This window comes from Lactobacillus sp. Sy-1 (assembly GCF_019303535.1).
Lineage (GTDB): Bacteria > Bacillota > Bacilli > Lactobacillales > Lactobacillaceae > Nicoliella.
This window is the reverse complement of record NZ_JACCIU010000002.1, coordinates 402,871-447,235: the sequence shown is the minus strand read 5'-3', so window position 1 is coordinate 447,235 and position 44,365 is coordinate 402,871. Positions and strand designations below refer to the sequence as shown.

General features: G+C 43.2%; 13 protein-coding genes, 1 pseudogene and 2 other annotated features (1 of these 16 cut by a window edge). All 14 genes and pseudogenes read left to right on the top strand.

All coding sequences use genetic code 11. From position 1 onward, the window contains the following. The coding region (locus tag HZL42_RS08810) for an ERAP1-like C-terminal domain-containing protein (RefSeq protein WP_219283301.1) at positions 1–1,051 on the top strand (1,051 nt) is incomplete at its 5' end. 89 nt (positions 1,052–1,140) lie between these two features. Next, entirely contained in the window at positions 1,141–1,458 is a 318-nt protein-coding gene (locus HZL42_RS08805) for a hypothetical protein (protein ID WP_219283300.1), read from the top strand. A gap of 81 nt (positions 1,459–1,539) precedes the next feature. Further along, entirely contained in the window at positions 1,540–2,109 is a 570-nt protein-coding gene (locus tag HZL42_RS08800; protein WP_219283299.1) for an NAD(P)H-dependent oxidoreductase, read from the top strand. A gap of 71 nt (positions 2,110–2,180) precedes the next feature. Then, a complete protein-coding gene (locus HZL42_RS08795; RefSeq protein ID WP_219283298.1) occupies positions 2,181–2,957 on the top strand; it encodes a (S)-acetoin forming diacetyl reductase in 777 nt (258 codons plus the stop codon). A gap of 275 nt (positions 2,958–3,232) precedes the next feature. After that, positions 3,233–33,223: a DUF5776 domain-containing protein gene (locus tag HZL42_RS08790; protein WP_219283297.1), complete on the top strand. Its 29,991-nt coding sequence runs from the start codon at positions 3,233–3,235 to the stop codon at positions 33,221–33,223. 162 nt (positions 33,224–33,385) lie between these two features. Then, positions 33,386–34,408: a hypothetical protein gene (locus HZL42_RS08785; RefSeq protein WP_219283296.1), complete on the top strand. Its 1,023-nt coding sequence runs from the start codon at positions 33,386–33,388 to the stop codon at positions 34,406–34,408. Between the two features lie 118 nt (positions 34,409–34,526). After that, positions 34,527–35,441: pseudogene (locus HZL42_RS08780) on the top strand (DNA/RNA non-specific endonuclease); the annotation flags it as partial. Between the two features lie 309 nt (positions 35,442–35,750). Continuing rightward, positions 35,751–36,006 (top strand) — a binding site (T-box leader). An 87-nt stretch (positions 36,007–36,093) separates the two neighbouring features. Further along, positions 36,094–38,370 (top strand): 5-methyltetrahydropteroyltriglutamate--homocysteine S-methyltransferase, encoded by a 2,277-nt coding sequence (gene metE, locus HZL42_RS08775; protein ID WP_219283294.1) that lies wholly within the window; start codon positions 36,094–36,096, stop codon positions 38,368–38,370. After that, complete coding sequence (gene metF, locus HZL42_RS08770; RefSeq protein WP_219283293.1) at positions 38,357–39,259, top strand: methylenetetrahydrofolate reductase [NAD(P)H]; 903 nt, start codon at positions 38,357–38,359, stop codon at positions 39,257–39,259. The genes metE and metF overlap by 14 nt, the downstream gene beginning before the upstream one ends. A gap of 149 nt (positions 39,260–39,408) precedes the next feature. After that, the gene (locus tag HZL42_RS08765) at positions 39,409–40,254 is read left to right on the top strand and encodes an oxidoreductase (protein WP_219283292.1); all 846 of its coding nucleotides are present in this window, start codon (positions 39,409–39,411) and stop codon (positions 40,252–40,254) included. A 350-nt stretch (positions 40,255–40,604) separates the two neighbouring features. Next, the gene (locus tag HZL42_RS08760) at positions 40,605–41,570 is read left to right on the top strand and encodes a ketopantoate reductase family protein (RefSeq protein WP_219283291.1); all 966 of its coding nucleotides are present in this window, start codon (positions 40,605–40,607) and stop codon (positions 41,568–41,570) included. 185 nt (positions 41,571–41,755) lie between these two features. Then, positions 41,756–42,009, top strand: a binding site (T-box leader). A gap of 61 nt (positions 42,010–42,070) precedes the next feature. Continuing rightward, positions 42,071–42,946 carry a homoserine O-succinyltransferase gene (locus HZL42_RS08755; RefSeq protein ID WP_219283290.1) on the top strand — a complete coding sequence of 292 codons (876 nt, stop codon included), beginning with the start codon at positions 42,071–42,073 and terminating at the stop codon, positions 42,944–42,946. Continuing rightward, entirely contained in the window at positions 42,921–44,201 is a 1,281-nt protein-coding gene (locus HZL42_RS08750) for an O-acetylhomoserine aminocarboxypropyltransferase/cysteine synthase family protein (RefSeq protein ID WP_219283289.1), read from the top strand. The genes HZL42_RS08755 and HZL42_RS08750 overlap by 26 nt, the downstream gene beginning before the upstream one ends. 37 nt (positions 44,202–44,238) lie before the next feature. Beyond that, a protein-coding gene (locus tag HZL42_RS08745; protein WP_219283288.1) for an aminotransferase class I/II-fold pyridoxal phosphate-dependent enzyme crosses the window boundary here: on the top strand, positions 44,239–44,365 show its 5' portion. Its footprint extends 1,022 nt past the window's final position; the window shows 127 of its 1,149 coding nt (coding positions 1–127); the start codon lies at positions 44,239–44,241; the stop codon falls past the right edge of the window.

The window sequence follows — 44,365 nt, the reverse complement described above, 5'->3', positions numbered from 1 at the left end:
GGTTCTTGGTAACTATGCCGAACTACGTAAACAAGCTGGTAAGCCATTCCGGGTAAACGTTGGTAATAATTCCCACTTTATTGTTAAGTATGATGAGACGTTATTAAACGACATCTTGGATTCAGCTGCTGATTTGGATGCAATTGATCAAATGCAGATTTTACAAGACCTCCGCTTATTAGCTGAAGCTAGCCAAGTGAAGTATGCATCGGTATTTCCAGTTTTGAAGCGGTTTGCAAGTAGTGAATCATCAGTTGTAATTGATGGACTATACAGATTAGCCGTTAAATTTAAGGAATTTGTTACACCTGGTTCTGAAGCTGAAACAGACCTTCGTAATTTCTTTAACACCCTTAGTTCAGCACAGGTGGCTCGTTTGGGATGGCAACCAAAGACTGGTGAATCCAATGACGACCAACTTAGTCGGCCAACCGTATTGAGTGCATCGTTATATGGAAAGAACGCGGATTCAATTAAGGCTGCCCATGCAATTTTTGTTGAAAACCAAGATAATCTAATTGCGGTTTCCGCAGACACGCGTGCATTAGTGTTAGCCAACGAAGTTGAAAACTATGGCAGCCAAGAACTATTTGATAAGCTTTTAGTTCAATACCAAAAGACATCCGATGCTAGTTACAAGCGCGACCTTGCTTATGCTGCTACTAAGGTTAAGGAACCAGCGTTAATCAAGGAATTAGTTGATAAATTTGAAGATAGTGAAACCGTTAAGCCCCAAGATTTACGGGCTTGGTTTGCTGGAACGTTAGCTAATAACGCTGGTCAACAAGCGGCATGGGATTGGATCAGAAATGACTGGCAATGGCTAGAAGACACTGTCGGTGGGGATATGGAATTTGCTACCTTTATTACGGTAATTGCTAGAACGTTCCATACGGCTCCACGATTAGCCGAATTCAAGGCCTTCTTTGAACCAAAACTGAACACGCCTGGTTTAACTCGGGAAATTCAGATGGATACCAAGACAATTGCTACTAAGGTGGCATTAATTGAGTCAGAAAGAGAATCCATTGCGAATGCTTTAAAAAAATAACTAAATAACTTAAATTAAAGCGATTTCTTCATTCTTTGAATGGAGGAACCGCTTTTTTGCGTACATATCTACAATAGGGAGGATTTGGGATGAAGAATAAGCGGGTTTACATGTTACAGTTTATTTCTAATGTTTATGGGCCGCGTGACTTTGTGGCAATCAACGAAATTGATGGGTATATCATTATTGGGGATGCAGCTAGCACCTGGCAGATGCCCGCAATTGATTCGCAGGTGGCAGAAACGCATGATTTAATCAAGGCCATTTTAGATGGAATTAAGCGCGGTTATCAGCTAGTTGTTACTTCGCACCACACTAATTTTTTAATTAGCACCAGAGATGAGATTCAATTTGCAACTAAGTTATTAGAGCGTCGATACTATATGACGCATGACTTGATAATTTAATAACGATATTTAATGCATTTAACGACTGAATAAGCTAGAATGAATTGATACAATTAAATTTAAAATTGGGATGGATTAAAAATGAAAATATTAGTTATTCAAGGCAGTCCAGATGAGGGCTCCCTTACGCATGCAAATGCAATTAATTACTTTGAAACAGCCCAAAAACAGGGGTTGGATGTGGAACTGATCGACTTAGCGGTTGATCAGTTTGATCCCGTATTGCGATATGGGTATCGCAAACACATGGGGGATGAATCGTATCCCAAGAAGATGCAGCAGCTAATCAATGATAGCGACCATTTAGCGTTCTTCTTTCCAGTTTGGTGGTCAGCGGAGCCGTCCGTCTTAAAGGGGTGGATTGATCGGGTTTTCACCCCCGGATTTGGTTACCACTATGATGAAAAGGGGAAGACGGTTAAATTACTAACTGGCAAAACGGCCGCATTGTTCATTACTTCACATGCACCAACCTTTTTCTATGGACTTTATGGAGGAGTCATTAGTCGGTGGAAACACTTTATCTTAGGCTTTTGCGGCATCAAGCTAACGCATAAATTAATCCTTGGTGGGCTTGATAAACCAGGGGACACACTAGATAAAAGAACAAAATTTATTAAAAAATGTGCAGCGACCCTGCAAAATTTTTAGTAAAACTCTATAATTAAGGACATACTGCTTGTAATTTGAGTAGTTTATATTATTTTAGGAGGATTTTAATTATGGCTGATAAGAAAGTAGCACTGGTTACCGGTGCCGGTCAGGGAATTGGAAAATCAATTGCCGAACGTTTAACTAAGGATGGTTTCTCAGTGGCATTAGTTGGGCGCCATTTGGACAAGGTACAAGCGGTTGCAGATGAATTAAATAATGCTGGTGGTGATGCTTATGCTGTGCAAGCTGACGTTGCTAATCGGGATGAAGTATTTGAAGCAGTTAAGCAAACGAAGGAACACTTTGGTGACTTTAACGTAATTGTTAATAATGCTGGGGTGGCACCATCAAGTCCAATTGAAGATGTTACTCCTGAAGACCTTGATTTTACCTTTAAGATTAATGTTGGTGGTGTGATTTGGGGAACCCAAGCTGCTGTTCAAGCATTTAAGGAATTAGGGCATGGTGGAAAGATTATTAACGGATCTTCTCAAGCAGGGCAAGAAGGAAATCCAAACTTAACCGTTTATGGGTCTACTAAGTTTGCCATTCGTGGAATTACCCAAACCACTTCTAAGGAATTAGCTGAACGGGGAGTCACGGTTAATGCTTACTGTCCTGGAATTGTAAAAACGCCAATGATGGAAGACATTGCCAAGAGTGTTGCTAAGGAAGCTGGCAAACCAGAACAATGGGGAATGGATCAATTTGCCAAAAACATTTCATTAAAGCGTCTTTCTGAACCTAGCGATGTTGCAAACCTAGTTTCATTTTTAGCTAGTCCAGATTCAAACTACATTACAGGTCAATCCATTTTGGTTGATGGTGGAATGGTATACAGATAAAATAGAGTCATTTTAAATAACACTGACGTAAATTTACGTTGGTGTTATTTTTGTATTGATTAAATTACATTACATAATTTTTAACTAATAGTTAAGGAGTCTTTTCATTATGATATCATTGTTTAACGTTTGTTTTGATTGTATGTATTAAATGTTTCAATGTGCTAAAATTAATAATGTAGAAGTGTAGCTAATTTTAAGTTACTACACTGCCAGGCGTTAATAAAATGGGGTAACAATCCTAAAATTCCAATTCAAAATTGGAGGGTATTTAATTGACATATAACAAGTATAAGTTTAAAAAAAATAACGATAAAAAAATTTTAAGAAAAGTTAAAAAGAATTGGGTCGTAGTCTCACTTTCATTGCTATCTGTAATTGGAGGTGCGGGTGTTTTTGGTCGTGGAACAACTGCCCATGCTGATGATAGTGCAAACACTTCTATCCGAATTGCTAGTTCTAATTCTGTCGATTCCACTGATGATTCACAGGAAAGGACGGTGGATGACTCTGCCAACGTTAGCGTCAGTGCCGCTAGCAATAACAGTGCTACTAGTAGTGTAGCGACCATTAATCAGTCTTCGAGTAGTGTAAATAATGCTACCAGTACTCAATCAAATCGTAGCATTGCTAGCAGCGCTGATTCCGCTAGCGACGTTAATCAGGATTCGACTACCAGTTCTAATAGTAGTGAAAGCGCACAAACAAGTGCCGCTGATTCAGATTCTGCTGGTACCACTAGTACGAATGAAGTTAGTTCAGCCGCAACTAAAAACAGCAGTGCAAGCGAAACAACCACTAGTTCTCAAGTGGTTACTAGTTCAATTAGTGGCGATGTTTCCACCAGTGTTTCTAACTCTGAATCTACTTCAGATGACCAGTCGTCAGTTGCTGCTAGTACCACTAGCGATTCTGCTACTAGTGTCTCCTCCACCAGCGATAATTCAATTCAAGGATTAGCCGTTAGTTACCGTGATGGGAGTTCATCTGAAGGCGTAAATGTCGATAAACTACTTGCATCAACTGTCTTATCTAGTGTTAGCTCCGACTTTACAAGTGGATTTGCTGCTGCTTCCTCAGCTGCACTAGTTGGTGGTACCGCTGGGAGTGGGGATAGTGATTTTAATAGTGGGGTTTCAGCATTTGCCCTTACCAATGCTGGAGCGGTAGCTGCCTGGAACTCTTTTCATCCCGACGAAATTAAATCAGCTACAATAACGAGTAATGTTGATGTTGGTAACGTTTACTATAAAAACGGTTATAATGGGGTAATCAATGCCTGGAATACATATAATTCGCTCAATTCTGGGGTTGGTGCTGATCCGAACGTCTACGGTTCAAATACGAATGGGACGCTTACTTCTGGGGCAGCCGATCGTTCCCAAAGTGCCAATATCGTTAATTCGCCGAGTGATAGTCAAGAAGCAATTGCCGGGAATAGCGTTCAATCTAGTTCTAACGTTGATACTACAACTTCTGATAAGACCTTAGCTTACAATTATGCAATTGATTATTTTTTAGCTAATCAAGGAATTTATGATGCAGAGACCGGCCGCTGGAACGGAACCGACCAAAATGGCTCCTATTCAGTATTCACCAATATGGATACGACCGCTAGTAATCCCTACACAATTGGATATAGCGGGGCCCAAGATGCACTATCCGGTGAACAGACTAATTATAAGGTGGTTCCTGCACTGACGGACTCCAGTGATAACGATCCCCTTTATAATTTAGGATATCAAGATGTCTACAATAAGGTAATGAATAAAAATATTTACTTTATTACTAATATTTCTCAATTTAATAACTACTTTGCAACGATTAAATCTGGTAGCACTAGTGAGATTAGGCTGTTAACTGATATTGATGCGGGAAGTAGTACTGCTAGTTCCGCTCCAGGTGGTAGTACCACTAATATCACTATTAATGGTCAGAACCACGTTGCCGATTTAAATGGTGAACATCAAAATCCATACAACATTAATTCATTAGTGATTAAGAACTTTCGAAAACTATACGGGGTTAATTTTTATGGACCAATCAATGAATACGCATCGACTTCTGGAAGCTTAACCTTTAAAAACATTAATTATGAAGGATCTCAGATGTATAATTCTAACCCCAATGGTTCCTTTAAGCTATATATCGATGGAGTGGTTAACACCATCAGTGAAGGCAAATACACTAGTCCGTTTAGAACGGTTACTACGTTTGACTATCGGCAACAAAATATTCAAACCCAAAGTATGGAATTACTTCCTAACAGTCAGTATTACGGAACTACCCAACAGGGGAATAACATTGAACTTTCTGGGAATTTAACCCTTGATGAGGGCTCAGTAATGGTGTTAACACCCAGCGGGGGGAACGGTGAAGACTCTGGATCGTTTGGAACGAATGCCTCCGCTAATAATGGAATCATTCTTACAAACGCTTCTAGTTCCTTAACCATTAATAGAAATGCACGGCTAACAATTACCCCAACTAATGGCGCCTCATCAATTTATACTTTCAACAATAGTAATGTTTATATTGACGGTGGAACGCTAGAAACTGTCTTTTCAAATAAATTAAATGACCTTAACCCAATTAATTTGAATGGAAATGTCACCGTTAAAAATGGTGGTGTGTTTAGTGCGCATGCTACTAAATCACTCACTGGATTTAGTGGGAATTTAGTAACAATCAAGGGAAACTTGGACGTTGAAAACCTTAGTAATTTATACATTTACACGGATGGGGGGACGAACAGTCTGACCCTTCTAAACAACTTAGGAACCGTTGTCTTGAATAATCCCGGAAGTCAAATCATTTTCAGTAAAAATGGTTTGAATAATGATCAGGGAGTGACTGATGGAACTAATTATGGGAAGTTCTTTAATAGTCCGCCAATTACCGCATATTCAGTGATTGGTCAGGTTAATGAGAGCCGTGATTCTAGCCCACAATATATGGTTATGATTGGGCAACAGAATAGCGGATTCAATCCAATTACCGTTTACAATATTAACGGTGAACAACAAATTGATAATGTTCTAAATGGGTTTAGCAACACGCAATCTCACTACTTATCGTTCTTAGCCTCACCAACCGTTTATATTGGTGGTCAAACTAATATTGTTAAGGATACAACTGGTCAATCCACTTCAGGATACGATTTATCAGCTAAAATCGTTGTTGCTAACGTTTTGGATACGACTAAGGATATTTACGTTCGGGTAAGCACTAACGGAAATACTCCTGACAACGATGAATTGCCAATCGGTTCTACAACGATGATTCAAAATCCAGACCAAGTGGCAGCGCAGGTCGATGATCCTTATTATCGGAACGGTTATACAATTGCAATCCCATTTTCAGCGTTTACAAAGGATCGGGATGGCAGTTATTCTTACCAGTACGTCCGGCCACTAAACGCAGCTGGGACCGACCCGATTACTAGTGTTATTATTGATGCTCAATACGTTGTTACGAATCAAAGTGTGTTGTTAACCAACAATGCTGATGGAACTAATACAACAACTAATACGAATCATAACCCAGTCCTGGGGCCAACTAATAATTCTAATCAAACGACTTCCGGAACAATTATTGATAACGCAATTATCGTTAATAATGCTGCTCAAGATGTTCAGGCTGCAACTAATGCAAGTACCGCGGTTTACAATAATGATAGTCTGGTTGCTTCATTAGTACCGAATCCTTACTATTCATCGGCTAATTCCGCTAATTCAGAAACTAATAGTGTGGTTTCTTATATTGCCAGTTTAGGTTCAGCATTGAATAGTTCTGTTTACACTAATATTCCAGGGTACGCAAGTTCAGCTAGCGTTATTTCTTCAGCGTTATCAACTGCCACTAATTACGCTAACGATGCTAGTTTACGAACATCAATTGCTAGTTCTGCATCCAGTACTGCCAACTCTTTAAGTAGTAGTTTGGCTTCATATAACGTTGCCGCAAGTTTAGCGCTTTCGACCGCTCAAAGTGCCAGTGCGGCGCTAGATAATGCGCGGGGGATGACGATTAGTGCCCAAACGGCCCTTTCTATTGCTGCATCTAGTGCCGCGGTAGCCACAACTAGTATTGCGACGCAGGCGAATGCGCAAATTAGTGCAATTAATAGCTATAATGTTATTGCCAGTAATGCGGCATTAAGTGCGATTGCTGATGAACAAAGCGCATCTGCAGTGCAGTTAATTGCTAGCAGTGCCTATGCCGCTGCCACTGATTTTTCATCAGTAATGAACTCATTAAGTAGCGCTGTGGCGCAAGCTTACATTAACGTATCAGCTAATTCGGTTTCTGTAAGTAGCGCCTCAGTTGCAACTAATGGCACTTTCAATAGTGGGGCGGTATTTTATAATTCCGCAGTTTCATATACCAATAGCATCGCGAGTTATGCTGCAACAACTAGTTTAATTAATAGCTTAATTCCTAATAACGATGCTGCAACTGGGTTCAATAATCTGGCCCAGAGTGCGCTTAACGCTTTTAGTAGCGGGGCGAGTGTCGTAAATTCCAAGAATACAGACATCAGTAACGCCAATTCAGCAGCATCGAGTGCTAACGTGGATGTAAGCAGTGCATATAACGCTGCTAATCAGGATGCAACCAATTTCTCGAATACTTTAGGTTCACTTAGTTACAATCAAATTACCGGCAGCATTTTCAGTAAGTTAACTAGTTTAGCGAGTGACATCAGCTTGCAATCTCAAGTGGCCACAAATTCCAGTTCAGTGGCTAATTCCGCGATTAACGCTGCTAGTTCAGCTTATGCTAAGGCCACTTTCCAATCAACAACCTTTGTTACACAACAAAGTGTTGCTTCAAATGCTGCTAATTCCGCTAGTATATATGCCAATAGTTATGCATCCAGTGTGTTTAGTTCAGCTTACAGCGCTGCAATTTTAGATTCTCAATTTGCTTCTGCAGCGGTTAGTTCAGCTAATAGCTACTCTTCTGCTGGGGCTTCTTCAGTGACCTCTAATAACGCAATTCAAAGTAGTTACCAATCAATTGCAAGTGATGCGGTTTCAAACGCTAGTGTTGCCGTTAGCATTGCTGCTACTAAACCAAGCAATTCTACAATTCAGTCCTATGCGTTAGCAGCTTCATCGGCTGCTAGTTTAGCACAACTTTATTCTAGTGATAATAATCAAAAAATCAGTAATGCTAATGGATTAGAAGGTTCTATCAGTACCGCTGCAATTACAACCCAATATAATAGTAGTGCGATTAATACGACCCTGAACTTAGTTGCCAGTGACTCTAGCAATGCTAACTACAATGACTTAACTGAATTATTGGGTTCCGTAAACGATGTTCAAAAATCAATGTCAGCAATTGCGGGATACACTAGTTCTGCTAGCAGTGCTAATGTCGCAGCTTCTAGCTACTATGCATCAATGAGTACTGCACTATCAATAGTTGCAAACAATGTTTCCGGGATTAACAGTCAAAACGTCAGTGCTTCAAATGCTCTTACTAGTATTAATGCATTGATTACTAAGATGAATACGGATGCCTCAAATGCTAACAATGCGGCTATAAGTGCTAGTGTTTCAGTAAGTAATGCGATGTCGGCAAGCAACGAAATTAGTAGTAGTCAAATTAATATTAATTTAAATCAGCAGACGACTAGTTTCGCTAATTCAGAAGTTTCATCAGCTAAAACTGCATTTTCTGGAACCAGCAGCATAATGGCTGAACTGGAATCTAGTTATGCTGATCGGCCTGAAGTTCAAAATGCCAACTCAGCGGTTAGTGCGGCCGCGATTATTATTAGTTCAGCCAATCGGTTAGCTAGCCAACAAGCATCAATTGCTAGTTCGGCTAATTCAGTCGCTACTGCTGCAAATTCAATCGCTAGCGGAGCAGCCGCTAGTGCAAGTAGTGCTAACGCAGCTGCATCGAGTTATGCAGCTCAGGCAAACCAGTCAGCAGCAATTGGGAATTCGTTAGCTACCGCTACCGCTAGTGCTAATGCAGTTGCTGCTCAGTCGGCAGCCGCTTCCTATGCTTCAATTGTTGCTACCCAAAGTAGTATTGCTAATAGTTTATCAGTTGTTGCTTCTAATAATGCAATCAGCGCAAATGTAAACGGGAATTCAGCAGTTAGTGCTGCTAATAGTGCTCAATCAGCGGTCGACAAGGCGCTTGGTAGGCTATTAAATGATATTACAAGCGCTTCCTCCAATGCTTCATCTGCCAATGCATCGGTTGCTAACTTGGCTAGTTCCGTTGTTACTCGCTATAGTGCCGGAACGCTTGCAATCAGTGCGGTGAACGGTAGTTTTACAGCTGCCAATAGTGTTTATAGTTCTGTTGTTAGCGCTAATAGCAGTGCCGCTGCTGCCCAAGCTACTGCCAACAATATTTTTAGTAATAACGCTAACAATTCACAGGTTATTACAGCTAATTCCATGGCTAATTCGGTTGCTGCATTGGCAAGTGGGGCATTAAGTGATGCCAATCAACAAAGCATTGCACTTGTTAACGCAAGCAGTGCCGCTGCGAACGCATTAATGAGTTTATCGAATGCCAATAGCTTGGCAGCTTCTTACTCTGCAATTGCTGCTTCGGCTAATTCCGTTGCCAATTCTGCCTATAACGATCGGTTCAATTCGGCAACCGTTGACCAAACATCAATTGTAATTAGTGCTGCTGAAGTGGCTACTGCTGCAATTAATGGTGAACGGGCCCAACTAGTTACTGCAAATGCTGCGAATTCAGTTGCTCAATCTGCTCAAGCTGCGGCTTCGTTAGCTTCCGTTGCCATCAATAGTGATTACGTGGTTGCCGTTAATAATGCAGCTGCGGCTATTTCATATGCAAATATGGCTTCAACGGCTGTGATTACCGCATCGTATTATGCAACGACAAGCAGCGTTGCAACTAATTTAAGCGGTCAAAACACCTCAGCTGGATCAATAGCAATCGCTGCTTCATTACAACAATCATCAGCAGGAAACAACCTAAGTAACGCCACCAATATGAGTGCATCAATTTCAGTTGCTACCACTAGCTTTAGCGTAACTAGCTCCGCAATGGCGTCACTAAGTGTTTTAAATAGTGTTAATCCTGACGTAAGTAGTGCAAACAGCGTTTTTAATTCTGCGAGTGTTGCAACTAAGACTGCGCTTAGTGATGCAAACAGTAATTTTGCGTTAACTAGCGCCAATCTAGCGTCAGTTACAAGTCTAAATACCATTGCTTCTAGTATTGCAATTGCGATTGCCGCTGCTAATTCAGTTGCAATTACGCAAAATGCGGCGGCAAGTACTGCGGTTATTAATTACAATGTTTCGGGTGCATCGATTGCTGCTTCCAATGCCAATAGTGCACTTAGTGCAATCACTGCTTACACTGGCCAACTAGCTTCAATTGCCAGTGCCGTAAGTTCATATAAGACCACTGGGGAAAGTGCTGCTGCTAGTTTATACGCTGACAATAATTCCATATCCAATGCTTCAACAACCGCAAGCATTGCGTTTAATCGTGCTTCCATTGCAATCAGCAATGGGATTCAATCTGACGTTAATCAGGTTAGCAGTGCTAATAATTCCGCTAGTGCTGATTTCACCTCTGCTAGTTCTAACAACTCTAATTTAGCTAGTCAAGCATCGGTTAGTTCTTTGACCGTAAGTTTTAGTAATTCGAACTTTGATGCTGCTAACTACGATTACAGCGAGTTTAACTCCTACTATCAACAAATTAATTCGGTTGCCGCTGCCAATTCCTCCAATAGCGCCATTGTATCAATTGCAAGCCAAGCTAGCCAATTAGTTAGTGCTAATAACGCTTTATTTGCTGATTTAAATTCGCAAAATGCAATTTTTAGTTCGGCTAGTGTAACCGCATCTAATGCGGTGGCATTTGCAAATAGTACTTCAGTTGCAATTATTAGTTATTCCAATGCAATTAGTGCTGCTAGTTCTGCCGCTAGTGCTGCCCAGTTAGCTAATGATAGCCTATTAGCTAGTTCTGCTGCGAGTGTTGCAATTTCTGAAGCCACACTGCTTAGTGCGGCTTCAAACGCAGTGGTTGCCACTAGTGCAAGTGCCTCAATTGCAATTGTTGCGGTCAATTCTGCATATAATGCGATTACCATTGATCGACTAAAGATGTTTAATAATGCAGGGCTGCAGTCTAATAACTACCGATCTGCATCTGCTTATGCTGAGACACAGAGCTTAGCAGCACTTACTTCCAGCAGTGTTTCTATTGTTAATTCTGATAATCAAAATACCAATTCATATTACACTCAAACGGTTAACGCAAGTACTGCTACTAATGGTTACGAATCTGAAGCTAACTCCTTTTCTGGAACGGCATGGAGTCTCGCTAACTCGTTTGCGGTTACTTCCAGCGCTTTAAGTTCATTAGCATCCAATAACATTAATAATCAAGACATTAATAACGCAAGCGTATTTGTTAGCCAAGCTAATTCTGCAATTAATTCCGTAACAGGACTGGTAGCTAACCAGTCTAGTATTGCTAATCAGATGGCTGCTTCAGCAAGTACCGCATTTAGTAATGCAGTGACGGCATCTTCAATTGCAACGTTAGTAAGTAGCCAGGCTTCTTCAGTATTGTCGGATGCCTTGGTTGCTGCTAGCGGTGGTTTTAATTACATCGCTCTTGCTTCAAGTGCCCAGAGTGCGGCTGCTAGCATCGCAACGGACGCCGGAACCGTCTCTGCGTATGCTTCTCAACAGTATTCAATTGCTGCTTCAGCGGAGATAGCTGCCTCACTTGCTGCCGGTTCCGCATCCAGTGCGCTTGATGCAATCAGTAGTACCGTCTCTGCTGCTAATTCGGCAATGACCTCCGCTACTAATAAGATTAGTAGTGAGGTAAGTAGCTCAACTCAAATCACTAATTCTGCTGCTAGCGGGGCTAATGCTAATGGTTTAATTGTAGCTTCTGCAGTTTCTTCGGCAAATAGTGATGCTCCAAATATTGATTCGGATGTTTCAATTGCTAACCAAAACTATTCACAAGTAGCTAGTCAACTATCAATTGCTAATTCTGCTGCTTCAAGTGCTAATGCAATTGATAGCTCGTTAACCAGTAACAACTACGCCAATAGTAATAATTCACTTGCGAGTTCTGCCGCTAGCCTTGCTCAATCAGCTTATGCAAACGCTAGTGCCCAAAGTATAAATGCTTCAAATGCAATGAGTGCATACCTAGTAGCCATTAGTAGTGCTAATGCAGCTGCAAGTGCTGCTTCGAATGCAATCGTTAGGTTAAGTGCGGATACAGCTAACGCTAGTTCAGCTTTTTCAGCAATGAATAGTACCGCTGCTAGTGAAGCAGCGCAAAACGTAGTTACTACATCTAATATTGTTAGTAGCGCTGTTGCAGCGGCCCAGTTGGCTAGTTCAGCCGTCATTACAAACTCCATTAATGCTTCTAACGCTGCTAAATTAGCCCAAAGCGATTTTGCGGTAGCTAGTATGGCAGCCCAAAGTGCATTTTCATACGCTAATAACGTTATGAACGCATCGATTGCACAGTCCTATGCTAATCAAACAAGTGCGGATTCCAGTAACTTTGCTAGTTATTATAATTCCGTATCTAACGCCCAGATTACAATTGAGATTATGGGTAATTTTGTCTTTGCTCAAAGTGGAATTAACTCTGCTAACAGTAGTGTTCAATCACATTCTAGTGGCATTAGCTCTGCTCAGTCAGTAGTTGCTTCATTATCAGTTAGCAACGCCTCGGACTCTACAATTAGCTACGCAGATAGTGTGATGGCATCAATTATTCCAGCCTACACTAGCGCAAGCTCAGTCACTAGTTTCCAAGCATCCCAATATAATTCGGTTTCTTCTCTGTTGAACACAGCTTCAATCGCAACGACGAGCTACTTTAATCAGATTAGTGCTAATAGTGCTGTTCTGATGTCTGCAATTATAGCTGCAAGTAGTGCTGCTAACGTGGGAAATGCTAGTTTGGCTCAGTCTGCATACCAAGTTGCCTCCTCAGTGATCACTATGGCATCTTCATATGCAAATGCTACCAATCCTTACTTTAATGCTGCAGGCAGCGCGTATAGTAATACTTTTTCTATTATTAAAGTTTCCTACTCTAATGCGAGCCAAGCAAGTAGTTACTCATCAATTGCTGCTTCAGTTGCTAGCAGTGCCGTTAGCACCATTAGTAGCGAGTTGAGCTCTGCTTCAATTCAGACTGCAGCGACTGGCCAATCAGTAAGTATAAATATTAGTTCAATTGCTAACACTGTTTCTAGTTTGGCTGATGGGTCTTCAACAGCCGCAATTACCATTACTAGTACCAGTAGCGACTCCGTCGTGGTAAGTGAAATTAGCTCACAAACGAGTTCAATTGCTGCGGTGGCAAGTTCTGCTACTGCCAATATTGTTGGCAATTCATTATTAAGTAGTGCTTTTTCAGCAGTTAACTTTTTCAATACAATTGCCCAATTAGATAATTCCGATGCTAATTCCCAAAGTAATGTTGCTGCATCAGCAGCGGTTGTAATCTCATCAGCTAGCCAAAGTGTGGCCAGCGCATCTGCTGCGGCTAGTCTAGCTAATTCCGTTGTTCAATCTGCAAATGCCAGTGTGCAGTCAGCAGTTGCTAATAGTGATGCCATAACGGCATCAATTGCTGCGTCGGTAGCTACTTCTGCGGCCCAAATCATTAGCAGTGCCTCAAGTACTGTTCAATCTGTGGGGGCATTGGCATCGACTGCCTCATCAGCAATTAACTCAGCATCAATTGCCACAGCCAATGATAAGCGCTTTATATCCACCTACTTAAGTTCAGCTAGTTCCGCATTAACCGTTATCCAAAACACGGTTGCTGCGGTTAATAATGCCAGTGCTGCTGCTGGGTTTGCGTCTCAAGCTAGTCAAGATAGTTCGGCAGTTAGTCTCTCAGCTAGCGGAAATGATTCTGCAGTAAGCTCAATTAGCCAGGTTGCTAGTGGAGCCGTCCCTCAATCAACGGCAATTAGTGGCGCAACTACTTCGATTGATTCTAATTCAGCTACAATGGCCAGCCTAAGCCAAAAGAATGCCACAAATCCGGTTGTTAGTAGCGCTAATTCAGTTGTTAATGCTGCCTTATCAGCAGCAAGTTCCGCTACTGCGGTAGTTACGAGTGATATGGCAGCATTAAGCTCTGCTAATCAAGCGGTAATCATTTCAAGTAATCAGGCCGTGCTTGCTGGATCATCAGCATCGTCAGCTTACGCTACTGCTGTCAGTGCAGCCGTTGTTGCATCGAACGCTGCCACTAACGGGAATTCGGCGGTCGCTAGTTCCGCTAATCAGGTTGCAAGTAGTGCCGCTGCAGTTGCTGCTCAGGCTGCTAGTAATGCAGCCGTTCAATCCGCTGCCATGCAAAGCGCACTCAGCACTGCTGCACTCGCTTCCGCTCAAATCTCGAATAATAACAGTGCGATTTCACAAGCAGCATTTGATGCATCTAGTGCCACTAGTGCTGCTAAGAGCGCTATCGATAGTGGGCTAAGCTCGGCTAGTGTCACTGCAAGTAGCGCCGCTAGTGATGCTTCAATTGCCGCTAATGCTACGGGTTCTGCCACTAATGGAATCACTAGTAACGTCAATAGCATTACTAGTAATACATCGTTAGTTCAAAGTAATAGCACGCAAGCCAGTCAACAGGCTAGTTTAGCGAACTCCATCAACAGCAGTGCAAGTGCAGTCGCACTGCAAAGTTCACAAAATAGTGCGATTAGCATTGCTTATAGTCACGTTAGTTCAGTGACAGTGATTGCTAACAGCGCCAGTGTAAATGCCGATGTCCAACAATCAATTGCTAACTCGGCTAGTGCTGTTGCTAGTTCCGCAAATTCGATTGCGATTGTTAATTCCCAAGCAGCCCAAGCAGCCGCTAACTCGGCTGCCGCCCAAAGCGTTGCTGCTAGTTCAGCATCTGCTGCTGGTGATAGTATTGCCGCTAGTTCAGCCGCCTCAGCTGCATTATCATACGCATCAATTGCGCAAAGTGCCGCTACGGTTGCCCAATCAAATAGTGCAGTGGCGCAAAGTGCCGCTGATCAAGTTAGTGCTGCCATTACGACCGCAAATGGTGATTACATCATTGCAAGCCAAGCGGTGGTAATTGCTCAATCCTATGCTAATCAAGAATCACAAACGGCAATTGCTTCTTCGACGGCAAGTAATGCGGTTTCAATTGCTAGCATGACAAGTGGATACAACCTATCCGTTAACCAAACGTCAGTAAGCGTATCCAGTGCTAATAATAGTGCGAATATTTACTCCGCACAGGCCAGTAGTGCTAGTGCTACCGTTCAAAATAATAGTGCAGTATTTTCAAACGCAGGGGTTACGATTGGAGCGTTAGCTAGCTATAACGCTGATAACGTATTTGTTGCTAGTGCTAATAACGTGGTTCAATCAGCATCGAGTGTGGCGATCACCGCGGTCCAAAGTGCCACTGAGCAGTCATCAATTGCTAATGCTGCCTCCATTGCAGCTTCTTTAGCTAATGCTCAGGTGAGTGCCGATACCTCAACGGTGAGTTACCAAAACTCAATTGCTAATAGCGCTGCTAGTTTTGCAGTCTCAGCTGCTAACGCTGGGGATTCAGCACTGGCAGCTAGTGCGCTCTCAACTGCTAACACGGCATTAGCTGCTGCTCAGGCTGCAGTTGCAGACGCTAGTGCGCAAGCTACAGCAGTTAATTCAGCAAATGCGAATGGTTCTGCCGCTGCGTTGGTAGCGACTTCCAATACCAATGAATTTAGTACTACAGCTACTAATGCGCAAAAAGCTGCCATTGTTGCTTCAGTTGCAATCAGTAGTGGAATTAATCGTTCCACCATTATTGCAGATAATGCGGCCACCACTGCCCAAAACAACAATTCGTTGGTTACTAATACCGTTAATCTTATGAGTTCGGCTGCTCAATCTGCCAATGGTGCTGTAACCTCCATTGGAAGTGTTGAAAGTCAAATTAACGCAGAATTAGGGAGTGCCAACACCGCACAATCAGTAGTTAATTCGGTTCGATCAGCTTACAGTAATAACGCTGTGGCTAACAGCCTAGTAACGGTTACGTCTGCTGCGGTAAGCTCGCTTGCAGCGGGGAGTTTAGATGCTGCTAATCAATCCCAGGTAGCGAGTCAACAGCTGGCGATTGTTACAGCGGCCAGTGCAAGCGCTTCGATTGCGCAATCAACTGCTGCTAGTGCCGCTACCCAGGTGGCCAATGAATTAAATGCACTTAGTGCCGCTGCTAATAACCTTGATAGTGGGGGAGCCAGTGCTGCTGCTAGTGCTGCTAACTCAGACGCTGAAGTGGTTAGTGCTGCTAATAGTACTGCAGCTTCAGCTAGTGCTGCCATTCAAGCTGCCTCAACTGCAATTAACATTGCTTTAAATGCCACTAATTCAGATGCGATCGTTGTCAGTGCTTCTAATTCGACTGCTCAATCAGCAGCTTCCGTGGCGTTAACGATTGTAAGTGCTGAATCAATCGCTAGTGCCGCTAATTCTTTAGCGGTTGCAACTAGTGATGCGAATAGTTCAGTTATTAATAATAGTACGGCGGTAACTTCATCACAGAATGCGGTTAACGGTTATTCAAGTGCGGTTAATTCTGTAACGGGTACGGTGAGCGTCAATGCTGCTTCAGTCACTAGTGCTATGAATTCGATTGCGGTCTTAAACGTTAATAACGCTACTAATCCAGTTGTTGCTAGTGCCAATGCAGTAATTAGTGCTGCTGTTTCAATTGCTAATTCTGCATCGAATGCGGCTATCCAACAAGCATCGATTGCAGCAATTGCTAGTTCAACGATGGTGCTTGCTAGCTTAAGTGCTAGTCAGTACGAGTCAATTGCATCCACCGCCAACTCAGTAGCCAGTTCTGCTGCATCAGCAGCCCAAGTGGATGCTAATAATGGCGACTTAGATGCGGTTCAAAGTGATGCTGCAATTGCATCGGCAGCGAGTCAAAGTGCAGCGAATGCCCTTACTAGTGCAATGACACAATCATCAATTGCAACTGAACAATCAAGGGAAGCTAGTGCTGCGGTTGATTCTATTAATGCTGCCCAAAGTGCAGTTACCAGTGCTGCAATTAATGCTAGCGGGGCCGCTTCAGATGCAACCTCCGCAATTCACAGCGGATTATCAATTGCCAATAGCGTTGCTAGTTCTGCTGTAGTTGCTACGTCCACTGCTAATGGACTCGTTAATTCAATTAATAATGAGGTTGTTTCCGCTGGCATCAACACCAATTCGTTTGTTAGCGACACTACTGAGCGTTCTTCACAGGGTGCTTCAATTGTTACCCAAATCCAGGCTGATTTATCAGCTACAAACAGTATTGCTAGTCAATACTCGGCCAATGCCCAAATTAGTAGTGTTAATTCAGTTGTTAACTCGGCGAATAGCGCTGCTGTTCAGGTTAGTACAGATGCTACTAATCAAGTTAAGATTGCCACAAATGCCAGTGCATCCGCATCTGTGGCAAGTCAAAGTGCAGCTAACGCATTATCGTTAGCCAGTTCAGCGATGAGCGTTGCGGATGCGCAAATGATTATTGCCCAGTCAGCAAGTGTGGCAATTAATAGTGCAGCCGCCAGTACCGCTGCTTCACTGGCGAGTTCAGCTGTTAAAGTTGCTAACTCAGCAATTGTCGATGCGCAAACTGCTAGTGCGACTGCCCAATCAGCAACTAGCGTGGCTTCAAATGCTGCTAGCACCGCTCAACTGGATCTAGTTACCGTTAGTTCGATTGCTGTGGTTGCCGGTTCTGCTAACCAAGTTGCCATTCAAACCGCTGATGCAATTTCCAATGCGGTGGTTGCTAGTTCCGCAAGCCAAAAAGCGGGGCAATATAATCAATCCGTTGGCAGTGGTTCTAACACCGTTTCTAGTGCTGGGAATACAGTGAACGCTAATTCAGCAACCGTTACTAGCGTGAATATTGCAACCATAAGCAATGCTAATTCCATCAGCATTGCCACTAGTATTATTAGTAGTCTAAATAATCGTAATGCTGATAATTCAGCCGTTAGTTCTGCCACCAGCGTGGTTAGTTCAGCTAGTGCTGCAATTCAATCTAAGCTCGCCGACCAGCAGGCGCAGGCATCAGCTGTAGTAGTTGCTCAATCATCTTTAGCTAAGGCAAGTAGCACTGCCACAGTTGCTTCTGTCGCTGCTAGTGTTGCTAATTCGACTGCGGCGAGTGCTGCATTAGCTGCTTCCTCTGCTGCGAACAATGGCGATTCAGCAACTGCATCCACCGCAGCCGCTATTGCAATGAGTGCAATGTCAACAGCTGAATCCAATTCAGAATTGGTTGCCCAACAAACATCAATTGCAAATGCAGCACTAACGGCTGGTTCCGTCGCTGCTTCAATGGTCGCTGCTGATCAGGCCACAATTTCAAGTGCAGTCAGTGTTGCTCAATCTGCAGCGAATACCGCAAATTCAGCAATCAGAAGTGCAATTGATAGTTCGGTAAGCTTAGCTAGTTCAGCGAGTGCGACCGCTACCTCTGATACCAGTGGGGTTAATGCAAACAGTGCGGGCATTATTAACAATAGTAATGCCACTGATAGTAATTCTGGAGTCGTTAAATCTAATGCAGTTGCCACTAGTGTGGTTGCTAGCCAAGTGTCACAGACCAATAGTGTCATTTCGTCCCTTGCAGACAGTCACTCACAAAATGCGGTAATTAGTTCCGCTACTAGTACGGCAGCGACTCAAGCTATAGCTGCTAGTCAGGCTAATTCAGATGCGATTGCCCAAATTAGCGTGGCGGATTCAGCAGTTAAAGCTGTCCAGTCAGCCATTAGCTCGGCTAACACTGCAAGTACAGCAGCTTCAGTTGCTAATCAGGTAGAAAGTCGAGCCAATAGTTTAGTTCAATCTGCATCGGTTGCAGGTGATAGTGATGCGGCCAGCACTGCTGCTAGCACTGCTGTTTCTGCCGCCAATGAAGCAAATGCCGCCATTAAAGACGCTTCGATTGCTAGTTCAACCGCGCAAAGTGCAGCTAGTCAAGCTGCTCAAGCGGCTAGTAATGCGGCTAGTGCCCTTAGTGTTGCTAACTCAGCCGCCAGTCAGATTTCCATTGCGGGCTCAATTGTTTCATCAGCCACGATTCTTGAATCTGCAGAAATTGCTAGTGCTAGTTCAACCAATTCATTTGCAGAAGGAGCAAATCGGGCTGCTTCAATCGCAGCAGCCAGCGCTGGTAGTTATTCGACTGATGCGGATAAGTTTACTAGCCAGACCAGTGAATCCACTAGTTTAGCCGGTAGCTATAACAACAATGCTTATAATCAATGGCAATCGGCAATGGCGGTACTGGGCTCTAATGAAGCTAATAAGGTAATCCAAACCACGGTGGCCCTAGCCCAATCAGCGGAAGTATTAGCTAGCTCCGCTAAATCTGATGCATCCATTGCAAATAGTCAAGCTAGTGATGCCAATGTGGCTGCAAAATCTGCTTCAAGCGTTGCTATTGCCCTTAGCCAAGCGGTTAGTCAAGCTGTTACTAGTGCTTCTGATAAGGCCTCCTTAGCAAGTAGTTATGCGTATGCTGGAAATTATAGTGCGGCTTCTGCAGCTAACGTTCTGGCAAGTAGTTATGCAACGGTTGCTAACGATTCAGCAAGCAGCACTTCATCGGCTGCTCAACAAGCGTCCATATTTGCTTCAACCGCTGCTTCCGCTTCCGTGCGGGCTTCGATTGCTGAATCCAACGCCTCCATTGCGGCTTCGCTAGCTTCTAGTTATAACTATGGTGCTCAGATTGCTTCATACGAGGGGAGTTTAGGATCCTACTCTGCAGTGGTTACTTCAAACAGTGCTAATAGTGCGGTCTCAAATGCAACGAACACAATTACCGCTGCTGAAGCATTCAATGATATTGCATCCCAGTATGCTTCCGCTGCTAACTCATCAACGGTGCTCACTTCAAACGGAAATTCAAGCATTGCTGATTTTAATGGCTCAACTAGTGTAGCGCTCAGTAATAACCCAAGTAACGCGATTATTCAAAGTGCTGCAGTCATTGTTACATCGGCTTCCGTTGTTGCGAGCGGATTAAATTCGTCAGCATCGGTTGCTAACCAACAGGCACAGACGGCTAACAGCTTAGCATCATCAGTGTATTCAGTCGCAATTGCTGCTAGTTCAGTTGCACAAAGCTATGCCGCCTTAGCAATCAGTAATGCAATACTTGCTAGTTCTTATGCTGAGGAGGGGAGTGCTAAGGTAGCTTCTTCAGTGAACTCCACTGCTTCAGAAGAGGCATCAACTGCATCTAGTGCGGCTAGTGCGGTTAACAGTGCCAACCTTGCCATCTCTAGTTATGCTGAAACTGCTTCAATGGCTGCTGACGGTGCGGCGCAAAACGAAATCTTAATTGAGAGCGTGATTTTAGCTGCTTCAAGTGCAAACAGTGCGGCGCAATCAGCCTCAAGTGCTGAAAGCCTTGCAATTGCCAGCGCTAATGCGGCTACTAATAGCGCCGTGACTGCTTCTAATGAGGCAGCGGCAGTAGTACAGAGTAATTCAACTAGTCTTAATTCCGTTACTTCTGCTGTATCCCAAGCAACAGTGGTGATTAGGAATGCAGCTAATGAAACTAATCGTGCTAGTGCAGCCGTTAATGCTGCCAATGCGGCCCTATCCAGTCACGCAAGTAACGGGGTTATTCAAGTAGCCGTCGCTAGTGCTAGTCAAGCACTAGTTGCAGCTCAGTCTGCAAGTGTGGTTGCTGATAGTGCAACTACCCAGGCTCAAATTAATAGTCAAAATGCAGCTAGCGCAGCTTCACTAGCAGTCATTAATGCGGCTGGTGCTAGTTCTGCGGCCACGGTAGCAAGTAGCTATGCTAATATTGCTAAATCGTATGCCAGTCTTGGCAGTGAAGCCGCCGCAGCTAATGCCAATGCTCAGGCCTCAGTAGCGGCTTCAGTAGCTAGTTCATATGCTGCGGCTGCTAAGGATAATTCAATCGCTGTTGCAGCGGATAGCGATGCTGCCAATGCGGCCCTTAGTTCCGCAAACGATGCGTTGACTCAAGTTAGCTCAGCCATGAGTACCGCTAGTCAACAAAATAGCGTTGCCCAGTCTGCTGCTAGTGTGCAAGACCAGGCAATCAGTAGTGCTGATTCAATCAATAGTGCCACGCAAACGATTGCTAGTTCTGGTAATACCGTTCAACAGTCAGCAGGGATGGTTAATAATAGTGTTGTCGAACTTGCTTCTTCAGCAACCACAGCGCTTACCCAAGTTGAATCAGTTAACGATTCAGTTACTAGTGCAGCTACCGTTATTAAACAATCGTTATCGACTCACCCAAGTAATACGGCTATTCAATCAGCGTTAGCGACTGCTAATGCTGCTATTACCAGTGCCAATTCAGCAATTAGCGTTGCCAGTCAACAAAATGCAGCTGCTCAATTAGCGAATAGTTCCGCAAGCGTTGCTAATGATTCGGTAGTTGCCAATAATTCGTTAGCCCAAAGTGATACGATTGTTGCTAATGATTTAATTGCAAAGGCTAAATCAGCTGCTGTAGTCGGCAGTACAAGCGATGCCGAAACATTCAACAGCCAGGCTGCAGTGACAATGGCAAACGCTAAGTCAGCTGCCGATAATGCTAAGTTAGCTGCGCTTGATGTTGATAAATATAATGCACAGGTTTCAGTTGCTAACTCCCAAATTGCTAGTGCAGCGGTAATCATTAACGCTGCTAATGCAGCTGCCAATAGTGCTCAAGTGGCTGCAACAACTGCTGCTAACGTTCAGGATGCTGAAGTTAAGTCTGCTAGTTACAGTGTTGATCAAGCGAGTGCCAATTCAGCGAGTGCTAACGGTGCCATGAATTCGGCGAGCGCTTCAAATAGCCAAGCTGTTAGTGCTGCTAATAACGTTTCTGTGGTCACTAGTCAATTAACTAGTGCGCAAGGCACCGCGCTTAACGATTCAATTGCAGTGGATGCTGAACTTTTTAACCATTCTAGTAACGCAGTAATCATTGCTGCTAAACAAAGTGCAAGTTCGGCGGTAAATACGGCTAGTTTAGCCCTATCAACTGCTGCATCTGCATCCACTGTAGCCCAAACGATTAAAAATAGTGCTCAAGCTGCCATGCTGCAAAATAGCTCTGCTAATTCGGTTGCTCAGAATAACGCGACGTTAGCAGCTAGCAATGCGGCTCAGGCAACGATTGAAGCTCAATTAGGGAATTCATCAGTTGCTGATAGTTTGAATAATGTGGCACAAAGTCAAGCTCAAAATGCCGGGGCTGCTGCTAATCTTGCCAGCCAATATGCAAGTAGCGTTAGTGCATACGCTAGTCAAATCATTTCAATTAATAGCTCGATTTCAAGTGCTTTTAATACTGCATCCCAGGCCGCGATTACTGCATCGAACGCTAAGACCACTGCTCAATCTGCAGCCAGTGTTCAGGATCAAGCAATTGCCAGTGCTAGTTCAATGACCAGTGTAGCTGTGCTTGCTTCATCCGATGCACTCGCCCAGTCACTAGTGGCTAGCAGTTTAGGTGCACAAGCAACGGTAGCTAATGATAATACTAGCTCAGTAATCAACGTGGTTGCTTCAGCGAGTGCCCAAGCAGCTAGTGATCAAGCTAGCATTGCGGTAATCCTAGCTAGCCATTCTGATAATACTATGATTCAAGCTGAATTAAGCGCTGCGAATGCGGAACAATCATTCATTAGTTCTGTTGCGGATGATGCTAGTGGTGCCAACCAATCAGCCAATGCTGCGCAGTCCAGTGCCGATTCGGCATCGACGGCGGCCGCGATTGCAAATTCAAATGCGATTGCGAATGCAGCAAGTGCAATTTCCATTGCTACTGAAGCCATTAGTGCAGCTACCGCGGGGAATGCTAGTGCTGCCGTTACGCTTAATAGCCAGGCGGCGGCCGCTGCTTCAGCTGCTAGTGTATTTGCAGGACAGGTTTCCGCAAATGCGCAGTCAGTTGCAGAATTTAATGCGATTGTTCAATCTGCATATAATCGGGTTAAATCTGACGCTGCATTAGTGAATACTGCCACTGCTAGTGTTACATCCGCACGTAATGCTGCTCAATCAGCTGCAAGTGTTCAAGATAGTGCGGTATCATTAGCGGATGCAACTTCCGTTAGCGCATCCAAAACGAGTGTCAATGCTAGCCAAACCAACCAAAGTGCAACTACCCAAAGCAATCAAATGGCTTCCGCAGCTGCTGCTGCAAATAGTTTGAATCAAGCTACTAGTGGCACTTATAATCAATTGCGCCAATCTAATAGTGCGATTGCGGGGCTTCAATCTAGTGCCCCAAGTAATGCTGTCATTAACAGTGCAGCTCACTCCGCTTCAATTTTAGCTAGTGGTGCTAAGGTGGCTTCGGCAAACGAAAGCAGTGCAAATTCAATCGTTCAATCTATGCAATCGACTACCGCTAGTTTGACTGATGCTGCTAGTGCTGCCAATCAACTAGCTAGTCAACAAGCGCGCTTAGCATCAGAAAATGCATCAAGTGCGGTTAGTGCTGCAAATGCTGGGGACGTTTCGGACGCCAATCAATTTAACAGCGATGCATTAGTAGCAAGCACTGCCGCTTCCTCCGCTGCGAATGCGGTTGCCAGTGCTTCCACTGCGTTATCAAGCACTGCTTTAATTCAAAGGAATGCAATCAGTCAAGCGAATAGCTACAATGCAGTTGTCACCGCTGCTGCTAGTGGAATTTCACTAGCAAGCTCCGTTGCTCAATCAGCATCCAGCGCCCAATTAAATGCAATTAACACTGCAAGTGCCACTTCGAATAACGCTGTAAACGCCATTAGTGCGGGGAACCTTGCCAGCAGTACGGTTAGTGCTCAAAATAGTCAAGCTACCGATTCTAACCAAAGTGCCGGAAAATGGACGACCCAGACTAGTTTAAATAAGGTGCAAATTAATAGTGACAGCAACTTAATTAGCTCCCTGGCCTCTAACTACCCAAGTAACGAAACGATTGCTAGCGCTGCTGCAACCGCAGCTTCACAAACCACAATCGTTAATTCAGCGTTAGCGGATGCCCAAATTGCTAGTTCCCAAGCTAAGTCAGCGGCCAGTCAGGCTCAAAGTTTAGCTGATGAAGCTGCTCAGGCTAATAACTTAGGAATTTCCAATGCTAATCAAGCATCGCTAGTTGCAAGTCAAGCGGTTGTCGCTGCCCAATTGGGGCAGTCGGCAAATGCATATTCATTGAACAGTCAGGCTCAAACGCTGGCTAGTTTAGCAAATTCTTCCGCTATCTTGGTAAGCAGTTATGCTAGCCAAGCAACTTCATATGCTGGAAGCGCTTCGTCCGCTAACTTACGGGCATCAAGCGATGCCGATTTAGGGAGTACCGCATCGTTAGCGGCATCTAATGCTGCGTCACAAGCGATATCCGCTGCCGTAGTTGAAAACAATGCCAATAGTAGCTCCAATGTGACTTCCGCAACCGCATCAATTGCAAATAGTGTGGCTAGCTCAGCAGCTAGTTCCGCAGGTAACACTAATAAGCAGGCAATTAACAATGTCCAAAGCATTAGTGGAGGGATTGGTTCGGTAATTGCTGATCAAAGTGCTGTTAATAGTAATGCAATAATTGTTGCTAGCATTAATAGTAACCCCTCGTATTCCGTTAACCAGGATGTGACCGCTGCCGAAAGAACTGCGGTTACTGCTTCCAGTCAGGCGAGTGCTGCATATTCAATTGCATCTGCAGCCAGTGCTGCTGCCCAACTTGCATTAAGGAGTGCTCAATCAGCGTATAATGCGGCTAGTTTAGATAGTGTGGCAACTAACTCTAACGCCCAATTAGCTACCTCCAATGCATCGAATGCTATTAGTGCCGCCAAAGCCGGAAATGCATCCGCCGCTAATGATTTCAATACAACTGCCTTTAACTATGCTGCTAGCGCTGCTGTTTCAGCTAGTCTAGCTAATTCGTATGCTAGCGATATTGATAAGGATAATGCAATCATTAATTCGGCGAACGTTCAAATGACAAGTGCAATTAGCAGTGCGGATGCCGCTAATGCAGCGGCTTCAAGTGCACTGGCAACAGCTAATGCAGCGGTTAGTGCTCAAAATAGTCTAATTGCGAGTGCGAGTGCGATTAAGAGTGCGGCTAGCCAAGCAGCTAGTTCAATTAGTGTGCTTGCTACTGCTGCTAATTTGGATGCATCGCAAACTGCTATCGTTACCAGTAGTAACGCTGCCTTAGCCAGTCAAATTGGGTCCCAATCGAATGCGATTGCCACTGATTCTAGGGCTACTAAGGATATCTTAATCCAGAATCCAAGCAATGCTGTTATTTCAGCTGCCAATTCAGCGGCTACCAATGCGTTTATCACTGCTTCTTCGGCTGCAAAGACAGCTGTTCCGTTAGACGCTAGTGCCCAGTTGATCAATAGTGCGGTAATTGTAAATAATGCTAACCTTAATATGAATGCTTCGGCCGTTAAGCAAAACGAATCTTTAGTTGCTGGGCTCATTAGTGCTGCAACGAGTGCCGCAGTGATTGGTGATCAGTCGAATGCAGCCAGCTTAAACAGTCGGGCTCAATCGATTGCTAATAATAATGCTAGCTTAGTTGATGCTGCTAACTCAGATAGTGGTAAAATTAGGACCCTTAGCTCAGCGGCAACTGGATTGAATGATCAGATGCAAACCCTGACTGATTCAGTGAGTGCTGCTAGTCAACTTGCTTCCAGTGCCCTTTCGACTGCTCAATCTGCGACCATTGTTGAATCCCAAGCAATTACTAGTGCTAAATCAACTGAATCAATGGCTTCTAATGCTGTTGTCACTGGAAACGAAATTACAAGCGGGGCTGCAACCATCAATGCATTAAATGGTCCGCTAGTAACTAGCCTTAGCGATGTAGCCAGCCAAGTTGTGAATGATAATCAACAAGTGATTAACTTGCAATCAACTGCCACTAGCGTTTTAGCTAGTCATTCTGATAATTCAATTATCATTAGTGCTAACAGTACTGCGCTTGCTGCCGTTGGGAGCGCTAGCACGGCTAATTCACTAGTTTCCGCTGCTAACTCGACAGCACAACAGGCATTTACCAGTATCCAATCGGCTTCGAATGGTTTAGCAACCGTTAATTCAGCCATTCAGTCTGAAAACGCAATTGCAACTAGCAACGCGGAAGCCGCAATTAGTGCAGCCAAAGTTGGTGATTCAGCAGCTGCCCAATTTAACAGTGTTGCTAGTAGTGCTGCATCAGCAGCTGATAGCTATAAAAATAGCGCCAGTTCGATTGCAAATGGGATTCAGTCCCTCTCTGACGTCATTAATTCCGCTAACCAAACAGCTAATGCTGCTCAATCAACAATGCATTCGCAACTGAGTTTAGCTGCGAGTGCGCAATCAACTGCAATTTCAGCTGCTAGTCTGGAAGATCAAATTATCAGTGATGCGAACAACTTAGTTACGGCAGCTAATTCTGCTGCAGCTAGCACCACGACTGCCAGCGAAGTTGCAGAAAATGCTGCTTCTGGGGCAGCCATTAATTTCCAATCCGCAAAGGATATTGATAGTCAAGTTCAGGCTGCTGCTGGTCAAATTATTTCTAACGCTAATGCTGGGGCTACTATTTTAAATAGCCATGCTTCCAATACCGTTATTAGTTCAGCAAATGTAATTCTAAGTAACACTGCTAAATCGACAAATGCTGATTTAGCGTTAGTTAGTGGGAACAATGAGATTATTAAATCTGCTGGTAGTGACGCTGCTAAAGCGGCTGCTTTAACAAGCGTTGCCAGTAACAGTGCCCAATCAATTACCACGAGTGCTATTGCTGATGCTAACAGTGCTGCAGCTGCAGCTAAATCTGGAAACCTATCATTAGCGGAATCACTTTACAGCGATGCTAGTATTAAAACCGCAAACGTTGAAACCTATGCTAGCTTAGCTAGTTCGTATGCAGCCAATGCAGTTGCTGCTAATTCTGCAATTGCGAACGCTAGTCAACAAATGAGTGGAATGGGGAGTAGCATTAACACGCTTGCATCCACTGCTTCATCAGCGTATGCCACTGCATCTGTTGCTGCTAGTGTGGAAAATTCAGAGGTTAGCAAGGCTAGTTTTGAAACTAACATTGCTAGTTCAGCGAATAGTCAAGCGGACACTTACAGTTCCTCTGCCAGCGCTGTTGGAACTAACGCCCAAGCCATTGCTGATAGCGCTAGTGGATTCAACAGTCAGGCAATTACCAATCAACAGGCAATTGAAACTGACGTAAAGATAATTAACTCCCTTCTAAACAGTCATACCAGTAATGCAGCTATTTTATCCGCATCCAGTGCTGCAAGTCAGATTGCAATCAGCATTAGTTCAGCAGCCACTGATGCGGTAATGGCAAATTCGCAAGCTCAGTCTGCAAATGGTTTAGTGCAGTCTTATAATGCTCGAACCAGTAGTGCCAATGCTGCTGCTCAATCTGCATTTACCAATGCATCAACAGCTGCATCTAATGCAGCGAGTGCTGCTAGATTAGGAAATTCATCCACTGCTGATTCGTTCAATGTCAAAGCATCAATAAATGCTAGCTTAGCTAGTTCTAATGCAATTGTTGCTGGCATTAATGCAACCAGTGCTGCCGAAGTGAGCCAGCTAGTTAGCTCTGCGAATAGTCGCGTTGCCGATGATGCAAATGTTGTTTCACAGGCAATGCTTAGCATAAGCAGTCTGTTAAGTACGGCTAGTGTGGCAGCAATGGTTGAAGATGATCAAGTAAGTGCGGCTAACAGTTATAGTAGCAATGCTGCAACTGCATCTATGGACGCGTCGAATGCTAGTTTCAGTGCTAGTTCCGCTAGTGTTGCCATTGCTTCTAATGTTAATGATATCAATGGTAATAATTCTCAGGCAATTATGAATAGTCAACAGATTGAAGCCAGAAGTAACGCTTTGCAATCGATTATCGCTAAGCACCCAAGTAACGCTACCATTATTTCGGCGGCTAGCGTAATTACCGGAGCTGAAAGTAGTGCCCAATCAGCGCTTAGTAATGCAACCTTAAATAGTATTTATGCTCAGTCGTTAGCTACAAGTGCCAAACGAGTTGCTCCTTTGATAAATGCTGCCGAATCAACAGCTAGTGTTAACGCCGGCAACGCTTCAATTGCAGCTTCGAATGCTATTATTGCTGCCCAGATGGGGAACTCTGCAATCGCAGATTCGTTTAACCAAAAGGCTTCCTCCAGTGCTAGTTTAGCTAGCAAGCAGGCTAGTCTGGCGGGTAGCTACATGGCAATCGTTAATGGTTTGAATGCTTCGTTATCTGCTGCAAATGCAAATCTTGATTCAGATTTAACAACCGTTAGCGCTGCCAGTTTAGCTGCATCGAATGCTCTCGAAATTGCTACTAGTGCTGCTTTAAGACAGGATGCTGAAGTTAATAGTGCCCAGTCAGCTTCTAATACCGCTTCATTAGCTAGTTCCGTTAGTTCATTAGCAAGTCAGGGGGCTAGCACCAATAACTCGTCAGCTAGTTCGGTAGTCGTTGTCAACGAGCAGTTAACTAGCCAAGCTGCCAGCATGAGTAGCGTAATCGCAATTCAATCTCAAGAAGTAGCTTCATTATTAGCAAAGAACCCAAGTAATGCCGTCATTGCCGGAAATAATAATGTTACTAACGATACGTTCTCAATCGCAAGCTCCGCTTTTTCTGACATTTCAAATGTTAATAGCGCGGCCCAATTAGCCAGCGTGGCTGCTTCTAATGCGGCCAGTCAGGCTAGTGGTGCTACCCAAGCGGCGAGTGCTGCTGCAGGATTAGCGGTTAGCAACGCAATTAATGCTGCCAGCGCGGCACAGTTAGGCCAAGTTTCGCTGGCTGATTCATTGAATCAGGTTGCGACTAGCCAAGCCCAAGCAGCAAGCTTAAATGCTCAATCAGCTAGTTCGTACGCATCAATCGTAATTGCAATGAATTCAACTGTTGAATCCGCAAATAACTACATTGCTGCAACGTTGAAGGCAATCGATGAAGCTAGCTTTGTTGCTTCCAATGCTGATGGCGCTGCTAAGCAGGCTGCATTAATTCAAACTTCTGAGGTCAATAGTGCTAATTCAATTATTGCTTCGAATGCCACTGTTCAATCAGCAGTTGTTACTAACAGTTCGGCTTTGAACTCATTGGTTGCTGATGCTAATACTCAATCTTCAATTGCAGTTGTTAATATTGAAACCATTAATAGTGATTTAAGCTCTGTTGCAATGGATAATAGTGTAATTGCTTCACTAGCGCTTTCATATTCCAGTAATGGTGCAATTATTAACGCATCCTCGGCTGCTAGCTCCGCGTTTTCAACTGCAAATGCAATTAGTTCGGTGGTTTCAAGTGCTAATCAACAGGCACAATCCGCAAATACGGTTGCGCAAAGTGCCTCTGTTCAAGCTGCTACGTTCAACCAAGCTGCTTCGCAAAGTGCATCGCTGGCTGCTAAGGCAGCAAGTAGTGCCATTAGTGCTGCTCAAATTGGGAATAGCAGTGCTGCTGATTCGTTGAATTCATTAGCAGTTAAAAATGCTAACCAGGCTGAAGTTGATTATAGCGCCGCTGGTTCCTATACCAACATCATCGCTGCCATGAATACAACGATTACCAGTGCTAACGTTCAAATTTCCCAAGCGGTTCAATCCGCAAATGCAGCCCGCATAGTTGCTTCGAATGCGTTGGTTGCTGCTCAGTCAGCCGAAGTTGTGCAAAGTCAAGAGGTTGCAAGTGCGACATCGATTACTAGTGCAATCCGGTCGATTGCAAGTAGTGCTGCCAACAATGCAAACCAAGTTAATCAAGAACATGCTCAAACAGTAGTAATTGCCAGTCAAACTAGTGGATCCAACAGTTTAGCTAATTCTAATAGTAGTTCGGCAGCTGGTCAGTTAGCAGTGATTAAGTCGGTTTGGGATAAGAACGAAAGCAATGCCACAATCAGTTCTGCTTACATGACAGCCTCGAAGGCAGTTGCAACGATTAGTTCAGCCGCTTCGGATGCAGTAATGGCCAATCAGGCTGCGCAGTCAGCAAGCGCATTAGCGCAGTCCAATGCTGCAACCGCAAGTTCAGCCAATTCAACGGCACAATCACTTAAGAGGATGGCTGAAAGCTACGCTAGTTCCGCTAATTATAATGCGGTGCTTGGTAACTCAGCTGTTGCTGATAGTCTTAATGCAGCTGCGAACTCAGTTGCTCAGGTAGTAGCATCCCTCGAAAATGTTACTAGTGCGGCGCTAAAGGTGGCTTCAAGTGCCAATGTCGCTGTTTCATCAGCTTCCGTTCGGGCTGCAAATGACGTGAAAAAGGCTGAAATTGCTAGTTCAATCGTTGCTTCCGCTACTACTGCTGCGGTTTCCGAAGCGGATGCTGAAAGTGGAACTGCGTCCGCTGCAAAGAGTAACTCTGACGATGCCAATCGCAAGGCTTCGGATGCTGCAAGTACGGCAAGTAGTGCTAGTTCAGTCAACAATGATACTAGTAAGGTGGCTGCCAGCGTTGATAGTAACGCTTCTAGTGCAAGTAGCATTGCTAGTCAAGCCAGTGCCGGGACGAGTGTAATTAACAGTATTGCAAGCGAAAATAGTAGTAATGCGGTTATTAGTAGTGCCGCATCAACAGCTAATGCTGCTCAATCAATCTTTAATTCTGCTAGTTCACAGGTTGCTAGTTCTAACTCCGCCGCTCAAAGCGCCAAAAACGATGCTAGCTCCGCTAACAGGACTGCCAGTGCTGCTAATAGTGCTGCTGCCAGTGAGGCCTCACAAGCTGCTAGTTATGCCTCAATTGCATCTAGCGCCGCTGCCAAGGGTGATTCCAGTGCCGCCAGCAGTGCCACTGCTAAGGCATCGAGTGCTGCCAATGCTGCTAGTTCGGCTGCTAGTGCCGGAAATTCTGCTGCTGCAGTGGTATCGTCTGCTAATCGTGTAGTGAACTCAATTGCGAGTGCTGTGAACAGTGCTACATCTGCAGCAAATAGTGCAACTAGCATTATTAACAGCATGACTAGCGTTGCATCTTCTGCAGCATTAGCTGCTCAGTCGGTATCTGCCAAGGCTTCTGACTACAGAAGTTCTGCTAATTCAGCTTCGATGAATGCAAGTCAAGCAGCTGCGAGTGCCTATTCAACCGCCAGTGTGGTTTCCAGTGCCGCTAGTCAAGCCAGTTCAATTAGTAGTAATGCTCAGAATGATAATTCAATAGCGGCTAGTGCTAAGAGTCAGGCTGATTCATATGCATCGCTGGCTTCAAGTAACGCTACCGGCGCTTCGTATGCATCAACCGTAAGCTCGGCTACTAGTGTGGTGAGTTCTGCTAACGTTGTCATAAGCAGTGCTAATAGTCAGGTTCAAAGTGCGGAATCAGTTGCCAGTAGCGCCAACCAAGCTGCCGAATCAAATCATTCTGCAGCTGCAAACGCTACCGCAACTGTAAGTAGTGCAACTAGTGAAGCTGCTAGTGCCGCCAGCGCTGGAGACTCGAATGCGGCTAGTCGTTACAATTCACTTGCCAGTTCCGCCGCTAGTGATGCTAATTCATTTGCTAGTGCTGCTGAAGCTGCTAACTCGGTGGTTAATAGTGCCGCTAGCGTAGCTAGTTCGGCATTAGTGGTAATTAATTCAGCAGCGAAAATCGCTAGCTCTGCAGTAATCGTTGCAAATAGTGCTACTGCTGGCGCAAGCAGTGCATACGCTAGTGGAGCGAATAGTAGCGCAAGTAGCAGTTCGACCACTAGTGGGACTAGTGGATCAACGATTAACAGTATCGCTAGTTCCTACGCGTTGATTGCAAGTAGTGCTGCTCGTAGTGTAGCGTCAATTAGCAATGCAATAACGTCTGTTGCTAATCTGGCCCCTAGTTATGCAAGTAGCACGAGCCTGACTTCATTGAGTGCTAGTGCAATTATTCAACAAAATTCATTGAATAACTCCAAAGCGGAGAGCATAGCCTCAATTGTCTCAACAAATAGCGCAATTAGTAGCTACCTAGCAGCTGCCAGTTCAGCAGTTGCCAATGGTAATTCAGCTGCCTTGGATATGGCAAACGCTTATCGGCAAGCCAGTTCTGCTGCTATCGTAGCAAGCAGTGCCGTTCAAATGGTGAGTGCCGCTAATAGTACTGTAATTTCTGCTAATTCAGTGGCCAATAGTGCTAACGTTGCTGCATCTGCCGCCCTTATCAATGGCGACGAATCAAAGGCTAATCAACTGGTTGCAGTTGCTAGCGCTGCTGCTTCAGTTGCCCAATCTGCTGGGAGTCAAGCAGTGGTTGCTAATTCATTGATCATTTCTGCCAATTCAGTTGCTAGCGGAGCTGCTAGCCAAGCAGCAGCTGATTATGAAACCATCGTATTATCTGCCAAGTTAGGATTAGCTGCTAACGACGCATTAGTATCAGCTGCAAATAAGAGCTTGTATAATGACGGAATTGCTGATGCTAAGATTGGCTTTAAGAAGGAACCCGGCGATGCTAGTGAATCCGCCTATCAAGCTGCATACGATGGTTATATTCGTGGTGTCAAGGGCAAGCAGGCACAGACTTCGTTTACCGACTCAAGTAGTCTATATCGAACTGACTACGAAAAGGCATACCAAGTGGGCAGGAAGCAATATCTCGCTGAATATGCCAGTGGGCAAGCAGCTGCTAAACGTGATTTAGTTGCTAAGAAGTCATTAGCTGGCCAATCCCTTGGTTATAAGAATGGTTATGTTAAGGCCTTCAACACTAAACTGCGTAAACAACCAATTTATGTATATAATCAAAAACCAATTTATGTTTATTCAACCGCAACGTTTAGTGATTCTAAGCGGATCAAACGGTATAACAAGCAACCACGGAATCGAATTCACGAATTTAGGGTCAATCGGATTGCACTTTCCAGTAGTGGGTTAGTTCGTTATTACGTTCAAAACCACTTAACAAGCCTCATCCATAAGGATAATGGATACATTACTGCTAATCATAATTACATTAAGTTAGCCTACTACCAAGGCAGTGATTATAAAATTGCTAGTCCAAAAGTGGTGAAAGTAATTAATCCAAAGGGCGCACGGCTACATCCTAATAAGACGTTTACCGTGAAGGGGACCTACTACCGACCAGGTGCAAAGATTAACGTTAAACGGGTTGTAAAGTATAAGGGATTAACTAGGTTCTATGTCGGGCACGGCAAGTACCTAACCAGTAATAAAAAGTTCGTTCGTTTCATATAGTTCATAATTAAAAGCCAATTTCTAAATTCTAGAAATTGGCTTTTTTTAAATTTAAATTTATTTTAATTATTTTTAACATTATGATATAATATTCTTAATCCATTCATTAAATATTAATTATTAATTTAATGAATTAAAAATTAAATATTGGAGTTGTTGAATATGAAGTTTTCAAAGTGGGCAACTGCGCTAGCAACAGTTGCTTTATTTTCAAGCGTGGGCGCTACTTCTGTAAACGCGATGTCTACATATAATCAAAAACAGGCTGCTGTTACCAGCATTCCTCAAGTAAGGGTAGTTCAAAACCCTAACATCACTAGAAGTTTACCAACTTATAGTTTTGGAAAATACCAACTAAATAATGCCGGTAATCTTAACCACATTAAGGTTAGTGGTGGTGCTACTAATGTTAGTTTTACTACCCATGCCTTTTTAATGACCAGTCAAGGTTCTCCACAGAGTGGGGTGTTGGTAGGTAAGTACTTGTACGCAATGTACAACCAAAACCGGAGTGAAAGTGATAATGATGCTAATGACTACATCGTTCGTTACGATATGAGTAAACTCCAAAACCACGTTTTCCCTACTGATGCAATTAAGGTTGGACCTACTTTTAGAGGGGGGCATGGACAATCATTATCCTATAACCCAAAGACTAAGCAATTATGGTACTTAAATATTGCTCGTGGATCTGCTACTAGTGCTTCAGCTGAATTAGTTAGTCAAAAGACTTTGAAGCCAACTAACCGGGTTCAATTTAAGTTCTCTACTAATGGTAGCTCCATTGATAATAACTTAACTTTTGATAAGTACGGTCGGGCTTACACTTACGTTAAGAGTGGTGGTGGAAGTGTTCCTCAAGGAGCTTACAAGATTTACCGTGGGACCATCTCAACTAAGGGGGTTCACTTTACCCTAATGAGAAGCGCCATCAGACATGCTGCCGGTGCGATTCCACAAGGTTTCTCATACAATCCAAAGAATAACCGCCTTTACTTTATTTCTGATGGAAGTATTGTTTCAGCACCAGCTGGCAAGTTGAACAACCTTTCCAAGTCAGATGTTAAGTACATTCATGCTGATACTAACCGTGAATTTGAAGGGATGATCTTCAATAAGAGTGGGAAGGGTTACCTAATCACACTTCGTCCTGATGAAATCATGACCATGAAGGGTTCATTCTAATTAATTTAATATTAATAACTCAAAAAGCATTCGAAACTATTTCGGGTGCTTTTTTGTGTTGAATAATCTTAAAAAATATTTAATAATTAATTAGGAACTAAATCAAGGGGGCTTGAAAATGAGTAAAAGAAGAAAGACTAAGACGAGTAAAAAGGGAACCACAATTGGAATTATTTTTGCATTTTTGTTTATAATTTACGCATTTGGGAGTCAGTCAAATGGTGACAATAACTCAAGTAGCAAGCAGAGTAGTCGGGTGGAGCGAAGGAGCTCATCCGCAGGCGATGGGAGCTCTAAAGAAACAAGCAGGCATGCTAGTGAGCACGCCAAGGCGAGTTCCAATCAGGAGCATTCCACTAGCAAGGTTCAACATTCAACTAAGCATCAAAAAACCGCAGACTTAGTTGCCGAATTAGCAGCTAAAAATTACCATAGCGGACAAGCAGCATACATAAACGTTAATGGCGGGAATAGTACTTTAAAAGCCAGCGACTGGACCAGTAATCATATTAAATATGCTGATTTAGATGGGTTAAACCGCACTGCTGCTGCTAATACAGCTTATCTAGAGAGTCGCAACGTTGCTAATGACTCCCTGCGGACAACCCAAACCGTTTATCCAACTGGATGGCATCAGAAGTTTATTAATCATACGGCCATCATTAATCGGGGTCACATGATTGCGTATAGTTTATCAAAGGGTATTTCCGTTGATGGAACCTATAATCCTAGTGATCAGTCTGGAGATCAAAATAACCCGAAGAATCTGTTTACCCAGACGGCGTTCAGTAATCAACGGGTTCAAACAATTTATGAAACGAAGGTTCGCGACGCCCTGCGGGATGGTGAGCGGGTTATCTATCAGGTTCAACCAATTTTTAGGGGTTCAGAATTAATGGCGCGGGGGGTTCATCTACAGGCGCTTTCGACTAACGGGGAATTAAATTTCAACGTATATTTATTTAACGTTCAACCCGGTGTGGTTTTTGACTATTCTTCTGGGCGCTCGAAGATTGACCATTCAATGACCGTGCCAACGCCTGCGGGGGCCCCAACTTTTTATGACAACAATTCATTTGGCAGCGATCACCGGTACCGGAGTCACCATTCAACCTGGGGCACTGCTGCGGGGGCGTACGCTACTTACCGTATTTATAAGCACTATCGTTACCACCATGACTATTACAAAAATTATTCTCACCCCAAATACCACTACTATCACCGGTATTAAGCGGATAAATCAATCTCACTAAATTAGTTAGTGGGATTTTTTTATTTATTTTCAAATTTTGTTTGACAAATAAAAATAAAAGGAATATTATAAGTTCAACATAAATTATTAAAAGTTACTGAGAAAAGATGAGTAATTAGTTGTAAGCATCACAGAAAGCCACGGTTGTTGAGAAGTGGTATGTAAGCGATTAGTGAAGATGGTCTTGGAGTAACCACATAGTGGGTGAGTTAGTAATAATAAACCTACTACGATTAACAACCGTTAAATTGTTTGAGTATAGCTGTTATTAGTGTACTTATTGAGGGCTAGTCCGATCTTGACTAGCTAAATTAGGGTGGTACCGCGTACATAATGCGCCCCTAGATGAGCAGAGTTAGAGCTGTTTATCTAGGGGCGTTTTTTTATGCATTTTTTCTAATTTATGTAAATACAATCTAAGGGGTTTTAGAATATGACAAAAACAATTATCGGATTTCCAAGAATTGGTGAACATCGTGAATTAAAATTTGCTACTGAACATTATTGGAAGCACCAAATTGATCAATCTGAATTATTAGCAAAGGCGCATGAAATTAAAGTTGCGCACTGGCAAGCCCAAAAGGATGCCGGGATTGATTTAATTCCAGTTGGTGATTTTTCATTCTTCGATAACCTGCTAGACACAGCAGTGTCACTCAACATTGTATCAAAGCGGTACCGCGATTTGAACGTTTCTGAATTAGATGAATACTTTGCACAAGCACGGGGATACCAAACAGATACTGAAACGGTTCGGGCCCTCCCAATGAAAAAGTGGTTTAACACAAATTACCACTACATCGTTCCAGAATTTACCAAGCGGACTGACGTTAAATTAATTGGGAACAAGCTATTTGATGAAATTAGCGAAGCTAAGGAAGCGGGAATTAATCCTAAGGCTGTGATTGTTGGTCCATACACCCTCTTGAAGCTTTCCCGATTCTTGGATGGCACCAAGCCAGCTCAATTTGTTCAACCATTGATTGCAGCATATCAAGAACTACTTGCTAAGTTAAATCAAGAGGACGTTAAGTTCTTACAAATTGATGAACCCGCATTATCATTTGATGTTGATGCCGCTGAAAAAGAAGTTTTTAATCAACTATACGACTCAATTTTAGCTGATGATTCCGGTGTCAACATCATTTTACAAAGTTACTTCGGGGACATTCGGGATGTTTATGATGACGTAGTTAACAAGCCATTTTACGGGATTGGATTAGATTTGCTAGAAGGGCACCAAAACGTTGATCTAATTAATCAACACGGCTTTCCAGCTGATAAGCACCTCTTTGCTGGGGTGGTGAACGGGAAGAACATTTGGCGGAATCAATACGACCATACCCTAGCATTGCTTAGTGAAATTAAGACAGATGCACCAGTTGTATTAAGCACCTCATGTTCGTTGCTTCACGTTCCTTACTCAGCTGCCAATGAAGATAAGTTAGGTTCAGATGTTAAGCAACACTTAGCATTTGCGATTGAAAAATTAGCCGAATTAGTTGATTTAGATCACATTGTCAACCACGATGCAGAAGGCGCAGATTTATTAGCTAAGAACCAAGCATTGTTTAAAAACGTTAAGCATCCACTCAACACGGCAGTTCACGATCGAATTAACGCATTAAGTGCTAATGACTACACCCGCCTTCCCGAACGGAGCGAACGTGAAAAGGTACAAAAGGCAGAATTTAAACTACCAGTGTTACCAACCACTACGATTGGTTCCTTCCCCCAAACAGCAGATGTGCGCGCAAACCGGCGGAAGTTTAGACACCAAGAAATTACCCGCGAACAATACGATCAATTTAACCGGGATAAGATTGCTAGAATCATCAAGATTCAAGAAGACTTAGGATTAGACGTGTTAGTTCATGGTGAATACGAACGAAACGACATGGTTGAATACTTTGGTGAAAAATTAGATGGATTCGTATTTACCCAAAACGGGTGGGTTCAATCTTATGGGACCCGGGGCGTTAAGCCACCAATTATCTGGGGTGACATTAGCAGAAACGCACCAATTACGGTTGCTGATTCCGTTTATGCTAATCAATTAACGGACAAGTGGGTGAAGGGAATGCTTACCGGACCAGTAACCATCTTTAACTGGTCATTCCCACGAGAAGATATCGCTAGAAAGGAAACCGTTACTCAAATTTCATTAGCATTACGGGACGAAGTATTGGACCTTGAAAAGAACGATATTAAGATCATTCAAATTGATGAACCAGCCTTACGGGAAAACCTACCATTACGGAAGTCCGACTGGTACAAGGAATACCTTGATTGGGCAGTTCCAGCATTCAGATTAGTCCACAGTGGCGTTCAAGAATCAACCCAAATCCATACTCATATGTGCTACAGCGAATTTGGTGACATCCTAAAGGCAATCGATAACCTAGATGCCGATGTGATCTCATTCGAAGCCTCCCGGGCTGATTTCACATTAATTGATGAATTAGTGGCCGATGATTTCCAAACTGAAGTAGGACCAGGGGTTTATGATATCCATTCACCACGGATTCCATCTGAAGCAGAAATTCAAGACTTGATTCAACAGATCATTAGTAAATTACCAGTTGATAAAATCTGGATCAATCCAGATTGTGGGCTTAAGACCCGTTCTGAAAAGGAATCATTTGATAGCCTAAAGAACATGGTGGAAGCCACTAAAGTAGTAAGGGGGAGCATTTATGAACATAGCTGATCTTTTTAAACACAAAACAGTGTTTTCACTTGAAGTCTTTCCACCGAAGAAGTATTCTTCCGTGGAAACGGTATTACCGACCTTGACGGCCTTAAAGAACGTTAATCCGGATTTCATTTCGGTCACTTTAGGGGCTGGTGGTTCTGCGCAAAGCGATGGAACGGTAGCGGTAGTAAACTTAATTCAAAATCATCTTAACATTCCAGCAGTTGCGCACGTCCCAGGGCTATATCAAGATCAAATTCAAGTTGATCAGCTAATTCAGCGCCTTCAATCAATTAACGTTGATAATATTTTAGCCCTACGTGGGGATGCAATTCCTGGACTGTCCCCCCGGGGCGTCTTTAACCACGCGAGCGATCTAATTGCCTACGTGCATGAAAAGTATCCAAACATTAACATTGCTAGTGCTTGTTATCCAGAATGTCATCAAGAGGCCACTTCATTTTTGGATGATATCAACCATTTAAAACTAAAGATTGATTCTGGAAGCGACCACTTAATCTCCCAACTATTCTTTGATAATAACCATTTCTATGACTTTCAAGAAAAGTTAGCGTTAGCTGGCATTAATGTTCCGGTGGAGGCTGGAATTATGCCTTGTACCAGTAAAAACCAAATTGAACGGATTGCGCAAATTTCAGGAGTCCCTGTTCCTGAAAAATTCAAAAAGATTTTGAATCGCTATGCCGACAATAAGGTTGCATTAAAGGATGCTGGAATTGCATACGCAATCGACCAAATTGTGGATTTAGTTTCACAGGGGGTCGATGGAATTCACCTTTATACGATGAATAAACCAGATGTGGCCCAACGAATCTGGGATGCTACCAAGAACATCTTTGGGGCGACTAAGGTTAAGGACGATGGCGAGCTAAAGGTTAAATAATTTCAAACTAGAGTAATCAGTGCTAATTCACTGGTTACTCTTTTTGATTCAAAATAATTGCATTAAGCGGATTATTTAATACAATGGTCTTGTAGATGGGTTCAAAATAAATTAGTTATAATAAATTATTAATAATAAGGAGCGGTAAAATGACAAAAACATGGTTAATTACAGGAACTTCAACTGGTTTTGGAAGGGAATTAGCAGAACAATTAGCATCACAAGGTAAGGTTAATATCGTGGCAAGCGCCCGGAAACCAGAAGAATTATCCTATTTAGATCAATATGACCACGGGCAAATTTTAAAAACCAAACTAGACGTTACTGACGCCACGCAAATTCAATCAACGGTGTCAGAAGCGTTGGCTAAATTTGATTCGATTGACGTTTTAGTCAATAATGCTGGATTGGGTTATTTTGCAACCTTTGAAGAAAGTGATGAAAAACAAACCCGCTACATGTTCGATGTTAACTTCTGGGGATTAGTGGACATGATCAGGGCGGTGCTACCAACAATGAGAAAGCAACGTGCTGGAATAGTTGTGAACCTCTCTTCCATTGCTGGAATTAAGGGGACGACTGCCCTTTCATTCTATAATGCAACTAAGCATGCTGTTGAAGGGGTTAGCAAGGGGCTACAAGCTGAGGTAGAACCATTGGGCATTAAGGTCATGTTAGTGGAACCCAGTGCCTTTAGAACCGATTGGTCTGGGCGTTCATCGCTAAAGGCAATTAGTAAGATTGATGACTACAAGGCGCTTTCCAACCAACGAATCGCTGGTCGGAGTGACGACGATCATGGCCAAGCCGGAGATCCAAAGATTGCCGCTGAAATCATTATTGATCAAGTGGAAAACCATTCGGCTGATTTACCACTTCACTTACCACTGGGGAATTCAGCAATTGATTCTGGATTAAAGGAATTCAAACAAAATGCTGCAGAATATAAAAAGTATGAAGACCTTGCTAGATCAGCTGATCGGCCTAATGAATAAAATTAAAATTAGAAAATGATTAAAAAATCATTGACATTTTAATTAAGTTCAATGTATACTAACATCAATTAATAAATGAACCGATTAATTTAATGGATTCGGGAGTTAGGTTTACCAAGCGAGTGCCGGTTGATGGAAGGGCATTAAACGCTAGTTCTTTAAAGATTAAATTAAAACAGCGACCGCTTTTCGAGGCGGTCTGGTAGTCACCCATTATCGTGATTAGGATTTTTATAATCCGCAAGAGGAGCCAATTGGCTTAAAGATAGGTGGTACCACGTTGATAACGTCCTTCAGAATTTTTCTGGAGGACGTTTTTTGGTTCATACATAAAAAAGGGGATTGATGATATGAAATACGGTTTTATTGGTGCAGGAGCAATGGGATATCGTTACGGAGTAATGATGCAAGAAAACGCTGGAATTGAAGTTGATTTTGTAGATTCATGGAAACCAAACGTTGAAAAGGTCCGTGAACAAGGTGGGGTTAAAGTCGCTCGGGACCACGAAAATCAACACATTGTCCCAATTAACATTTACTATCCAGAAGAATATACCGGTCATCCAGATGTATGGATTATCTTTATGAAACAGATGCAATTAGCCGACGAACTGGAACGGGATGCGGCTGCTGGCATTTTCCACCGTGATCAATACGCCTTTTCAGCAATGAATGGGATGGGCCACTTTGAAAAGATTGAAAAATACTTTGACCGCGACAAAATCATTTGTGGAACCGCAATGATTGCAACCAGGATGGATGGCCCTGCAGACGTGGATTTCATGGGTCCAGAAAATGGTGAAGTCATGCATATGGCTCCATACGACAATGAACCAGCTGATGAAACCACTAAGCAAGTGTTCAATGACTTTAAAGCTGCTAAATTAGGTCCCGTAATGGCAACCGAATGGAAAGGAATGTGTATGTCTAAGGTGGTTTACAACGCCGTAGTGAACACCCTTTGTACCATGTTCGAATTACAAATGGGCCAATTTATTGAATATCCTAAGGTGCCTGAAATGGCGACTCAATTATTCAATGAATCGTTCGATGCGTGTGAACGAGCTGGAATTCAAATGATCGAAACGCGCCAGGAACAAATCGATTCGGTAACGACCACTAGTCATCAATTTAAGTACCACTATCCTTCAATGTATCAAGACTTCTCTAAGGGTCGCCCAACGGAAGTGGACTACATTAATGGGTACATCGCAGAAATTGGCCGTGAACATGACTACGTTTGTCGAACCCATGAATTTATCGTGAACGAAGTCCACATGGTGGAATTAATGCGGAAGTACAAGCATAACAATTAATCATAATATCAAATCACATAGTAACACCACATAATGCACGACTTAATTAATTATTTAATTAACCCATAGTTTCATCCCTCACATACTAATTACGTGAAGTTTAGAATTAATTTTCTAAACTTTTTTTATTTTAACTGTTGACATTCAAAATGAAACGGATTATTATATCCATAACATATTAATTAGAAGTTACTGAGAAAAGATGAGTAAACATTTAGCTGATTTTAACAGAGAGCCCTGGTAGATGAGATTGGGTATTTGAGCTAGTGTCGAAGATGGTCTTGGAGTAATTTTAAACGGTGAGTTAGCTTAATTAGCCGTTTACGACATAACACCCGTTAAAGTGTTGAAGGATAGCTCACTCAGTGTCCGGAGATGGTTGGACCCAATTGTCCAGCTAAATAGGGTGGTACCGCGTACTACATAGAACGCCCCTAGTTTTTGGAAGTAATATTCCGAAAGCTAGGGGCGTTTTTTTATTTGAAAAGGAGGAAATCACAATGGCAGTTAATGTTAAAAATGGATTTTTAAAGGTTGAAAACAAGTGGAATAATCAAGAATTGGACCAACCACTTCAAATTTTAATTTTAAATTTGATGCCCACTAAGGAAGTTACGGAGCGGCAATTTTTGAATATTTTAGCTGTTTTAAACCAAGACGTTGAAGTAACCTTCTTATATCCACAGACGCACCACTTTAAGACGGTTGATCAAGACCGAGTTGCCAAGTGTTATTGTAGTCTGCAGGATGTGTACGATAACTACTATGATGGATTGATTATTACCGGCGCCCCAGTTGAACAACTTGACTTTCAGGATGTTGATTACTGGAATGAATTTTTAGCCATTAAGCAGTGGTCGACTAACCATGTTGGCCAAACGATTAACGAATGCTGGGCCTCCCAAGCTGCTCTATATTGTGATTTCGCCATCCCTAAAACCGAATTAAAGCAAAAATTATTCGGAATTTATCAGGCCAGCAGCATTAATCCAAACTGTCGGCTTTGTAATAATTTATCGCGATTTGTGAATCCCCAATCGCGGCATTCACAATCACTAATCAATCGGGAATCATTACCAACTGAATTAACGATTGTCGCTGATAACCAGTTTACCGGTCCCCTCATCTTACATTCAGATGCTAAGCGCCAAACCTACTTAACTGGTCATCCTGAATACAGTTTAGACACGTTAGATACTGAATACCATCGGGACTTAGCTAAGAATTCAGTCATCGATGCACCAGCAAACTACTATGATCGGAAACACCAGATTGAAAACACTTGGCAAAACAGTAGTATCCAGTTATATCAAAACTGGGTGGATTTAATTGAAAGCGAGGAGTTTAACTATGACAGAAAAGCAATTGCACTTTGAAACCCTTCAGGTCCATGCGGGCCAAGTCGTTGATCCATTTACCGGTGCTCGGGCGGTACCAATTTATCAAACCACTTCGTATGTGTTTAAGGATGCCCAACAAGCTGCCGACCGGTTTGGCCTTAAGGATCCGGGAAACATTTACACCCGCTTAACGAACCCCACTACAGACGTAGTTGATAAAAGGGTTGCCGCTTTGGAAAACGGCACTTCAGGAGTAACGCTAGCAACTGGTTCGGCTGCGATTACCGCTGCCATCCTTAACATTGCTGGACAGGGGGATGAGATTGTTGCTGCTAGCACGCTTTACGGTGGAACGTATGACTTATTTGCGGTAACGCTTCCCAAGTTAGGAATTAAGACCCACTTTGTTGATCCAGATGATCCTGAAAACTTTGCGAAGGCGATTACACCCAAGACTAAGGCCGTTTACGTAGAAAGCATTGGAAATCCAAACATTAACTTAGTTGATTTTGAAGCAATTGCAAAGATTGCCCATGAAAATAAAATTTTGTTCATTGTTGATAATACGTTTGGGACGCCATACTTAGTTCAACCACTAGAACATGGTGCTGACGTTGTGGTTCATTCTGCTACTAAGTTCATTGGTGGTCATGGAACCACGATGGGTGGCGTGATTGTCGAAAATGGCAAGTTCGATTATCAGGCCAGTGGCAAGTATCCAGGCTTTACTGAACCGAATGATCAATACGACGGGCTCGTTTTTGCCGACCTAAAGGGGGCTGCATTTACCACTAAGGTTCGGGCCGAAACGCTTCGTGACTTAGGGGCAACGATTAGTCCGTTTAACTCCTTCCTACTCCTTCAGGGGCTTGAATCACTATCATTACGGGTTGAACGCCATGTTTCAAATACTGAAAAAGTGGTTGACTTCCTAGCCCAACATCCGAAGGTCGCTTGGATTAAATACCCATACTTAAAGGATAGTAAGTACCATCAACTAGCTGAAAAGTACTTCCCGAAGGGGGTTGGCTCCATCTTCACGATTGGTTTGACCGGCGGCGAGAAGGCCGGGAAGGAATTGATTAGCCATCTTAAACTATTCTCATTACTAGCAAACGTTGCAGATGCAAAGTCATTGATTATTCACCCAGCATCAACGACTCATGCCCAGTTAAATGATGAACAGCTTAAGGAAGCGGGTGTCACTCCCGACTTGATTCGAATTTCAATTGGAATTGAAAACGCAGATGATTTAATTGCAGATTTAAAGCAGGCGCTTGATAAGGTTTGATCAGGCCCCAAACATTGTTGAAAGGTAAGTGATTGAAATGTGTAGTGACTGTAATTGGCAAAAGAAAATTGATACGATTTTAGCGCAAGCGGGGAACCGCGTGGATAATGTAACGGGTGCGATTTCAATGCCATTGTATTTCTCAACGGCATATCGGCACGAAG

Bases quoted from the DNA above. Each gene is read 5' to 3' on its own strand.
- HZL42_RS08805 (WP_219283300.1), top strand. From the start codon at position 1,141: ATGAAGAATAAGCGGGTTTACATGTTACAGTTTATTTCTAATGTTTAT.
- HZL42_RS08800 (WP_219283299.1), top strand. From the start codon at position 1,540: ATGAAAATATTAGTTATTCAAGGCAGTCCAGATGAGGGCTCCCTTACG.
- HZL42_RS08795 (WP_219283298.1), top strand. From the start codon at position 2,181: ATGGCTGATAAGAAAGTAGCACTGGTTACCGGTGCCGGTCAGGGAATT.
- HZL42_RS08785 (WP_219283296.1), top strand. From the start codon at position 33,386: ATGAAGTTTTCAAAGTGGGCAACTGCGCTAGCAACAGTTGCTTTATTT.
- metE (WP_219283294.1), top strand. From the start codon at position 36,094: ATGACAAAAACAATTATCGGATTTCCAAGAATTGGTGAACATCGTGAA.
- metF (WP_219283293.1), top strand. From the start codon at position 38,357: ATGAACATAGCTGATCTTTTTAAACACAAAACAGTGTTTTCACTTGAA.
- HZL42_RS08765 (WP_219283292.1), top strand. From the start codon at position 39,409: ATGACAAAAACATGGTTAATTACAGGAACTTCAACTGGTTTTGGAAGG.
- HZL42_RS08760 (WP_219283291.1), top strand. From the start codon at position 40,605: ATGAAATACGGTTTTATTGGTGCAGGAGCAATGGGATATCGTTACGGA.
- HZL42_RS08755 (WP_219283290.1), top strand. From the start codon at position 42,071: ATGGCAGTTAATGTTAAAAATGGATTTTTAAAGGTTGAAAACAAGTGG.
- HZL42_RS08750 (WP_219283289.1), top strand. From the start codon at position 42,921: ATGACAGAAAAGCAATTGCACTTTGAAACCCTTCAGGTCCATGCGGGC.